Source organism: Haloarcula limicola (assembly GCF_010119205.1).
GTDB classification, from domain to species: Archaea; Halobacteriota; Halobacteria; order Halobacteriales; family Haloarculaceae; genus Haloarcula; species Haloarcula limicola.
The window spans coordinates 1-53,709 of the sequence record NZ_WRXM01000004.1 but is presented as its reverse complement, the minus strand read 5'-3'; the positions used below and the strand labels follow the sequence as shown (position 1 = coordinate 53,709).

Here is a 53,709-nt window from a genome sequence, read left to right as displayed (position 1 = left end):
GCCCAGTACGGCTCGCTGGCCTCGCGGGAACTGGACCGACTGGCCCGACAGGCCGGCTACAAGCGGCGGATGGACGACCACGTCACGCAGTACGTCGAATCGCTGGTCGAGTGACTACTCCGCGGACGCGCCGCGGCCGGTCACGGCGACCGGCCGCTCGGAGTCGAGGATGACGGCCTGACTCACGCTCCCGAAGACGAGCGCGCCCAGCGGCGAGCGCTTGCGCCCGCCGAGGACGATCATGTCGACGTCGAGTTCCTCGGCGACGGCGATTATCTGTCTCTCCGGGTCGCCGTGGCCGGAGCGCGCGTTCGCGGTGACGCCGGCCTCCCGCAACTCCTTCATCGCTACCTTCCCGGCGCTCGTCTGCTCGACGGCGGTCTTCTCCGCGGTCTCCTCGTCCCGGAAGACGTGCAGGACCGTCGCCGTCACCGACTCCTCGGCGTGAGGGAGCGCGACCGTCGCAGCCACCTGGGCTCGCGTCCGTTCCTCGCTGTCGTCGAGAGGGAGCAAGACGTGGTACATAGCGTCGAAGAGACGGCCGGTGTGCGATTAGTTACCACCACCTTACCCGCGCGTCGATGGCGCTCGCCGAGAGCGACCGCCGAGGTGAACGCGACACACCGCTCGGTCGCCGCCGGCAGCGGCGGGCCAGACCCCTAAGCATAATTACTACTTACTTCGATTGGACGTGGTATGGGGTACGCTTCGCGGGTCATCGACGGCGTCGGTGGGCGGCGATTGCTCTTGGGTCTGGGCGGGCTCTACGTCCTCGTCGCCGCGGTTTTCCCCGCCGCGCTCCTCCTCGGTGACAGAACCGCGAACTCGGTCGGTATCATCTCCGTTCTCACGGGCGCGGCCGGTCTGGCGCTTCTCTATGGCGGCTACCGGCTCCCGCGAACCGACATCCGAGCCGACCTCTACGGCGACATCGCGGAGTGGTGTGTTCGGGGTATCGGGGTCATGCTCGCCATCCTGGGGTTCATACAGTTAGTGGCCGGCCTCAACGACGTCGCCGCGAACGTGTTCGTCCTCACGTCGCTCGCCGGCCTCGCCGGGTTCGGGATGGGAAACCACGACGCGCGAGCGAAGACCCGGGCGTTAGACGCCGAGGAACGACAGCGCGAGGCCGAGCGCTACAGCCGGGAACTCGAACGCTATCACACCATCGTCGAGACGGTCAACGACGGCATCTACGTCGCCGACTGCGACGACCGGTTCACGCTCGTCAACGGGGCGTACGCCAACATGACAGGCTACGACCGCGAGGAACTCGTCGGCTCACACGTCTCGCTCGTCTTGGACGAGACGTCGGTGACAGCGGAGATCCGAAGCGATCTGGACGCCGACATCGCCGGACGGCAGACCTATTCCGCGACGATGCAGACGGCGGGCGGCGAGCGGAGAGACATCGAGGCGAACGTCGCGCGGCTGCCGGGGACGGACGGCGGCCCGTACGACAGAGTCGGCGTGGTCCGAGACGTGACCGAACGCAACGAGCGCGAGCGGCGGCTCGAAGAACAGAACGAGCGACTGGACAGCTTCGCCGGGATGCTCGCACACGAGTTGCGAAACCCGGTCAACATCGGACAGATATACTCGAACCGACTCCCGCGGGAGACGAACCCCGAAGCCGTCGAGTACGTCACAGAGGCGTTCGACCGCATCGACAACATGATCGACGTCATGCTGGTCGTGACGCGGGGGCGAGAGGCGGTTTCGTCTCCCTCGTCGGTCTCGCTCGCCGACGTCGCCGAGGCCGCGTGGGACGAGGTGACGGCTCCCGACGCGACGCTCGCGGTGGCGGTCGAGGCGACGATACGGGCCGACGAGACGTACGTCCGACACCTGTTTCGGAACCTGTTCGAGAACAGCGTGGAGCACGGGGGGAGCGGCGTCGCTATCACCGTGGGCGGCTTACCAACCGGTTTCTACGTCGAGGACGACGGGTCCGGCATCCCCGCCGATTTCCGGGAGCGAGTGTTCGAGACGGGGTACACGACGGCGAGCGAGCGCGGCGGGATGGGGTTGGGGCTGACGTTCGTCCGCGAGATGGCCGACGTCTACGACTGGACGTGTACGGTGATCGAGAGCGAGAGCGGCGGCGCGCGCTTCGAGTTCGAGAACGTGGCCGTCGTCGAGAGCGTCGCCGAGTAGCGTCGCTGTCTCGGGGGACAGCGTCTGAAGGGCGGGATCGCCTCGATATTCGCGACGGCGGAACGGAGAAGAGACCGCGTTCGACCGCGTTTAGGGGTGGACGCTGTCCTCGGCTTCGAGCAGTTCGTGGTAGCGGTTGCGGATGGTGACCTCGGAGATGTTGGCAACTTCGCTCACCTCGTTCTGCGTGACCTTCTCGTTGGTCAACAGCGAGGCGGCGTACACCGCGGCGGCGGCGAGGCCGACCGGCGACTTCCCGGAGTGGACGCCCTCCTCCTTGGCGTTCTTCAGGAGCTGGCGGGCCCGGCGCTCGACTTCCTCGGAGAGCTCGAGGTCCGAGGAGAACCGGGGGACGTAGCTCTCGGGGTCCGCGGGCTGGATCTCGAGGCTCAGTTCCCGGACGACGTAGCGGTAGGTCCGGGCGATCTCGTCTTTCCCGACCCGGGAGACGTTCGCGATCTCGTCGAGCGACCGGGGCGTCCCGGCCTGCCGAGCGGCGGCGTACAGCGACGCCGTCGAGACGCCCTCGATGGAGCGGCCGGGCAGGAGGTCCTCGTCCAGCGCTCGGCGGTAGATGACCGAGGCGGTCTCGCGGACGTTCTCGGGGAGGCCGAGCGCGCTCGCCATGCGGTCGATCTCGCCCAGCGCCTGCTTGAGGTTGCGCTCCTTGGAGTCGCGGGTGCGGAAGCGCTCGTTCCAAGTGCGTAGCCGCTGCATCTTCTCGCGCTGGCGCGAGGACAGGGAGTTGCCGTAGGCGTCCTTGTCCTGCCAGCCGATGTTGGTCGAGAGCCCCTTGTCGTGCATCATGTTCGTCGTCGGCGCGCCCACGCGGGACTTCTCGTCTTTCTCCTTGGAGTCGAACGCGCGCCACTCGGGACCGGGGTCGATCTCGTCCTCTTCGACGACCAGACCGCAGTCCTCACAGACCGTCTCGCCGCGCTCGCTGTCGGAGACCAGAGAACCGCCACACTCGGGACAGACGGCGGTCTCCTCGTCCGCTGTCTGCTCGTCTTCGGTTTCGCGCTCGCTCGTGTATCGGCGGATGGTGGTGTCAGTCATTGGTGGGGACAGCCGGGTCTGGGAACCCGAAAAAGCTCTTTGTGCTCTTTTGTTGTAGGGTGAGCGACTTAAATCCTTTGCTTGCATTGCAAGCTAATCTTGGCGTTTCGGAAAAGTCTCTTCACCATTCTATATGGAATACTGCGAATGAATGAACCGGCCCAAACAGTTTGGCCGCAAGTTTCGAAACGCTTACCGCTGGGCCGCTACTCCGGCCGGACATGAGCGACAACGCCGTCGAACCCGGCGAGGTCCGACACGTCGCCGATCTCGCCCGCGTCGACCTCGACGACGCGGAGGTCGAGCGGTTCACCGAGCAGTTCGGCGAGATCCTGGCCGCCTTCGAGGCCCTGGACGAGGTGCCCGAGACCGACCGCGAGACCGAGCTGACGAACGTGATGCGCCCCGACGAGATTCGGGAGGGGCTGACACAGGAAGAGGCGCTCCGGAACGCGCCGGAATCGGAGGCGGGGCAGTTCAAGGGGCCGAAGGTGTCGTGAGATGACCGACTACAACGGCTACATCGCCACCGAGACCATCGAGGGCGACGACGACGGCCCGCTCGCCGGCCGGACGGTCGCGGTCAAGGACAACATCTCGACGGAGGGGGTCCGCACGACCTGCGGGTCGGAGATGCTCGAAGACTACGTCCCGCCGTACGACGCGACGGTCGTCAGCCGGCTGAAGGCGGCCGGCGCGACCATCCCCGGGAAGACGAACATGGACGAGTTCGGCATGGGAACCACCACGGAGACCTCGGCGTTCGGGGCCGTCGAGAACCCGGTCGCGGAGGGGCGGGTCCCCGGCGGCTCCTCGGGCGGGTCGGCGGCCGTCGTCGCGGCCGGCGACGCCGACATGGCGCTGGGCAGCGACACCGGCGGGTCGATCCGCTGTCCCGCCGCCTTCTGCGGCGTCGTCGGCATCAAGCCCACGTACGGATTGGTCTCGCGCTACGGCCTCGTCGCCTACGCCAACAGCCTCGAACAGATCGGGCCGATCGCGCCGACCGTCGAGGAGGCCGCCGAACTGCTCGACGTCATCGCCGGCCCGGACGAGCGCGACGGCACCACGCGGGAAGCGCCCGCCGCCGGCGAGGAGTACGCCGAAGCGGCCGACGGCGACGTCGACGGCCTCTCTATCGGCGTCCCGACCGAGCTCGTCGAGGGGGCCGACGAGGCCGTCGTCGAGACGTTCTGGGACGCGATAGCCGACCTCGAATCGCGGGGCGCGACCTACCACGAGGTCGACCTCCCGAGCGTCGAACACGCCGTCGAAGCGTACTACGTCATCGCCATGTCCGAAGCCTCCTCGAACCTCGCGCGGTTCGACGGGGTCCGGTACGGCAAATCGGGTGGCTACGACGGCAACTGGAACGAGTCGTTCGCCAATGCCCGCGAGGAGGGCTTCGGCGAGGAGGTCAAGCGCCGAGTTCTGCTGGGGACGTACGCGCTCTCTGCGGGCTATCACGACAAATACTACAAGAAGGCTCAGGACGCCCGCGCGTGGGTGAAACGGGACTTCGACGAGGCGCTCTCCGACGCCGACGTGCTTGCTTCCCCGACGATGCCGGTCCCGCCGATGGAGCGCGGCGAGAGCCTGGACGACCCCCTGACGATGTACTTAGCCGACGCCAACACGACGCCGGTCAACCTCGCAAACCTCCCCGCGATCTCCGTGCCCGCGGGCGAGACGAGCGAGGGACTGCCGGTCGGCCTCCAACTGGTCGGGCCGGCCTTCGACGAGGAGACGATCATTCGGGCCGGAAGCGCGCTCGCGTAGGGGTCGCGCTCGTTCTGCGAGGGCGACACAGTTTACCTACTGGCGGTCGTCGAGTCACTATGGCAGACGACGGGCCGTTGGGATGGATTCACTGGCCGACGATGGCGAAAGCCGCCGTCGCCGGCGTCGGCATCGGGATGATTCTCGCGGTGATGTTACAGGACTTCGTCTTCGGCGTCCTGTTCGGGCTGGTCAACGGCGTCGCGTTCGGTATCGGTCACTCCTACACCCGGTCGTGACGACTCGACGGCGTTTCGCCGGAAGGTGCAACCTAGTCACCTAGGCTACACTCTTACCGGTATCGCTGACAATACATCGTACAGGTGCCGGTGAGCGCTGGCACACGTCCGGTCAATATCCATGTCGAACACAACAACAGTGCGGTCAGACGGGTGGGGTGAGCTAGCTCACCTCTCTGCGAACGAGCGGTATCGCCTGTTGGCGTCCGATCGGCGGCGCGTCCTCTTAGACGCTCTCAAAGAGACGACAGTACCGACCGCTCTTGCCTCGCTGGCGACGGAAGTCGCGGCCCGCGAGGAGGGGGTCGACGCGGGCGACGACGAGGCGGTGGAGCGAGTCGCCGTCACGCTGCACCACAACCACCTGCCGCGGATGGAAGACGCCGACCTCCTCCGTTACGACGCGACGACGAACTGCGTCGTCGCCGAGAGCGTCTCGATGGAGTGAGCCGGTAGAGCGCGTGCGATAGCGTGCGCTCGCTCGGTGGCGGCGTCCGCTACAGGACGCCTTCGTAGACGCTTCCCAGTCGGTCGACGGCGTGTTCGACGCTCACTGATTCGCGGCGAGCGAGGCAGTTCTCACGGAGCCGCTCGCGCTCGTCGAGCGTCCGCTCGATCGCTTCACGGAACCTGCTCATGTCTCCTTCGGGGTAGGTGTAGCCGGTCTCGCCCTCGTCGATGGTATCGCTGAGCGCACCGGCGTCGACGGCGGCGACCGGGGTGCCACAGCAGTTCGCTTCGAGCGCGACCAGCCCCTGCGTCTCGACGGGGCTCGGGAAGGCGAACACGTCGAGGGCCGCGTACAGTTCGGGCAGTTCCTCGCGGTCGAGGAAACCCAGAAAGCGGACGTCGAGGTCCATCTCGGCGGCTTTCGCCTCGAGCGAGTCCCTGGCCGGGCCGTCGCCACCGAAGACGACGGTCACGTCCAGTCCGTCACAGGCCGCGAGGATGTCGTCGAGACACTTCTCGTGCCCGTGGCGGCCGGTGTACCCCACCAGCGGCCCGTCCGGGAGGCCGTGGCGCTCTCTGAACGCCGCCGTCTCGACCGGCCCGAAGAAGTCGATGTCGACGCCGTTGGAGATGATCTCGACGGCGGCGTCGGTCCCGACCGTCTCACGGACGTGGGACGCGGCGCGGTCGCTGGGGGCGACGATGACGTCGGCGCGGTCGAGGAACCAGCGCTCGTAGTGTTCGGCGCTCGACTGGACCGCGGACTCGACGGCCCCGTTCGAGGAGAGGTACTCGGCGTACTCGCCCGTCGGCGTGTGATAAGACACCACGAGCGGCGCGTCGAGCCTGCGAGCGAGTCGTTGCCCCCCCATCCCGAGGCTGAAGGGCGTGTGTGCGTGGACGAGGTCGGCCCCCTCGACGGCGTCGGGGATCTGCGGCATTCCCAGTCGGAATCCCTCGTAGAACGGGAACGGGAGGCTCCGGACCGGGAACTCGCCCGGTTCGGGGTCGTGGTCGCTCCGGGGGTAGACCACGTCCATGCGGCCGCCGCGGGCGTTCCAGCGGTCCCGCCACGTCTTGACCGTGTAGGTCACGCCGTTGACGGTCGGCAGATACGTGTCGGTGAACGCGGCCACCTGCGGCAGTGCCATCGCCGCGGCGTAATCAGACCAGCGGGTAAACCCTTGCTATTGGCCGCCGTCGCCCGCCCGCGCGACGCTCCGTCGGAGCGCTTTTCAGCCCCCCGATTGAGCAACGTCTCATGACGTCGGATCGGTGGCTCTACGCGTGGGCGGTGGGATCTGTTGCGCTCGGAGCCGCGTCGTTGCTCGTACCGCTGTACTTCGTCACGATCGGCGGGAGTACGCTGTTGCTGGGTGTCCTCGCGGGCGTCGCCGCCGCGGCGGGCGCGCCCGGTGCCATCATCTTCGGCCGGATCGCCGACCGAACCGGCAAGCGGCGGTCGCTCGTCCTCCTCGCGCTGGCGCTGGCGGCGGGGGCGACGGCGCTCGTCTCGCTGTCCGAACGGCAGTGGCTGGTGATCGCCGGCAACGCTCTGCTGTGGTTCGCCGCGGGCGCGGTCGCGCCGGTGTTGACGCTCCTGGTCACCGTCGGCTCGCCGGAGCGCGACTGGCCGAAGCGGTTCGCCACGCTCAACCGGTATCAGGGATGGGGGTGGGCCGGCGGTCTCGTCCTCGGACTGGCGTGGACCGCGCTCCTCTCGGGGCCGCTCGGGACCGAGTTCGCCCAGCGGACGCTCCTGTGGGTCTGTGCGGGCGTCCTCGTCGCGGCGGCGCTGTCGGCGACGGCGTGGCTCCCCGTCGAGACGGCCGCCCTCGACCGACCGCGCAGGAACCGCCTCGCCGACGCGATCGCCCGCTCGCGTCGGCTTCCGGTCCGGAGCGCGACCTTCCCCGTCGGCCCGGGACGGGTCTACTGGCTCACTCGTTCGCTCCGTCCCCGCGCGTTCGCCGATAGGCTCACCCCGGCGCTGTCACTGTACTTCGGGGCCGTCGCCTGCTTCTTCGCCGGTTTCGGCGTGTTCTGGGGACCGCTGCCGTCGTACCTCTCGACGACGCTGGGCTACGACTCGGGCACCGTCTTCGCGCTGTATCTGGTCTCCAGCCTCGGGTCGGCCGTGTGTTACGGCGGAGCGGGGCGCCTCGCCGAGCAATACGACGTGACCGGCCTCCAGACGGGCGGCCTGCTGGCTCGCGCCGTCCTCCATCCGGCCGTCGCCGTCGTCGCCGCGCTCTTTCCCCTGACGGCGCTCGGACTCGCGGTCAACGGCGTCGTCTTCGTCGGCATCGGCGTCGCGTGGGCCGTCATCGCCGTCACGGCCGCCAGCATCGTGACCCGACTGGCACCGCCGCCGATCCGCGGGCAGGCGCTGGGCCTCTACACCGCGCTGTCCGGGCTGGCGAGCGGCGTCGGCTCGGTGGCGGGCGGCTGGCTGGCCGGCTACGGGTTCGCGCTGACCTTCGGCGTCGCCGGCGGCTTCGTCCTCGTCGGTGCCGCGCTGGTCGCCGTCGTCTGGTGGCGATCCCCGCGAGCGACGGCGGAGGGCGTCGCCGCCGCCGATTGATCACTCGGCGGCCGTCGCCGTCGCCAGCCGCTCTTCCCGGACAGACAGCTGAGTCCAGTAGACCGTCCCGTCGTAGTCGACGAGATATCGCCCGTCGAGGTCGTCCTCACCGGTGCCGTCGAGCGCGTGGGCCTGCTTCCGGTCGCGGAACCGCTCGGCGAGCGAGCGAACGGCGTCGGGAACGGTCTCATCGGGTCCGACCGAATACCCGCTCTTGGTCGAGATCGCGGCCTCGACGACCTCCCGCTGTGCCGACGGCAGGTCGGTTAGTTCGAACGCGACCGCCTCACGCATCCGCCGACCGTACTCGGCGACCGTCGCCACCTCTTCGATCGCGTACTCGTAGGCGTACAGCGGCGCGTCGTAGCTGTCGTCTACGATCCACTCGGCCTCCGAACCGTTCTCCCAGACGATCGCCTCGTACTCCGATTCGGGAACCAGTACCGACGCTTCGGTCTCTGCGTCGGTGTAGTGAAACGCCGTCCCGACGCCGACGGGGTCGCCGTCGGCCAATCCCTTCGCGGCGAATCGCTCGCGGTCGACGGCCGGGAGGTCGGAAAACCCGATCGACCGCGAGTCGGTAACAGTCTCTTGGAGGATATCGACCCGCACGGAGTACGTCGTCCCCGGCGTCGTCTCGACGACTTCGTGGTCGAGGACGTACACCGCGTCCCGGTAGTTAATGTGACGGCCTTCCGGAAGCGGCGGCCGAGTCCGCTCGACGGTCGCTCCGCCGTCCAAGATGCGGTCGAGGAGTTCGGCGCGGTCCTCGCTCTCGTCCACCGAGTAGGTGACGCGCTCGGCGAGGGCGACGTCTTCGACCGGCGTCATCGCTATTCGAGCGGCGGGCAGTTCCGCGACGCCGTACGCGGCGTCGTTACCAGAGGGCGCGCCACCGGAGAGACAGCCGGCGGCGGCTGTCGGCAGGAGGGACCCGACGGTGGCTAAGAAACAGCGGCGGTCCATAGTCGCCCTGTGAGCGGCGACACAGTAATAGCGCTCGGACGCTCAAACCGGGCTTTGATCGACTCCGCACACGTCTTCGTAGGCCGCGACCAACTCCTCGCCGACGCGGTCGAGTCCGTGCTCGCGGGCCGTTCGCTGGGCGTTCTCACCCAGTCGCTCTCGGAGTTCGGGGTCCGCTTCGAGGCGTTCCAGCGCCGCCTCGAACTCGGCTTCGTCCTCGCAGATGAGGCAGTCGTGGCCGTTCTCGTAGTACTCGCGGAAGACCGGGATGTCCGAGAGGACGACGGCCTTTCCGCAGGCCATCGCCTCCAAGACGACGATGCCCTGATTCTCGACTTTCGAGGGGAACAGGAAGACGTCGCCGGCCCCGTAGGCTCCCCGGATGTCCTCGACCCAGCCGGTGAACGTCACGTTCTCGGGCGGGTCCGAGGTCCAGCGCTTGACCGTTTTCGACCCCTGTGGCCCGTCGTCGTAGGTCCCGAACCACGCGAAGTCGTAGTCGGTCCGCCGTGCGAGTTCACAGAACGTCGTCAGTCCCTTGCGCTCGAAGACGCTGCCGACGGCGAAGACGGTCATCCCCGAGAGGTCGTAGCGCTCGCGGTACTCCTCGCGGAACGACTCGAATCCGGTGAGGGGTTCCGTATCGACGCCGTTGGTGACCGAGCGAATCGGCGCGTCGACGGGATACGATTCGAGGACGCCCTTGGTGTACTCGGAGGGACAGAGCACGAGGTCGGCCCGTGAGTAGAACCACTCGAGGTACTCGCCGAGCGCCGGAGCGACGAGGTTCGACCCCCGGAAACTCCCGGCGAAGTCCTCGCGGGTGACGTGAGCGTGGAGGACGAGCGGGACGTCGTTCCGGTTCGCGTGGCGGGCGACGGCGACCGACCCCGGCCCGATCATGTTGCAGTGAGCGACGTCGTACTCTCGGAAGATCGGATCGTCGAAGGCGAGGTTGCCCCCCAGCGCCCACGCGGGGTGCCCGTCTGCCCACGGCGTCGTGAGCACGGAGACGTCGGTGTCGGCGAGCGCCCGTCGCTGGTGGTCGACAGACGTGGCGATACCCGACCGCTCTAACCGGTCGGCGAGTTCGAGGTAGTTCAGGACGCGCACGCCCGGCCCGACCGCCGCCGCGAGCAAAACTGTACCGACTCCGCCGCCGGGAATCTCGCGGTTCGGAAGGGGTTTCCGCGCTCGGGTCTCAGTACCGGCGATGCCCGACGAGACGACCATCGCCCGGGAGCGCATCGACCGCCTCCGCGCGATGGCCCGCGAAGCAGTGGGCGAGGGCCGCGAGGACCGCGCCCGCGAGTACGTCCATACGGCGCGGCGGATCGCCGAACGCCACCGACTCCGCCTCCCGCGGGAGTTCGAACGGTCTATCTGCCGCTCCTGTGATACCTTCCTCGTTCCGGGCCGGAACGCCCGCGTCCGGACCCAGTCCGGCCACGTCGTCGTCACCTGTTCCTGTGGCGAACACTCCCGGTACCCGTACCGCTGAGTGGTTTCCGTGACTGTTGGTTTTATGAGTCCCACGGACTTTACCTCGGCACATGACTGATACGTCGCGCAAACAGCGGATACACGACCTCGACGCGACGCTCCGCGTCGGGAAGAACGGCATCGAGTCCGTCGTCGACGAACTGGACTCCCAACTCGAGGAGAGCGAGTTCGTGAAAGTCCGGTTCCTCCGGTCGGCCCGCGGCGGCACGACCAGCGAGGAACTGGCCGAGGAACTCACCGAACACGTCAACGCCGAGGTCGTGCAGGTCCGCGGCCACACGGCGGTGTTCGAGAAATGATGCAGGTCGCGCCGGTCGCCAACCTCTTAGAGCAGTTCATGCCGGAGGGACTCGCGCTGACGTTGGCGCAGGCCATCGTCTTCGTCGCCGTCTTCCTCGCGGTCTATCTGCTCGGACGGGCTATCGTCGTCCCCATCGTCGACCGCTCGCTCCAGTCCCGAGACCTCGATAAACACGCGCGGAACCCGATAAAGAAACTCACCCTCATCGCCATCGTCTTCGTCGCCGTCGCGGTGGCGTTCGGCTTCGCGCAGTACGGCGACTTCCTGCAGTCGCTCGCGACCATCGCCGCCGCGGCGACGCTCGCGCTCGGCCTCGCCATGCAGGATACGATCTCGAACTTCGTCGCGGGCGTCTTCATCTTCACCGACAAGCCGTTCCGCATCGGCGACTGGATCGAGTGGGACGACCACGCCGGCGTCGTCGAGGACATCAGCCTGCGCGTGTCCCGCGTCCGGACCTTCGACAACGAACTCCTGACGGTCCCGAACTCACAGCTCACCGACGGCGTGATCAAGAACCCCGTCGCCAAGGACCAGCTCCGCCTGAAGTTCGTCTTCGGCATCGGCTACGACGACGACATCGACAAGGCGACCGACATCATCATCGAGGAGGCGCACAAACACGTCGGCATCTTGGACGACCCCGCGCCCTCGGTTCGGCTCATCGAACTCGGTGACTCCTCCGTCGGTCTCCAGTCGCGCATCTGGATCGACAACCCCAGCCGCGCCGACTTCATAAAGACCCGCGGCGAGTACGTCCAGTCCGTGAAGGAGCGGTTCGACGAGGAGGGCATCGACATCCCCTACCCGAACCGCACCGTCGGCGGTGGCCTCGAACTGGCCGGGCTGGACGGCGTCGTCGAACCCGCGGACGACTAGGCGATCGATTTTCTCACATTCGACGACGGTAGTTGCCGTACTCTCTGTCGGGTTTTCGGCTTCTCCGACCAGACACGACAGTCGCCCCACGTTCAGTACGAGTACGGTCGAAACCGCCCTCACACGATACCGTCGCTTCGGTGTTCGTGAAACGCGACGATACTGAACCCCAGAATCGCGAAGAACACTCCCGCGAGGACGATGGGTGCGAACTGCGTCGTCAGCGTGATTATCAGCGGAAGCGTTCCGACGGCGGACAGCGAGGTGAACACGGTCCAGTGGACTATCTCCATGACTGACTCGCCGAGTGTAAGTTAAAAGACACTAATGGCCAGTCTCTCCTGCTCGTAGCTCAGTTAGTTACGTGTTATTCTCGAAACCCGGTCTCGCTCGGTAGCGTCTTCGCCCGAGAAACGACAGTAAAGACCGTTATAATGCCGTGAGGCGGCCGGCTGGAATCACGGATGTCGACTGATTCCGTAATGCCCGGTCCGGTAGAACGACGGCATCCGTGGTCCGGAGACACTCTCGGTATTCCGACAAGACGGTGGTTGCTTCAGTGACACTTGCCGCGGTGACGGCGGCGTCGCTACCGGAGGGAATGTTGAATGAATGAGATGGACCCCGGGTTTGCCCGGCGTTCGGACGTGGGTAATCCCGTTTGCCTCCTCCACCCCGCGACCCCACGAGCGACGGGTGTTCGATGGTCCGCTGCTCACTTCCGTGCCTGGCGGGCTGCCATCGACTAACCGCGTGGGCGCATCCCTGCAGATGCGACCACGCGGACCGCCGTCCCCGTGGGACGAGGCTTCGACGTTGGCTCACGGGGTCCACGTCCGTCTGACCGGACGCCCCCGGGTTTCGGCCCCCGCTGATGACCATAGTGCGGGTGTCGAGGGGGGCCAAGCCCCTCGGCCTAGTCCACGCCGAAAATCCGCCGCCGCCACATAAGGGCCTTTCGGAACATCGGGGGACTGCGCCCGTATTGCCGACGATAGTCTCAGAAGAGCCGCAGTGCGCGGGCGAACCACGCCGCGCCGAGCGGAACAGAGAGGGCGACGACGACCACTGCCCAACGGTGGTGCTCGATGAGCGTCGATTCGGTCAGTCCGAGGACGAGACTCACGGGAACTGTCGTCGCCCACAAGAGGGTGAGACCGACGATGAACAGCCCGAGCACGATAGCGGCTCCGGCGGCGACGCTCGGATCCGTCCGCCCCTCGCGACCGGCGGCGAAGACGATGATCGCGACGAGCGCGAAGACGGCGGGGATCACCGGAGAGAGGGCACCGGAATCGTAGTACGCTCCGACGGCGCTCGTCGTCTCGACGAGGAGATACGGCACCGCGAGCGCGAGGAGATAGAGCACACAGCCGACGATGCCGACGGTCGGCGCGGTCCGCAAGTCGTCCATAGCCACAGTCCGGACGGCGGCGTCTTAACGGCGACGTTCGAGCGAAACGACGAAATGGCTACTGTTCGTACCCACGGCCATGGGATTAGGTTCGACGGCGAAGAAGCTACAGAAAGTCGCCGATATCGCCGACGACCTCTACACGAAGGTCAACGAACTCAAAGCACAGTTGCAGGACCTCCGCGGCACGGTCGAAGCGACCAACGCCCGAGTCGACGAGATCGACGGCCGATTGGACGAACAGCGAGCGCTGCTCGAAGCGATCGCGGACGAACAGGGCGTCGATACCGACGCCGTTCTCACCGACGCGCTCATCGAGGACGCCGAAGGCTCGACGGCCGAGTCGGACGCGGCCGCGGAGACGGGAGAGGCGGAGGCGGACGCGAACGCGAAGTCGAGCGACGACTGAGACGGATTCCCGTCGCCTATAGGTCGACCCTCCGGCAGCGAGAATCTCCACGGCTAACTGGCGTTTGCCCGTCAGCGGCGGGCCCCGGAGGAGGAGATTCGTCCCGGACTCGACCGACGTCTCCCTGAAGCGGGGTCCGAGGTCGTACATTATCGTGACCGACTCGGCTCTCCACCGGCGCGGCAGCGACGGTTGTCTCTCTCCGTATCGATATACGTTCTTTTCCGTCCGAAGAAATTAGACAGGGACAGCGAGACGGCGACCCGTTACCCGATGGCAGTCGGCGGAACCGAATCGGTTGGTTTAAACCGGACTGGTGGATTATGTCTGAACACAGGGCGCTTAGCTCAGCCTGGACAGAGTGCTTGGCTTCGGACCAAACCGTCGGGGGTTCAAATCCCTCAGCGCCCGTATCCTGTCGCTCACAACTCGTGAGCGACTGGTTCGGTAATCTGAGAATTTGAACCACGCGAGACGAGCGACAGCGAGTCTCGCAGTCGGGTGAAAATCCCTCAGCGCCCATGATTTCTGCGCGAACGACAGTGAGCGCTGCGAGCGAACGCGAGCGCGTCGGCGCTTCAGACGCCGTAGGGAGCGCCGGCAACGGCAGCGCCGACCATCCCGCCGAGACCGAAGACGACCAGGAGGGCCGTCCCCTGTCGGCCGCTCTCGACGGTCCAGCTCTCGCTGACGCCCAGTTCGGCGGAGAACGTCTCTATCGCCTCGCCGGATAGCAGCACGGCGGACCACCCCAACAGCCCGAGCGAGAACGGGAGCGCGGCCAGCGGGAACACGAGTTCGCTGGCGTCCCGCGGCGACGTTCCGAACGCGACCAGCGCGTAGAACAGCAGGACGGCACCGGCGAAGCCGACGCCGGCGGCGCGGGCGAGCAGTCGCCAGTCGCGCCCCTCGGTTTCGACGCCGGCCGACATCGTCAGTCGACGGCTTCCCGCATCCGGGGATCGAGCGCGTCGCGCATCCCGTCGCCGAGGAGGTTGAACCCGAGGACGGTGATGGCGAGGAACAGCCCGGGGAAGACGGACATCCACCACTTCCCGGTCAGCAGGCCGTTCTCGACGCCCTTGGCGAGCATCAGTCCCCAGGACGGCGTCCCGGCCTGCGCGCCGAACCCGAGGAAGGACAGGGCCGCGATGTCGATGATGGCGAGGCCGAAGTTCAGCGTCGACTGGACGGTGATGGGTGCCAGCGAGTTCGGGACGACGTGCCGGGCGAGCACGCGGGGATCCCTCGCGCCCAGCGCCTCGGTGGCCTCGATGTACTCGTCTTCGAGGACCTTCAGCGCCGCGCCCCTGACGACGCGGGCGAACCGCGGCGTGTACACGAGGATGAGCGCGGCCGTGGCCTTCCAGATGCCGGCCCCGAAGATGGAGACCAGCGCGAGCGCGAGCAACAGCGACGGGAACGCGAGCAGGACGTCCATCGCCCGCATGATGACGTTGTCCGTGACGTCGCTGTAGTAAGCGGCGATCGTCCCGAGCGCGATGCCGGCGACCGTCGAGGCGGCGACGGCGATCGTCCCGAACTTCAGCGCGATCCACGCCCCGTACAGCGTCCGCTTGAAGATGTCACGGGCGGCGGCGTCGGTCCCGAAGAGGAACTGGTCGGCCGCCGCCGGACCGATCCAGCCCGGGGGCGCGCGGTCCGGGATCCCCTGTCCGAGTCGGGAGTCGGCCAGCGGCGCGAGGTCCAAGAAGAGTCGGGCGTACAGCGCGACCGCGACCATCGCGGCGATGAGGACGATGCCGGTGAGCGCGATGCGGTTCGACAGCAGTTCCGAGAGGAACTGCGAGGACCGGAGTCTATCGAGGAAGCCGCGGTCGTCGGACGGCGTCTGAGTGGTGGTTTCGGTGCTCATGTCACTGTTGGATTCGGGGGTCGAGGTAGCTGTAGGTGATGTCGACGCCGAGGTTCACGAGCGTGAACAGCAGCGCGAACGTCAGGACCGTCCCCTGGACGAGCGGGTAATCCGTGGCGTTGATGGCGGCGACGATGGTGGTGCCGATGCCGTTGATGCCGAAGACGGTCTCGGTGAGGACGGCCCCGCCCAGTAACGTCCCGAACTGGATGCCGATGACGGTGACGACGGGGATGAGCGCGTTCCGGAACCCGTGTTTCATGATCGTTATCTTCTGGCCCTGGCCCTTCGCGCGGGCGGTCCGCATGTAGTCCTGGCGGACCACTTCGAGCATCGACGAGCGCATCATCCGCGAGATGAGCGCCAGCGAGTAGATGCCGATGGTGGCCGCGGGCAGGAACAGGTGCCGCACGGCGGAGAGCCACGCGCCGGGCTTGCCGAGCAGGAGCGTGTCGATGGTCACCATCCCGGTCAGCGGCAGTTCCACGCCCAGCAGCATCCAGTGATCGGGGAGGAACACCGTCGAACTGATCCGGCCGCTCGCCGGGAAGATGCCGAGGAACGTCGAGAACAGCAGGATGAGCATCGGTCCGGACCAGTAGATGGGAATGGAGATGCCGGAGAGCGCGCCGATGCGACCGAAGTGGTCGACAAGGGTGTCCTGTTTCACGGCGGAGATGACGCCGAGCGGTAACCCGAGCAGGAGTCCAATGGCCTGCCCGTACAGGGAGAGTTCGATCGTGACCGGAAGCCGGGACGCGAGTACGCTGCGAACGGGCTGGCCCTGTGCGACCTTGTAGGACTGGCCGAAGTCGAACGTCGCGGCCTCCAGCAGGAAGCGGCCGTACTGGACGTACAGCGGATCGTTCAGGCCCAGCTCGCGCTGGAGTTCCATCACGCGCGCCTGCGACGCGCGCTGTCCGAGTATCACTCGGGCCGGGTCCCCGGGCGAGAGGTGGAGGATGACGAAGACGAACGTCGCGACGCCGAGGAGCACCGGGACGAGCAACAGCAGTCGTTTGAGGATGAATCGTTTCGAGGTCATGGGTTAGATCGGAAGCACGTGGTCGGCTGTCGGAGCGGGTCTTCGGCCGGGTTCGAGCGACCGGCGCGCTGGCCGGTGCGCCCGCTCAGTTCATCTGGACGAGTTCCAGGTACGGACCGCCCACCGAGCTGACGGTGTAGCTGTCTGCCTGGACCGCCTGGTTGATACCTCTCGTGAGCTGTGCGTAGTCGAGGAACACCCACGGGGCCTGCTCGTGGGTCATCTTGGCGGCTTCGAGATAGATCTCCTCGCGCTTCTGCTCGTCGTAGGTCTTCTGTCCCTCGTTGACGAGTTTCATGTACTCCCTGTTGGCCCACGACGAGATGTTCGAGGCGTTCCCCTTCTTGTCCCAGCTCACGTAGCTCTGGCCGTCCGGGACTTCCTCGACGGGCACGCCGGGGTGGAGGAGGACGTAGAGGAAGTTGTCCGGGTCGGCGTTGTCGGTGTACCACCCGAGCAGCGCGGCGTCGTGCTTGCCGGCGTACGTGTAGTCGATGTAGGGGCCGAACGACGAGAACTGGTTGACCGAGACGGAGAGGCCGATGTCCTCGAGGTTCGAACGGATCTGGTTCGCGGTGGCGACCGGACTCGGGTTGTAGCCACGGGGGTTCGAGAAGGTCGCCAGTTCGAACTCGAGGTCGGTCTCGCCGGCCTCTTCGAGGAGCGTCTGGGCCTTCTCCGGGTCGTGGGGGTACGGGTCGAGGTCCTCGTTGTGGCCGAGGACGTCCGGCGGGAGCGCCTGGTCGGCCTGTTTCGCGAAGCCCTGATAGATCGAGTTGACGATGGCCTCGGTGTCGACGGCGTAACTGATGGCGCGCCGGACCTTCGGTTTTCGGAACGCGGCCTTCCGGGACTGGTTGAACGCCATGTACCCGACGTTGATGCCGTTCTTCTTCTTGACCGACGCCGCGTCCGAGTCCTTGATCTGCTTTATCGCCTGCGCGCCGAGGTTGTCCGTGATGTGGCTGTCGCCGTTGATGAGGTCCTGCGCCCGCGTCTGGTTGGACTTGATGGTCTTCATGATCAGCTGCGAGACGTGCGGTCCCTCGCCCCAGTAGTCGTCGTAAGCGCTGAACCTGATCTTCTCGTTGGAGTTGTCCAGTTCCTCGAACTGGAACGGGCCGGTCCCCCGCGGGTCGGTTCCCAGTTCCGCCTGCGCCTCGGCCCCCTGTCCCATCTCCTCGATCTGGCTCTTCGAGAGGATGGCGGCGGCGAACATCGCGAGGTTCCGGACGAACGGGGCGTAGCGCTGTTTGAGCGTGAACGTCACCTCGTACTTCGAGGTCGCCTCGACGCTCTCGACCCAGTCGCCGAACGTGACCGACGAGTACCCGGAGCGCTTCTCCCCGAGGAAGAACTCGTACTCGGTGTCGATGAACCGTCGCACCGTCGCCCGAACGTCCTCGGCGGTGAGTTCGTCGCCGCCGTGGAAGGTAATTCCCTCCTTGAGCGTCAGCGTCGTGGTCTTGCCGTCGAGTTCCCACTCCTTGGCGAGGCCGTCGACGAGTTTCCCGCCGCTCCCCGGTTTGAAGTCGATGGTCGTATCGAACACCTGGTTGGTGACCTTCGCCACCTCGCCGCTGGTGGTCTGCTGGGGGTCGTAGTTCGTCGGGTGGTCGCCGCGGGAGTAGATGAGCGTCCCGCCGCCGTCACCGCCGCCACCGAAACTCGCGCAACCGGCAGTCGACGTGGCCGTGACTGTTACGGCACCAGCGGCCTTCAGAAACTGACGACGACTAGTGCTATCGCGTGACATAAGAGCAAATGGATGGCTCTATCACTTAAAATCATGGGGGATGGGGGCGGTCTCCCGTACGGCGATCAGGTCGGCGATCAGACGCTGTCGTCGTGGTGGAGGTGACAGGCGACCGGTCGTTCATCGCCCCGCAGCGGTGGCTCCTCCCGCTCGCAGGGGCTCTCGAAGGCTTCCCGGAGCGTCGCCTCGGCCTCGTCCCAGTCTTCGGTCGCCAGGGCGTCGATGGCCTCGCGGACGACGTCGCGCACGCGCCCCGACGGTTCGGTCGCGAACTCCCGGTCCCAGATCTCCCGAGCGAACGCCTCTCTGTCGGCGTCGCGACCACCGTCGGCGGACACCTCGGCGGTCTCCGCGGGCTCCCGGGTCGCCATCTCGGCGTCCTCCCAGACCGCCTCCAGCGGGATGTCCCGGTTCTCGACGCTCTCGCGGAAGTCCATGACCTCTCGGAACGCCGCCTGCTCGACGTCCACGTCCTCGGGCGGGATGACCTTCGGACACCGAGTCCGGAACCGACAGCCGGAGGGCGGGTCGACGGGGCTGGGAACGTCGCCCTCCAGGAGGATGCGCCCCTCGTCGCTCGCGCGCGGGTCGGGTTCCGGAATCGAGGAGAGCAGGGCCTCCGTGTAGGGGTGTTTCGGGTCCTCGAACAGGCGTTCGCTGGGGGCCGTCTCGACGATCTTCCCCAGGTACATCACGGCGACGCGGTCGCAGATGTGGCGGACGACCGAGAGGTCGTGGGCGATGAAAAGATACGTCAGGTCGAACTGCTCCTGGAGGTCCTCCAGGAGGTTGAGGATCTGCGCCTGGACGCTGACGTCGAGCGCGCTCACGGGTTCGTCGGCGACGATGAAGTCGGGGTCGACCGCCAGCGCCCGAGCGATGCCGACGCGCTGGCGCTGGCCGCCCGAGAGTTCGTGGGGGTACCGGTCGTACTGCGCCGGTTCGAGACCGACCGCCTCGAGCAGCTGCGTGACCCGGTTCCGTCGCCTCGCGCGCGTGCTGTTCCCCGCGGTCACCTCGACGTCGACGGCCGTGATTCGTCCGTCGGTGCGAGTGACCGCGGTGTCGACGTCGAGCGGTTCCGCGACCTCGACGTCCACGTCGTCGCCCTCGACGGTGACAGTCACGTTCACGACCGCCTCCCCGTCGGTGCTCCCGACGATGGCGTCCACGTCGTCGGCGACGTCGACGGTGACGGCGCTGCGGTCGATGCCGTCGACGGTGACCTCGGCGCGGCCGGTGACCGCCGCGTCGCTCTCGGGGAGGTCGTGTATCTCCAGCGGTTCCTTGACCGTCTGCCCGACCGTCTGGCGGGGGTCAAGCGAGGACATCGGGTCCTGGAAGATCATCTGCATCTCGCGGCGCTTCGCGCCGAGGTCGTCGTCCCCGAGGTCGGTGAGCACCTCGCCGGTGAACACCACCCGGCCGTCGGTCGGCTCCAGCAGCCGGAGGACGGAGCGCCCCGTCGTGGACTTCCCGCAGCCGGACTCGCCGACGAGACCGAGCGTCTCGCCCCGATAGATGTCGAAGTCGACGCCGTCGACCGCCCTGACGGTCTGTGGCTCGTCGGAGAACCACTCGTCGAGCCACCCCTCGGCCCTGGAGAAGTGCTTCTTGAGCCCCTCGACCTCCATCATCGGCTCGCCCGTGAACGTCTCCGATTCGGTGGTCATCTGTCCCGTCGCCGCCTCGCCGTACTCGGACGTGTCGAACGATTCGAGGACGCACTTCGCGCGGTGGTCGACGCCCTCCGGACCGTGGTCGAGATACGGGATCTCGCCGGAGGTACACTCGTCTCGCGCCCACGGACAGCGCGGCGCGAAGTGACAGCCGTCGGGTAGGTCGATGAGGTCGGGGACGTTCCCCTCGATGGGCTGGAGGCGGTCCCTGTCCTCTCTCGGGATGGATTCGAGGAGCGCGTAGGTGTAGGGGTGACTCGGGTTGTGGAATATCTCGTCGACCGGTCCCTCCTCGACGATCTCGCCCGCGTACATCACGGCGACCCGGTCGCAGGTCTCGGCGACGACCCCGAGGTCGTGGGTGATGAACAGGACGCTCATGCCGAACTCCTCTTGGAGGTCGTTTATCAGGTCCAGGATCTGGGCCTGGATGGTCACGTCCAGCGCCGTCGTCGGCTCGTCGGCGACGAGCAGCTGCGGCCGACAGGCCAGCGCGATGGCGATGAGCACGCGCTGGCGCATCCCGCCGGAGAACTCGTGGGGGTACTCGTCCAGTCGCGTCTCCGGTTCGGGGATGCCGACGGCGTCGAGGATGTCGACGGTGTCCTGTACCACCTCCTCGTCGGTGTCGCCGCGGGCGAGGAGTTCCCGAACGCCGTTCAGCCACGTGTCCGACTTCTTGCCGCCGTACCGGTGGAGCCGCAGGCTCTCCGCGATCTGCTCGCCGACCGGGAGCGCCGGATTTAACGACGTCATCGGGTCCTGGAAGATCATGCTCATCTCGCCGCCGCGAACGTCCCGCATCGCCCCCTCCGGTGCCGTCGTGAGGTCGATCCGGGCCCCCTCAAACCGGACGTGTTCGTGGCCGTCGTCCCGGTCGCGGAGGACCGCCCACGGGTCGGCGTCGGGTTCGACGTCGCTCTCCGGGTCCGGGTCGAGGTGCGCGGCCTCGACGAAGACGAACCCGTCGAGGGCCGTATTGACGGCGTCGTCGAGGGCCTCGCCGACCGAGACGGGGTCGTCGCCGTCGTCCAGCCGATCGCCGAACTCCCGGCAGTTGGGACCGAGCGAGCCGGGGTCTTCGCGCCCGTCGAGGTCGGTGGCGATCCCGCGGAGTTCGTCGGCCGCCGTCGCCGCCGACTCGCCGCTTCTGAGGTCTCCCGCCACCCGGCGGCAGGCCGTCACGAGGTCGAACGGATACGACGAGACGGCGTCGCCGTGATTCGACGCGAGTTCCGCGGCGAGCGCGTCGTCGGCGAACGTGACGCCGCCGCCGACGACCGCCCCGGGGTCGTCGACGAGGCCCATTGCCGACAGCGCCGTGACGCTCTTACCGGACCCGCTCTCACCGACGAGACCGACCGTCTCCCCGGGTTCGATTGTCAGGTCGAGCCCGTCGACCGCCTTCACGGCCCCTCGGTCCGTGTCGAACTGCGTCCTGAGGTCGGAGAGCGAGAGCAGGTCAGTCATTATCACACACTGGCGCCACGTCACGGATATAGCTTCCGCCGCAGTCTCGGGAGGAAGGCTTTTGCGGGAGGCTACCGGCCCACGATGTATGCCCACCGACCCAGAGACGCCCGGCGAGTCGGACAACCCCGCCGCCGACGCGATGCCGCGCTGGGAGCAGGTCGTCGAGGACATGGCCGCGACCGCGACGGCGTACCGAGACCGGGGCTGGGACGCTCATGAGATCCACCCGGGCGACGTCGCCATCACGGCGGACGACGTCGAACGGACCGGCGCCGAGTTGCTGGCACCGGACAACGAGTTCGACCCGCTGGTCGACGCGTTCGACAGTACGGCGGGGTTCGAGCGAGCCGAGGTGTTCCGCGCGGACACCGGCGGGACAGTCTACGCCGTCGTCGCCTTCGAGAACGAGGCGGCGGCGACGGCGGTGCTGACGCCCGTCTACTACAGCCCAGAGAAACACGACGAGTTCGTGGAGATGGTCGAACGGGAGGGCGAAGTTCGGATCCACGTCCGGCCGCTCGACGAGCGCCGCGTCCTCACGTTCACCATCGGAGACCCAGACGGGTTTCTACCGGACGGGGAGTGACAGCGCGCCGCGTCGTCGACGGGACGGCCCGCCGACGGTCGTCCGCCGGCCTCAGTACTCGGGGAAGCCGCGTTCACGCGGCTTTATCGTCGGATCCGCGCTCTCGACCTCGGAGATATACTGGAGGAGCCGCTCTTTCAGTCGGTCCGAGACGTCGCGGTAGTTCGGCCGGCCGGCGAGGTTGACCTGTTCCGCTGGGTCCTTGTGTAGGTCGAAGAGGTAGCGTTCGACGTAGGTGTCGCTGGCCGGTTGCCCGTTACCGCCGCGCCAGCCGGTCTGTTTGGGCGCGGCGACGGCGTACTTCCAGCGGTCGGTCCTGAGCGCCCGGCCGACCTGGGACTCGCTGACCTGGACGAACGCGTCGCCGTCCTCGTCGGGCTCCTCGCCCCGGGCGACCGGCAGGAGGCTGTCCCCGTGCATCTCCGCGGGGACCGGGAGACCGGCGGCGTCGAGTAGCGTCGGCGGGAAGTCGATGAGGCTCGTCACGCGACTCACGTCCCCCGCGTCTTCGAAGCCGGGACCGGCGAGGATACCGGGGACGCGGACGGCCGACTCGTGGGGCGTCCGCTTGTACTCGCCGGGTCGGGTCCGGAAGTGGCAGCCGTGGTCCGAGGTGTAGGAGAAGACGGTGTTCCTGCGCAGCCCGCGGGTTTCGAGCGCGTCGAGTAAGTCACTAATCGACTCGTCTAGGCGCTCGACGATGCCGTAGTAGTCGGGGAGTTCGCGGAACCAGTCCCCGGGCCGGTTTTCGAGGTCGGCCGGGACGTACGGGTCGGTCTCGTATCGCTCGGCGTACCCGTCGGGCGCGACGTACGTCCACATGTCGTTCTGGTGGTGCGGCTCCAGATAGGCGACGACGAGGAAGAACGGCTCCGAGAGGGAGTCCAGCGCCGTCGCGGCGAAGTCGGTAAACGCGTCCGTCCGGTACTTCTCGAAGCGAACGCGCTCGCCCGTCTCGTCGTAGAGGTGGCCCTCGTAGGGTTTCGAGGTGAACTCCGGGACGTCGGCACCGCGCCAGAAGTCGTCGTAGCCGCCGCGGTTCTCCGTCGGCACCGGTTCGTCGAAGGTGCCGCCGAGATGCCACGACCCGACGAATCCCACGTCGTAGCCCGCCTCCGAGAAGCGATGAGCCAGCGTCGTCTTCTCCTCGCCGAGCTTCAGTCCCTCGCGCCAGACGCCGGCCTCCGTGGCGAACTGGCCGGTGTGAAAGGCGGCGCGGAACGGCCGACAGACCGGTTGCGGGGATATCGCCCGTTCGACGAGCGTCCCGTCCCGCGCGAGTCGGTCGAGCGTCGGCGTCAGGTCCATCGGCGAGTCGTACGCGCCGAGGGTGTCCCACCGCTGTTGGTCGGTGAGCACCGCGAGGACGTTGGGTGGCGTCTCGGAAGTCATGTGCGGTAGTCGGCAGGTTGTCGATCTGTGAGTGAGATTTCGGCACGGTGGCGTCTCGTGTATGGGTTGCCTCTCGTGGTACGGCGTCGTATCGCGGCCGTTATTCAATCACCCGGTTCCGTATCGAGGTCGCGGTGCTTCCGATGATGCTGGAGAAGTCGTACGTGGGCGACTTCTCGCGCATCCGGTCGGCCGGGCCGGAGACCGTCACGGCGGCGACGGCGACGTTGTTCGTATCCGTGATGGGCGCGGCGATGCAGTGGCGGTCGGCGTCGAACTCGCCGCGGTCCCGGGCGACCCGGTCGTCGTGGACCGTCTGGAGTTCCTCCAGCAGGGCGTCGCGGTCGGTGATGGTGTTCTCGGTGAACTCGGGCAGGGGCTCGTCGACGAGACGGTCCCGCTCGTTCTCGGGGAGATACGCGAGGATCGCCTTGCCGCCGGCGGTCGCGGTCAGGGGCACCCGCTCGCCCTCGTAGAGGTCGGTCGGCGGTTCGGCCTCGTTCGCCGCCCGCCGGAGGTAGACCCCGCGGCCGTGCTCGGGCACCATGACGCTGGCCACCTCCTCGGTGGCCTCCGCCAGCGTCTCGATGGGTTCGTAGGAGGCCTGATACAGGTCCATGCGCGCCCGGACGCTGGTCCCGAGTCCCAGAAAACCGAGGCTCAGTCGGTACTTCCTGTCCTCACGGGTGACGTAGCCCAACTGACGAAGCGTGCTCAGGTGCTTGTGGACGGTGCTCTTGGCCATGTCGAGGTCGTCGGCCAGTTCGCTCACGCCGGTCGGGTCGCGCCCCTCCAGGGCCTCGACGACCCGGAAGCTGGTGACCGTCGTCCGGGCGATCTGCCCCTCCATCTCCTCGGCCGGCGGAACCGTCGGGCGGGCCATGTCCGTAGTGACTCCCTCCCGCTGTATAAACGTATTCACGCATCGTGAATTGTATTCGTCGCGGTCGGAGCGGGCCTATCGACGACGCCGAATCGCGACGAGGGCGCTGCCGAGAAGCAGCGCGGTGAGGAAAGCGGCGAGCGGGCCGGCGGTCGACAGCGAACCGCCGTGGTCTGGCGTTCCGTGGGATGTTTCGTCCGGCTCGGTGGTTTCGCTCGCTGCGTTCATCGCTGGATCGATTGACGAATCGGTCGGTGTCGTCGCCGTCGAGTCCGATTCCGCTGTCGCTGATGCCGACTGAGCCGATTCCGTCGGAGTCGTTCTGGGCACCTCGGTCGGCGTCGGCGTGACGGGTTTCGATTCCGTCGGTGTCGCCGGCGGTCCGTGTGGCTCTCGCCCGTGCGGATAGACGCCGGAATCCGCGGGGCCGGAATCAGCGGGAACTGCGTTCGCGATATCGTCGCCGCCGTCGATGGACCCCGCCGCCCATCCCTGTTTCGCCGCGGCGGTGTCGGCGAAAACTGCCATCGAGAGCGACAGCGTCACGAGCGCGAAACAGAGCGCGAGGGCGAGGTAGCGGCGTCCGGTCCGACCGTCGTCCATACCCGTAGATCGAGGCCCCCGGCTTTATTTATGGAGTCGATGCCGGTATCGGTAGGCGCTCATTTCCGTTCGCAGGAGTCGCCTTCCGGGCCGGAACGCAAGTCGGAACCGAGACGGAACGACGCGCTGCGTTCGCGTATAAGAGATCCGCGTTCGTGTGCTGCACCCGCTATGCCGTTTTTGCGTATCGCACCCGTTATGCCGCTTCTGCGTATCGCACTCGTTATGCCGTTCGCGCGCGTGGAATCGGTGTGACTGATTGGCCCCCGGTGGACCCCGACGACGCGGCGGCGGTCGCCGACCGACGCGACGAACTGGTCGCCGCCGTGCGCGACCACGCCGGCCGCATCGCCTACGAACTGGCCCGGCTGAAAGGCGGCGACTACGGGCAGGCGACCGTCGAGACCGACCGCGGCGAGTGGACCGTCAAGTACGAGGGCGGCGATCTCTCGTATCTCAGGTTCGACCCGGGCCGCGGCAGCGAGGTCTACGTCGTCTCGACGAAGCAACCGCCCGAACCCGAACCGCTCGCGGACGCGCTGACCGACTACGACGCCTTCGTCAGCGGGTTCAACGACTACGTCGCCTCACACGAGGGGGTCTTGGACGACGTCTCGACGGAGTTCCCGGAAGTGACGACCACCGACGGCGTCGTCGGCGAACGGGACCGCGTCCTCGGTCGGATTCGAGACGTCTGTGACCGCATCGCTCGCGAACTCCAGCGCTACGAGGGCGGCGACTACGGGACGTTCACGGAGCGCGTCGCGGGGACGCGCTGGGAGCTGAAGTGGGACCGCGACGGGGCGTCGTACCTCCGGGTCGGCGGGTCGAGCGGGCTGTATCTCCTCTCGCAGTACGAACCCCCCTCGGCCGACGACATCCGAGAGTACGCCCCGCAGTTCCGCGAGTTCGTCCGCGCGTACAACGACCACGTCGAGGAGCTGGAGTCCGACCTCGGAACCGTCGAGCTGTGATCCGATCACGTCGAGTTGGAGTCGATAGCGTCGAGTTGGAGTCGATAGCGTCGAGTTGGAGTCGATAGCGTCGAGTTGGAGTCGATAGCGATCCGGGCTCGGGGAGCCGAAAACCGCCGTCGTGTCGGCAGACCTTTAGGCCGTCGTCGCCCTCACTAACCGTGGATTCTCACGATGTCCGAGACGAGTGGGCCGAGCGCTCCGGCGAGTACTCGCCGACGTACTACGCCCACTACGGCCCGGACGAGACGAGCGAACTGCTGCGGTCCCGCCTCGAAGAGCGCGTCGGGCGCGAGGCGAGCGTGCTGGAGGTCGGGTGCAGCGTCGGGCGGCACCTCGCCGAGCTGGCCGACGGCGGGTTCTCGGACCTGACGGGCGTCGACGTCAACGCGGACGCCCTCGACGCCCTCGCCGAGACGTACCCCGAACTGGCCGAGACCGGAACCTTTCACGCGGCCGCCATCGAGGAGTACGTCGAGACGGTCGACGACGGAGCGTTCGACGCCGTCTTCTCCGTCGAGACGCTCCAGCACATCCATCCCGACGTCGAGTGGGTGTTCGACGACCTCGCACGGATCACCGGCGACCTGTTGATAACGGTCGAGAACGAGAGCGGCGAGCACGGCGAGGTCAACTACGTCGACGAGGACGTTCCGCTGTACTATCGGGACTGGAACCGCGTGTTCACCGAGCGCGGCTTCGAAGAGGTCGAGTCGTCCGTCCAGAAGCGCGATACGGTCAGAGTGTTTCGCCGGGAGTAGCGGTCGATTGTCGGGTCGGGTTCGTCGTCTCCCACCCCACCGTGTCGAATGTTCTCGCAGGCGGCGGGTGGCGCACTCGTAGAGACGGCGAGACGGACAGAATGGGGCGGTCGGCGACCCCCTCACCCCACCGTGTCGAGTGTTCCTGTCCCGACACGACCGCGGCGGTGCTCGTTCCTTGAGGAGTGCTAGCGCGGCGGGCGGAGATCGGCGCTCGTCGCGAATCTGCATTCAGACCGCTCTCACGGATAGATATCGACGTTTACCGGTTTGTTCCGACCCACCCACCCCACCGTGTCGAGTGTTCTCGGCGTTTCGGACCGCGGACGAAAACACTCGACACAAAGGGGTGGGAGACCGACGCGTAGCCGTGGTCTTTTTCTAGTCGGAAAACACTTGACGCATCCGACACGGTGGTTTTATCAACCGCATGTCCATAGAGTGGTTCGATGACGCGGTTCACCAGGGACACGGAGATCTTCCGGGACGAGGACATGCTCCGTGAGGACTACCAACCGGACTCCATCGCCGCCCGCGACGAGGAGTTGGAGGCCTACGAGAACGCGCTCCAGCCCGTCATCAACGGCGCGCAGCCCCGGAACATCTTCCTCTACGGGAAGGCCGGCGTCGGCAAGACGGCGGTCACCCGCTTCCTCCTCTCGCACCTGAAGCAGGACGTCGAGGCGTACGACGACGTCGACCTCTCCGTCTACTGGCTGAACTGCACGAACTTCTCCTCCTCGTATCAGGTCGCCGCCAATCTCGTCAATCTCCTCCGCCCGGCGAGCCAGCAGATCAGCACGACCGGCTATCCACAGCAGACCGTCTTCGACATGCTGTACTCCGAACTGGAGTCGATCGGCGGAACGGTGTTGCTGGTCTTAGACGAGATCGACCACATCGGGCAGGACGACGACATCCTCTACGAGCTCCCACGCGCGCGCTCGAACGGGTACCTCGACAGCGTCAAACCGGGCGTCGTCGGCATCAGCAACGACTTCGGCTTCCGCGAGACGCTCTCGCCGAAGGTCAAGGACACCCTCTGTGAAGAGGAGATACATTTCCCGCCCTATCAAGCTCCCGAACTGGAGTCGATTCTGAAACAGCGCGTCGACGGCGCGTTACGGGAGGACGCGCTCTCGACGGGCGTTCTGCAGCTGTGTGCCGCCATCGCAGCCCAGGACACCGGCAGCGCGCGCCAGGCGCTGGACTTGCTCTACAAAGCGGGCGATATTGCCCGGACCGAGGGCGACCCGCCGATCGTCGAGGATCACGTCCGGGCGGCGTCGCAGGCGCTCGAACGCGGGCAGATTCGCCACGGGATGCGCGAGCTGACCCATCACGGGCATCTGACGCTCATCGCCACGCTCTCGCTGGCGCTCGAAGACGAGATGCCGGCCCGGGTTCGCGAGATCTACCCCGAGTACCGGACGGTCGCCGACCACTCGGGGACGGACCCGCTCGTCCGCCGACGGATGCACGATCACCTCGCCGACCTGGCGATGGTCGGCATCTTACAGCGCACCGTCAGAAACGAGGGGCGGGCGGGCGGTCAGTACCACGAGTACGAGTTCGACGTGCCGCTGGACCTCGTTCGCGACGTGGTCCGCGAACTCGAAGACATCGTCCCGCCGGACCGCGTCGCACGCCGCATCTGATTCTGCTCGGTTCCTCGGTGGCGCGTCAGTTTCTCCCTCTGTTTCCCCGCCGACGGATTAGGTCCCCTGTCGCTCTCCCGTCGACGGTTAGATCGGCCCCCACCCTCCCCTTCGCGAGAACACTCGACACGGTGGGGTGGGTGTGTCCCCACCCTCTGGCTCGGCCGCTTCCGCCACCCCCTCACGCCGCCGCGTGAAAACACTCGACACGGTGGGGTGGGCGTGTCCGTTCGCCACTCCCGCGACCGCCGAGACGGCGTGTTCGCAGCGCTACGACCCAAAATTATCAGGGGTCGAACGCGTATCGACGGATACGGATGTACGACGACATCTTGATTCCCACCGACGGGAGCGAACACGCGGTCCGAGCGGCCGAGCACGGGGCGTATATCGCGGACGCGTTCGACGCGACGCTCCACCTCCTCACCGTCGTGGACGTCGACGCGGCGGCGGGGCCGTTCTCGGCCGGCGGCGTCGACGAGGAGTACGTGGAACGGCTCAAATCGAAGGCGCGGACGGCCATCGATGCACTCGACGGCGCGGTCTCGGCCGTCGAGACGGTGCAGTCGTCGGTCGTGACAGGCCAGCCGTCGACGGCCATTTTGGACTACGTCGCCGACCGCGATGTCGACCTCGTCGCGATGGGGACCCACGGGCGACGCGGGCTGTCGCGGTATCTCGTGGGGAGCGTCGCCGAGCGGGTCGTCCGGCAGTCCCCGGTCCCGGTCCTCACGGTGCGAGCGAGCGAGCGAAGCGCGGTGGAGGAGGGGTACGACCAGATCCTCGTCCCGACGGACGGCAGCGACTACGCGGCGGCCGCCGTCGCCCACGCTCTCGCGATCGCCGAACGGGCCGGCGCGCGCGTCCACGCCGTCAGCGTCGTGAACCTCGGCGACATCGCTACGGGCGCGGACGTGGGCGTCCCCCCGGAGTTCGTCGAGCAGTTCGAGACGCTGGCCGAGGAGGCCGTGGTGTCGGTGGCGACCGCTGCGCGGGAGAGGGGACTCGACGTGGAGACGTCCGTCAGCAGCGGCGTTCCGGCCCGCGAGCTGTTGGACTACGTCGAGGAGAACCCGATCGACCTCGTCGTCATGGGGACTCACGGGCGAACGGGGTGGGATCGGCTGCTTCTGGGAAGCACGGCGGAGCGACTCGTCCGTCGGTCGCCGACGCCCGTGCTCACAGTCCGCAGAAGCGACGAGGAGGGCGAGGCGTAACGGGCGATAGAAGGGCGAGGCGTAACGGGCGATAGAAATTATAGTTTCGACAACTATTGTGGTGGTATGGCAACGGACGATTCCGTGGAGATGGAGCGCGACGAGATCGACGCGTTTCTCGGGTCCGGCGGCACCGGTGTCCTCTCGCTCCCGACGACGGCCGACGAACCGCCCCACACAGTACCGGTCTCGTACGGCTACGACGCGGAGACGCGGACGTTCTACTTCCGTCTCTCCGTCGGCGCGGACAGTTCGAAGTCGGACCTCGCCGACCGGCCGGTCTCCTTCGTGGTCCACCGAGAGGAAGACGACCGCTGGCGGAGCGTCGTCGCCGCCGGTCGATTGGAGGGCGTCGAGGAGTCGGGCATCGAGACGGAGACGCTCGACGGCCTCGACCGGGTCGAGATCCCGCTCGTCGACATCTTCGAGGACCCGACGCGCGTGGTCTCCTTCGAGTTCTACCGCCTCGTGCCCGAGGACCTGACCGGCCGAGTGGAGTCGCCGAGGGACGTCTGAGTCGCCCGACGGACTGTTATCACTCGAACCGGCCGACTCACCCCGGGAGGAAGACGTTGATCGCGGCGACGACGAGTCCGGCCAGCGCCATCCGCGCGGCGGCGACGTACCACCGCTGACCGGAGATGGAGCCCATGTACGCGCCGAAGACGCCGAGGATGCCGATACCGAGGCTCACGGCGGCGACGGCGGCCTCGACGAGCGAGAGGGCGGTCCCCGCGAGGAGGAACGGCGAGAGCGGTATCAGGACGCCGACGACGGGACCGAGCCCGCTCGAGACGGCGTGTAACAGGCGTGCACCCCGCTGTTCGTGCTCGATTCGCGTGTCGTCTAAGTCGGTGAGCATCGCCCGTTCGAGGCGGCGGATCTCCGCTCGCGTCTCCGCGCGCTCGATCTCCCAGACGCTCCAGACAGCGGAGGTGCCGAGTCCGACCGCCGCGCCCAGTCCGATCTTCACGACCGTCAGGCCGTCGGGGACGCCCGAGAGGACGGCCCCGATGACGACGCCGATGCAGGTCAGCGTCCCGTCGAAGCCGTTGGAGATGAAGTACCGACGGGAGATCGCCAGCACGTCCTCCTTCCCGAGGAGGCGGCCGAACAACTCGCGAGCGCCGACCACGGGGTTACCCGTCCTGTAGGGTCCGTCGGTCGGTGACGAGGCGGTCGCCGCAGGCCACTTGATCGACGGAGTGAACCGTCCCGCCGAGGCCCTCGATGGTATCCTCGACGGCCGAGACGTCGATGTCCTCGCCCTCCAGCGTGACCTTGACGTTCTGGACCTCCTGGTCGAGTTCGATGAGCGACGTGGTCGCGCCCGCGACGCTCTCTGTCTCGCTGACCCGCTCGGTGAACGACAGCAGCGTCGGGTCGTGAGGCTTCAACACGTCCATGACGAGGCGGCGAACGGCGGCCATGTCACCCACTCCACTCGGTGGCCACGTAAACCTCCGGTTCCCGTCAACGGATAACAAATTTGGTGACCGGGCGAGTCTGTCCCGACGTGGTCCCGCCCTCACACGCACAGTCCGTCGAGGAGAGCCCGCCCGCACACGCGCAGTCCGCCGAAGCGACGCTCGACGCCTTGGAGACGAGTCTCGACGGCCTCGACGCCGCGGAGGCGGACCGCCGCCGCGAGCGATACGGCGCGAACGAGGTGGCGAGCGAGGGGCAGCGCTCGCTGGTGGACATCTTCCTCACGCAGTTCCGGAGCGTCCTCATCTACGTCCTCGTCGTCGCCGCGGCGCTGTCCGTCTGGGCCGGTCACGTCGTCGACGCCGTCCTCATCGCGGTCATCGTCGTCGCGAACGGACTGTTCGGGTTCGTCCAGGACTACCGCGCCGAGGAGAGTCTCGCGGCGCTGCGCGAACTGACCGCGCCGACGGCGACGGTCCGACGCGGCGGGACGCCGACGGCGGTCGAGGCGACGCAACTCGTCCCCGGTGACGTCATCGAGCTGGCGGGCGGCGACGTGGTTCCGGCGGACTGTCGCCTCGTCGAGACGACGGGACTCGAGATCGACGAGGCGGCGCTGACCGGCGAGAGCGTCCCCGTTTCGAAGGCCCCGACCGCGGTCGACGCCGACACGCCGCTGGCCGAGCGCACGCCGATGGCGTACAAGGGGACGAACGTCACGCGCGGGCGGGCCGTCGCCGTCGTCACCGGGACGGGCGACGACACGGAGGTCGGCGCGATCGCGCTGGAACTGGCCGGCACCGAGGAGACGGAGACGCCGCTGCAGACCGAACTCGACGCGCTCGGCCGGACGCTGGGTCTCGGCGTGGTGATACTGGCCGCGCTCGTCGTTCCGCTGTTGCTCTTACAGGGGACCGAACCGTTTCAGGCGGGGCTGACGGCGGTCTCGCTGGCCGTCGCCGCGGTGCCCGAGGGGCTGCCCGCGGTCGTGACGCTGACGCTGGCGCTCGGCGTCCGCCAGATGGCCGAGGAGAAGGCGCTCGTCCGCCGGCTCCCCGCGGTCGAGGCGCTCGGCGGCGTCGACGTCGTCTGTACGGACAAGACCGGGACCCTGACCCGGGGCCAGATGACCGTCAGCCGACTGTGGGTGAACGACGGCGTCGTCGCGGCCGAGGACGTCGGAACCGACCGGTCGGCAGTCGACGAGACTGAACCGACCGACACTCACACCGACATCCGCACCGGCGACCGCATCGACCTGTTGCTTCGAGCCGGCGCGCTCTGTAACGACGCGGCGGGCGACGAGGGCGACCCCACCGAACGGGCGCTCGTCGACGCCGCCGAGGACAGCGGCATCGACGTGACGGCCCTCCGCGACTCCCACCCGCGAACCGACGAGATCCCCTTCTCCTCGGAGCGCAAGTGGATGGGAACCGTCCACGGCGATCGGGCCTACGTCAAGGGCGCGCCGGCGGTCCTCCTCTCGAAGGCCGATCGGATCCTGACCGAAGACGGCCCGGTCCCGCTCACCGACGAGCGGGCCGCTCGCGTCAGCGAGCGGGTAGACGCGTTCGCCGACGACGCCCTCAGAGTGCTGGCCGCCGCGTACGCGGACGACGTTTCGGGCGACGCGACCGGGGGAGACGAGTTCGAGGACGGCCTCGTCTTCGTCGGGCTCTTCGGCCTCATCGACCCCGCGCGCGAGGAGGTGGCCGACGCCATCGCGGCGACGAGGGGGGCCGGCATCGACGTGAAGATGATAACGGGAGACAACGTCCGCACCGCGGCGGCCATCGCGGGGGACCTCGGGATGGACACCGAGGTCATGGAGGGCCGCGAGATCGACGAGCTGGACGAGGCGGCGCTCCGGGACCGCGTCGAGTCGGTCGACGTCTTCGCCCGCACCGCGCCCGAACACAAGGTCCGCATCCTGCGCGCGCTACAGGACAACGGCCACCGCGTCGCCATGACCGGCGACGGCGTCAACGACGCGCCGGCGCTGAAACACGCGGACATCGGCGTGGCGATGGGGATTCGCGGCACCGACGTGGCGAAGCAAGCCAGCGACATCGTCCTGCTCGACGACAACTACGCGACCATCGAACGGGCCATCGAGCGGGGCCGGGCCATCTTCGACAACGTCTGGAAGTTCGTTGGCTACCTGCTGAGCGCCAACGTCGCGGAGGTCGCCATCGTCTTCATCGCGTCGCTGTTCGGCTATCTCGTCCTCCCGGCGGTACAGCTGCTGTGGATCAACCTCCTCACCGACGGCCTGCCGGCCGTCGCGCTGGGAGCCGATCCCGCGAGCGAGGACGTGATGGACCGACCGCCCCGGGACCCCGACCGCAGTATCGTCGACCGAGGGATGCTGGGGCTGATGGGCGGGACCGGGGCGGTATCGACGATGGCGATGCTCGGGCTGCTCGCGATCACGCTCGGCGGGGCGACGGCCGTCACGCCCTACGCGATGACGATGGTCTTCACGGGGTTCGTCGCCGTCGAGTTCGAGAAGCTATACGTCATCCGCTGGCTCAGGGAGACCCCGATAATTTCGAATCCGTGGCTCGGAGCCGCCGTGGCCGTCTCGGCGCTCTTACAGCTGGCGGTGCTGTACACCCCGCTGAACCGCTACTTCGGGACGGTCCCGCTGGAACTGGGCGACTGGCTACTGATCGGGGCCGTCGTCGCCGTCTGTCTCCTCGGTCACTTGGCCGTCGCGGTCGCGGTCCGGCGCTGGCAGCGGGCCGAGCGCTGACGCCGCGGCGTTACCCCGACCGGGCCTTTATCGTCCTTTCGAGACAACGTCCACCCAGCAGCGGTTCCACAGGTGCCCATGTACGACGACATCCTCTTCCCGACCGACGGCAGCGATATGGCGGCATCGGTTCTGGAGTACGTCGCGGACGTCGCGGCGGCCCACGACGCGACGCTCTACGTCCTCCACGTCGCCGATACGAACCGCGACAGCGTCAGCGCCATCCGTGGCGAGGTGGTCGACGCGCTCGAAGACGCCGGCGAGCGAATCGTCGCCGAGACGGCCGAGCGCGTCCGCGACCACGGCGTCGACGTCAGGAGCGACGTGGTACAGGGCGACCCGGCGCGGACCGTCGTCGAGTACGCCGACCGGATCGACGCGGACCTCGTGGCGATGCCGACCCACGGCCGATCCGGACTCGAACGCGTCCTGCTCGGCAGCGTCACCGAGCGCGTCGTCAACACCTCGCCGGTGCCCGTCCTCGTCGTCAACCCCGACGGGGACCGGACCTATCGGTATCCGCCGCGAGACGTGCTCGTCCCCACCGACGGGAGCGCGGGGGCGGCGCGAGCGCTCGAAGAGGGCGTCGAGATCGCGGCCGCGGCGGACGCGACGTTACACGTCCTCCACGTCGTCGAGACGGGCAGCCTCGGTCCCGACGCTCGATCGGTCGTCCGGGAGAACCAACTCGACGAACACGCACAGGAAATCGTCGATTCGGCGGTGGAGACGGCCGAGGAGACGCTCTCGGACGTCGTCGGAACGGTCGGGTACGGGACGCCCCATCGGGAGATCCGAACCTACATAGACACGGAGGAAATCGACCTGCTCGCCCTCGGAACGCAGGGCCAGACGGACTTCAGTTGGTACGCGCTGGGCGGCGTGAGCTCGAAGCTCGTCCGCGCCTCGCCCGTCCCGCTGGTGATGACTCGCACGGGGGACGAGTGAGCCGCCGGTGCGCCGGCGGTCACGGGCGACCGCCGCTCGCCAGCAGAGGCATGTAGCACCGTCACGAAGATGAGGGTATGAGCCGCGCACAGACGCTCTGGGACCTCCTCGAAGCCGGCGACGACCTCACGATCGTCTGTCACAACAACCCCGACCCCGACTGCCTGGCCAGCGCCGTCGCGCTGGGACAGATCGCCGCCAGCGCCGGTATCGACGAGCGGCGCATCCTCTACAGCGGCGACATCTCCCACCAGCAGAACCGGGCGTTCGTCAACTTGCTCGAAGTCGATCTGGTGCCGTTCGACGCCGACATCGTCCGGAACCGCGATTCCGGTTCGCTCCTGGCGTTCGTGGACCACTCGGTGCCCGGCGTGAACAATCGGGTCCCGCCGGAGACGCCCGTCGACATCGTCATCGACCACCACCCGGCCGAGGACATCGAAGCGACGTTCGTCGACCACCGCGAGGACATCGGCGCGACGGCGACCATCCTCGCCGAGTACGTCCGCGAGCTGCCGATGGACCCGAACTCGCGCGTCGCCACCGCGCTCCTCTTCGCCATCCGCCGCGAGACGCTCGGCTTTCTCCGCGGCGTGACGCGGGCGGAGTACGAGGCGGCGACCTACCTCCACGACTACGCCGACACGGACCTCCTCCGACAGCTGTCGAGCCCGGCCGTCAGCGGCGCGACGGTCGACGCCATCGCCGACGCCATCGACAACCGAACCGTCCACGGATCGGTCCTCATCTCACACGTCGGGCGAACGAGCGAACGCGACGCGCTCCCCCAGGCGGCGGATTACCTCGCAACCCTCGAAGGCATCGAGACGGCCATCGTCTTCGGCATCGTCGACGACGCCATCCAGCTCAGCGCCCGCTCGACGGATTCTCGGAGCAACATCGGCGAGATACTACACGATGCCTTCGAGGGCGTCGGAAGCGCCGGCGGGCACCGGGAGATGGCCGGCGGCGAGATCCCGCTTGGCGTCTTCGCCGGCTACACCGACGACGACGCGCAGTTCGTCCCCATCGTCGAACAGGTCGTCACGGCCCGCCTGCTCGGGGCGCTCAACATCAGAGAGCGAGAGCGCGAGGAGAAAAGCGGAGGCGGGAAAGACGGCGAAGGCGAGTCGGAGTGACGAGAGAGAGCGCGGGCGGACGCCGAGACGGCCCGTTCAGACGAAGCGGAACGTCTCGAGGTTCTTCGGGTTGAACGTCCGCATGTTGAAGTTCTGGTAGAGCGCCGAGGAGAGCTGGTTGGTCGAGCTCTCGTCGCCGTGGACGCAGAGGACCTTCTCGGGCCGGGGATGCATCGTCTCGACGAACGTCTCCAGTCCCTGCCGGTCGGCGTGACCGGAGAAGCCGTCGACCGTCTCGACGGCCATGTTCAGGCTCATGCGCTCGGCCCGGGGGCCGCTGGTGTCGCCGAGCGAGATCTCGTCCTGGCCGCGCTGGATCTGCCGTCCGAGGGTCCCCTCGGCCTGATAACCGACGAAGACCATCGTGTTGTCCGGGTCCGACCCGAGCAGGCGGAGCCACGACATGACGGGACCGCCCGTGACCATCCCCGAAGTCGTGAGGATGATGGCGGGCTCGCCGTCGGCGATGTCCTGTCGCATCTCCTCGCCGCCGTCGACCTGCTGGAACTGCTCGGCGAGGAACGGGTTCTCGTCGTCGTAGAGGATGCGGTTCCGCAGGCTCTCGCGCAGGTACTCGGGATAGGCCGTGTGGATGGCCGTCGCCTCCCGAATCATCCCGTCGAGATACACCGGCATCGTCGGGATCTCGTCGTTTCGCATCGCCTCTTCGAGGACGAGCATCAGCTCTTGGGAGCGGCCGACGGCGAAGGCGGGGATGAGGATATGGCCCTCCTCCTCCTGGGCTTCGTTGATGACGCGCTTGAGCACGCGCTCGGAGTCAGCCTGGTCGGTCTGGTAGTCGTTCTTCCCGCCGTAGGTCGATTCGAGGACGAGCGTCTCCACGCGCGGGAAGTCGTTGACCGCGCCGTCGAGCAGGCGAGTGTCCTTGTAGTGGATGTCTCCGGAGAACGCGACGTTGTAGCGGCCCTCGCCGATGTGGAAGTGACACACCGCGGAGCCGAGGATGTGGCCCGCGTTGTGCATCGTGAGCTTGATATCGGGCGCGATGTCGGTGACGTTGCCGAACTCCAGCGGGATGGTGTGTTTGAGCGCGTCCCGGACCTGCTGGCTCTCGTAGGGCGGGGCGCGGCCCTCTTTGGCGGCCACGTCCAAGTAGTCCAGTTGGAGCAGCCCCATCAGGTCCCGCGTCGGCGCGGTGGTGTAGATCGGCCCGTCGTAGCCGTACTTGAACAGGATGGGGATGAGCGCCGAGTGGTCGAGGTGGGCGTGAGTCAGTACGACGGCGTCGATGGAGTTCGGACCGGCGGCGAGCGCCTCCGGAACTTGAAGGTACGGCACCTCGCCCGCCGCGCCGGGCTTGTCGCCGCAGTCGACGAGGATGCGCGACTCGGGCGTCGAGAGGATGAAGGAGGCCCGCCCGACCTCGCGGCAACAGCCCAGCGTCGTGAGTCGGACCCAATCGTCGTCGGCGGTCATCGGCCGGTTGATCTGCCGGCCGACGCGCTCTAGGATGTCCCGCCGGTCGTCGCGCTCCTGTTTCAGGAAGTTCCTGACGTTCGAGACTGTCGAGGACTCCATCGGGGGCGTGCGGACGACCTCGGGCGTCCAGCCGACGCCGGCGGCGATCTGGTCCAGCGTCTCGCCGTGGCGACCGATGACGCGACCGGGTTTCTCGGCCTCGATGAACACCTCACCGGTCGACGAATCGAAATCGAGGTTCTGGACGCCCGCGTCCTCCGGAATCGTCTCTTGGATGCGGGCTTCGGCCTCGGCCTGCGGGACCAGCGCGTCCGGCGTCGGGCGGACGTTGATGCGTTTCCGAAGCGTCTGTGCGAGGTTGCGGACGATGCCGTCGCGGTTGGCGATCTCTCGTGCGTCCGGCGTGTAGATGACCAGCTCCGGCCCCTCGAAGGTGACCGACGAGATAGTGATGTCCTCGGGTGTCTCTGCTTCGACCTGTGCTTTGATCTTCTCGAGCGCCTCGTCTGCCGTACTCATGGATGCGGAAATTACGATTGAAGACAGCAGCCGTCGGAGAACAACGGCTATCGAATGTCGTTACCTAATCGATACGCGAGCACGGATAAGAACCTTTGCTTCCAGACGCCGGCCGCGAAATCACCCGATTTCGACCTGTGATTCGGTACCAAACGCACACGAGCGTCCCTATCGTCCGTTTTTAGTGGCTCGCGTCCGGACTGTCACACATGGGTTTTGGTAGCTACGACGAGTCCGAGCAAAAGGACCAGGACGTGGACACCGACGAGGACGACGGCGTCGCCGTCCACGAGAACGACCACGACGGGAGCGTGTCGTTCGACACCGAGGCGTCGACGAGCGACCTCGTCGACCGCCTCGGCGAGATGAAAGACGAGGAGTAGCGAGAGTCCGACTCAGGGGCGGACTCTCGACGAAACGGAGCGGAACGATCCGAAGAGGAGTGAGGTCCTCCTGGCAGAACGACCGACGTTCGTGACCGCCCGCTTCGTCCCCGCTGTTTTCGAACCGGACAGCGACAGCTCCGCGCTGTGCGAGTAGACGGCGACGCCTACGCGTTCAGCGTCGCCCGCAGGTCGCCGTTCTCGTCGAGCTGTTCTAAGATGTCGCTACCGCCGACGAACTCCCCGTCGACGAACGTCTGGGGGATCGTCTCGCGGCCGCTGTACTCCGAGAGGGCCTCGCGGTAGGCCTCCGTCGCGGTGAGGACGTTCACCGTCTCCACGTCGTCGCGGTACTGCTGGATGAGGCCGACGGCCTTCCGGGAGTAGCCACACTGGGGCATCAGCGCGGTCCCCTTCATGAACAGGGCGACGTCGTTGTCCTCGATCGTCTCCTCGACCTTCGTCTGGACTTCCTCGCGGGACAGCTCCTCGGGTTCGAAGCTCATGACTGACCGTAACAGGTCGGGAGTGAAATGGCTACCGCCGCGACCCGCCGTCCGCTCGCCGGTCGAACTCCGCTCACTCGGGCGTCGACGTGGTCAGTTCGATGGCGTGGATGTCGCGCGTGAGGTGCTCGCCCAGCGCGTCGTGGACGAGCTGGTGCTGGTCGACGAGGGACTTCCCCTCGAAGGCCGGCGACACCACCTCGACGGCGTAGTGCTTGTCGTCGTCGGGGTCGCGGGGCGTCGTCACGGTGGCGTCGGCGTCGGGAATCTCGGACTCGATGAGGGCCTCGACTTCGTCGGCGTTCATGTCGGGGCGAAGAACGCCCGCGAGGAAAACGGTTGGCTTCCCGCGCTCGCCGTTGTCGGGCGGCGATTCGACGCGTCGCCGGTCGAGGACCGTTCACGCGCCGACCAGTTCACTCTCCGACCCGGATCTCCCGCCCGATACCCGCCGCCAGTCCCGCGACGCCCGCGACGGCGAGGGCGACGCCGGCGACCCAACCCGGCGTCTGCGGGACCGCGAGCGTCGCTATCCAGAGCCCGGCGACCAGCGCGAGGCCGCCGGCGACCACCAGCCGGACGAACCGCTCCATGTCGATGGCTGTCGCCAGCGGCCGGAAAGCTCTGTCGGTGGCGAAGTGGTTTGAGGCTGGCGTCCCTCTCTCCGAGTATGAGCGACGCGACGCTCGTCTACGACGACGACTGCGGCTTCTGTACGTGGTGGGCCGAGTTCATCGCCGAACGGTCCGACCTGCGTCTGGTCGGCTTCTCGGAACTGGACGAGGACCTCCGCGCGCGCCTGCCCGAGGACTACGAGTCGTGTTCCCATCTGGTCACCGACGACCGGGTCTACTCCTGTGGGGCCTCCATCGAGGCGGCGCTCGTCAGGACGGAGGCGGGGAGGCCGGCCCGTCCCGTCGCGGACTTTCTCGGACAGTTCGGCGAGTACGAGACCCTCCGCGAACGAGGCTACCACTGGGTGGCGGACAACCGCGGAACGCTGGGAAAAATACTCTCGAAGACGCCGCCGGCCCGGCGGGAGCGGTCCGGAAAGCGTTGAGACCGCGACCGCGGTTCCGTCGCCGCGCGCCGCTCGGTCCGCGGTCGCTCAGCGACCCCAACGCAGGCGCAGGTCGTCCGCACTCACTGGATTCACGTACGCGCCCACGCGCTCGCGCGACCACCACTCCCCGGTCTCCCGTCGCTCCTCGGGCGTCGTGAATCGGTACCGGTAGCGCACCGCGCGGACGTGCTCGGGTGTGGTCCCCGAGAAGGGGTCCTCGGCGAGCAGCGACAGCGTCGCTTCGTCGGCCGAGAGAAGCCGCTCTAGGAAGGCGGGGAACCACGGGCTGCGACGCGGCGACCGGCGCATCGCGGCGAACCACAGCTGCCAGTCGAGGCGGTGGTGGTAGGGCGCGACCTGCCGGGGTCGCTGCGTCGGGTCGGTGGGCTTGCCCTCGAACTCGTAGGTCCGCCACTCCGTGTCCTCGGTTATCGTCTCGTCGGTCGTCCCCTGCACGACGAGCTCGTAGCGGTCCCGCGTTATCGATCCGAACGCGCCGTAGGTGTTGACCAGCGACAGCGGGTCGAAGGAGGTGTTCATCACCTGCGTCTCGGAGAGCATGTTCCCGACCGGGCGGACGCTGCGCGCGAGGACGACGACGGCCAGTACGATGGCGAGGACCTGCAGGTACAGCGGCGGATCGGCAGCGGTCGGCGCGGAGACCGGGGCGAGCGAGGCGAGGACGCCGTCGCTGAACGCGGCGATAGCCTGCACGATCGTCAGCGCGTTCAGCCACGAGAAGTTCCCGGTGAGCATGAGCCACCCCTGGAAGCCGATCGTCGCCGCGCCCGCGACCGAGGCCCACGGTTGGGGAGCGAAGTAGAGGAACGGCACCGCGAGTTCGACGACGTGGTTGCCGAGTACCTCGACGCGGTGGAATCGGTCGGGGAGGTGATGGACGTACCAGCTGAGCGGGTTGGGGATCGGCTGGGTCTCGTAGTGGTAGTCCATCGCGGTGAGGTTCCGCCAGACGTCGTCGCCGCGCATCTTGATGAGGCCCGCGCCGAACATGTTGCGGAACAGCACCCACTTGATGAGCCAGACGACCGCGACCGGAGGGCCGCTCGGTCCGGCCCCGAGGAACACCGCCAGGAAGCCGGTCTCGAGCAGCATCGACTCCCAGCCGTAGCCGTAGAACGTCTGGCCGGCGTTGACGAACGAGAGGTACAGCCCCCAGAGGACGAGCCACAGCGCCATCGACGCGGGGACGGCGTAGGGGGCCGGGAGCCAGTAGGGACCGGCCGCGAGCGCAACCGCGGAGAGGGCGACCCCGCTCCAGGCCGCGATACCGATGACGCGGTCGCTCGGATAGTAGTAGAACAGGCTCGGCCGCTCGCGGAACGAGCTCCGCTCGACGTACTGGGAGATCGGGAGGAGCCCGCTCTCGCCGGCCAGCGGCCGGAACTGCGTCGCGGCGACGAGGAAGGCCAGCAGGTAGATGACCGCGAGCGACCGCTGGAAGAGGAAGCGGACGAGCCAGTAGCTCTCGGGAAGCCACTCGACCATGCCCGGTGGTGACTCCGCGACGCTGTTATGGATACCGGTCGGACGGAACGACTGCTGGGATGCGCTCCCCTACGCCTTCAGCTGCTGGTGCGTCGGCTTCATACAGCGGTCCTGCACGACGCGGCGGCCGGCCCGCTCCGCGCGCGCGACGGCGTCGTCGTCGTGGATATTCAGTTGGAGCCAGATCACCTTCACGTCGTCCCGTTCCAGCGCAGCGTCGACGATCTCGCCGACTTCCTCGCTCGGCCGGAACACGTCCACGATGTCGATCTCGCCGGGGACGTCCGCGAGCGAATCGTAGGCTTCCCGGCCGAATATCTCGTCGGCGAAGGGGTTGACCGGGACCACGTCGTACCCCTGGTCGAGGAGGTACTTCGGTATCTCGTGGGCGTCCTTCCCGGGCGTGGCGGAACACCCCACGACAGCGACGCGGTTCAGGTCTAATATCTCGCGGAGTTCGTCGTCGTCGGTGACGGGCATACGCCAGCGTAGGCCGCGGGCGGACAAAACAGATGCGGCGGGACGCTCGGCCTAGTGGAAACTAACTGAAGACCGCTCGGAGAGCGATTACGATTACTTGGAGCCTATATAGGAGCCACATCTGCACAACCTTCTAAGCAGTAGGCGGTTCAACTCGGACTGCGGGACGTTTCGGAGTTCGCGGTGCGACAAACGTGTGACGAGGCCATAGTATGTCAAACGACGAGATAGAGATCGACATCGGCGATTTCGACGAATCGAGCAGCCGCGCCTGGGGGGCGAGCGACGAACCGACGGCGGCGATCACGGACGCGGTCGCGGCGGAGACGGATCGCGCGGCGAACGAACTCCCGCCGCTGAACGAATACGTCGAAGCGGACGCGCTGAACGCGCTACTCACCAGGTCGGGTCGCGGCACCGACGTGCAGGTGTCGTTCACCTACGAGCACGTGCGGGTGACTGTCGATAGCTCCGGCTACCTGTTCGTCCAGGCGCGAGAGTGACGGGCGCGCCGACGCTTCGTCAGGGCTCTCTTCTCGGATGGTCAGCGAGGAACGTCTCTGCGCGTTTACGCCCCAACCGCCGTAGCTCCTCGACGAACCGGGGGCTGCGGTCGACCTTGGTCGCCGAACGAAGCTGCTTCCCCAGCTGGATCCGGCGGACGGCCGTGTGTGTGAACTGGCCTTCGGGGAGGGTCCCGTCCTCGACCCACTCGTTGACGCGTTCGATGAAGCGAAGCTCCTGGTTGAGCGAGAGATTTCCCGACAGCTGATTCCGCCTGTCGGCGATGGCCTCCGCGCTGCGCGGCTCCCCCTCGAAGGTCTGTGGATTTATCTGGACGATCCACAGTTCCTCGGGCTTCCGGGCCGGCGGGACGTGCATCAGGTCGTTTATCGGCGGGTTCTGCGAGAACAGGCCGTCCCAGTGGAGGTGGCCGTGTATCTCGACGGCCTCGAAGAGGTCGGGGACCGCGGCCGACGCCAGCACCGCATCGACCGTGACCTCCTCGTTAGTGAACGTCTCGAAATACCCCTCGTTGACGTTGACCGTCCCGACGACGAGCTCCGGCGCGTCGGCGGTACAGAGGTCGGGAACCGCTCCGAAGTCGATGTGACGCTCCAGTATCCCTCTAATGCGGTCCTTGCCCGTCTCGGGGCCGGGAATCTGATACGGCGTCACGTGCGGGAGCGGGAACCCCGCCCCCTCCAGCCGGCGGATACCCGTTATCCAGTCGTTCGCGGCCCGGTCGGTGGGGTCCGTCGCGGCCAGTTCGTCCCACAGCGACGCGAGCAGCGTCCGCGCCCGTTCCGGGCCGTCGGTGAGAAGGCCGTACCACGCCGCGAGCGCGTTGAACGCGCCGCCGGACGTCCCGCTGATACCGACGAGGTCGAACCGGTCGTCCCAGTCGGCCAGCAGCGCTCGGAGGACGCCGGCGGTGAAGGCCGTGTGGCTCCCGCCGCCCTGACAGGCGATAGCGACTCGCGTCGGCGCGTCATCGGAGCGGTCCGGTGAGCCGCTCTCCGCCTCGTCACTCATACGTGTGCGTGTAGCCCCCGTCGAACAGCAAGTCCGCGCCGTTGAGATGCTTCGCGTGCTTCGAGAACCCGAAGACGAAGAGGTTCGCGACCTCCGCCGGCGTCATCATCTCCTTCGTCCGGGCCTGTCCGAGCATCACGTCCTCGACGACCTCCCGTTCGGAGAGGCCGCGCTCGGCGGCGGTGTCCGCTATCTGGTCGACCATCAGCGGCGTGAGCACGTAGCCGACGCTGATCGAGAACCCACGCAACGTCCCCTCTCCTTCGGCGGCGATGGCACGGCTCAACCCCCTCACGCCGTGTTTAGCGGTGATGTACGCCGGCTTGTCCTTCGTGGCGTAGTGGCCGTGGACCGAAGACATGTTCGCGATGGCACCGACGCCGTCGTCCGTCTCGCGGATGTGGGGCATCGCCGCCTGTGCCGTCTTGAACGGCGCGCGCAACATCACGTCCAATAAGAGGTCGTACTTCTCCATCGGGAACTCCGGGATGCTCGCGATGTGTTGCATCCCCGCGATGTTGGCGACGAAGCGGACGTCTCCCTCCTCGGCGGCGGCGTCGACGACGGCCTCGACGTCCCCGTCGTCGGTGAGGTCCGTTTCGACGCCGTGGAACGTTCCGGGAACGTCGCAATTCGCGGCGACGTCGGCGGTCTCGTCGAGCCCGTCGGCGTCGACGTCGGCCCCGACGACGGTGAGTCCGTTCGCCGCCAGCGCGACGGCCGTCGCGCGGCCGATTCCGGAGGCCGCGCCGGTGACGAGCGCCACGTTTTCCGAGGCGAAATACGGGTCTTCGAGGACGAGAAAGTCCGTCGCGGTCAGTTCGGGGGCGCTGAGGTCGAACTCGGAGTCAGTCACGGGACATCACTCGTCCGGACAGTCGTCCCGAGGGACATTAACTCTCGTCCCCGGGCGGATCACAGAACGTCGTGGTGCTCGTAGAACCGTCTGACGCGCGGCTCGTCGAGGACCTTCGATTCGATCTGGGTGTTTATCATCCCGGGCGAGGAGTTCAGTTCCAGTATCTCGAACCCGTCGTCGGTCAGCAGGACGTCCCAGCCGACGTACGGGAACTGCGGGTACGCTTCGGCCATCTCGGTGATTCCGTCCGCGACCGCCTCCCAGTTCGGAACCGTGCGTCCGGCGAGACGAGCCCCGGTCGTCGGATGTTCGTCGTACCAGTCGACGCCGATCGGCGGCGATTTATCGCCTATCTTGGCGGCGTAGCGCATCTCGCCGGTATCGATATCTATCCCCGCCTGAATTCCGCCTTGACTGAGGTTATCCAGCGGCGCGGACTCCTCCGTGCCGACGCGGAGGTGTGCCCACGCGATGAACGGTTCGTCGGCCTCGTAATCCCACATCGTCACGACGCGGATCGTGTTCGCCGAGCCGGGAAAGAGCTCGTCGAGAAACGCCGACTGTTCTGAGAACTCCGTGACCATGTACATCTCCAGATCGTCGAGAAGCGAATCGAAGCGCTCCTCGGTGTACGTCGACCCGTTGATCGAGTACCCGTTCGAGGTATCGTCGGCTCGGACCACGTACACCCCCAGGCCGCCGGACCCCAGCAGCGGTTTCAGCACGACGGCCTCCTCTTCTTCGAGCAGCGTATCGACGTACGTCCGCGCGTCGTATCGCTCGAAGTGCTCGATGGTCTCGGCGTCGTCGAGGGCCGGCGTCTCTGACTCGCCTTCGTACGCGGGGTGGCGTCGAACCTCGCCCCCTTCTAAAACCCCGAACAGCGTCGGCAAGTGCTCCTCGAACGGGAGCATGAGGAGATGTGCGGTGAGTTTGTTGTCCATCTCGTCTTTCCACGGTTCGTTGATGTCGTAGGACCGGAACTCCTGATAGTCGGAGAGATACTGGTCGTAGTTCTCCTCGGTGACGTCGAACAGGCCGTCGAATCGACTGGTGAACCCGCGACGCCACAGCCACAATCGTCGGCTCATCGGTATCGATACCCCACGCCCGGTCTTCAGCTCGATCTTCGCCATGGCGAGCGTCGCGTTGATGCGGGTAGAGAGAGACTGATACGCGGACTTCACTCCGTGGAACGACCGCTTTATCGCGCGGGTTGCGAGCGAGGTGGACTCGGAGGACATTCTCTCGGAAACTGATAACGGACCGCATTAAGTGTTATCATTATGGTATTTAGTCATGTCGAGAACCTATCGTAGCGACGTTCCTCGGTTTCATCGGTATCACCATTATTTCACTTTCCGAAATGACGGTGCGATACAGTGAACTCCCCGGGAGAACGCGAGTCGAGGGACGTCCCTGTCTCGGGTGAACTCCACCCGCAGATACATGGTAAGTACCTGGTTACCCGGGGTCTAAGACGGTATAGCCGGTAGATAGTAATGGTACGTCCCGCTGTAGACGTAGTCACGACAGATGTCCACCAACACGAGCGAGACCGAAGACAGGTACGCGACGACCGGCCCGAACACCGAACGCTTCGACCGGTACCAACACGTCACCACCGGCGAGGACTCCCTCATCTACGACATCGAGATCGAGGACGCCTGGATACAGTCCCCGGTCTCCGTGAGCCTCGACGAGTGGCAGTAACCGCGGCTCCGCGGGAGAGACACTGCCCGCCACCGACGCGTCGGCCACGGATTCACCGGTCGCTACCGACGTATCGAGCGCTTCTCCTCGCCCGCGCCCCTACGGGCGAGACAAACAATAACTATCCGATCAGCGGCGGCCGCGTCGGACGGATCCGAGCGGCGGTCGCTGGCTCCGTCCGACCGTTCCGCGGCGGCTTGACGCTTCGTAACTCCGGTGGAACGACGGTCCGCGCGACTGGTTCCGGACCTCGATCTCGCTCGTGGCGGTCTGTCTCTCGGCTTTTCGTTCGCGCCGCGTCGTTCGGTCCCCGGTTACGTTCCCATCGTTTCGACCGTCTCACCGCGTTTCGTTCGATGATAACTTCCCGAGAGCGGGTTATGAGGGGTATAATCGAACGGTCGAAACGGTCTCCGTCGCACGCCGGTTCGTCGGCGGGGCCCGCGGGCGGTCGGCGCGTGCGAGCGCCGCCGTCACTGTTCGGGTGCGCGGAGGTGTTCGGCACCCCACTCGGCCATCGCGGCGATGACCGGTTCCAGCGACGCACCGCGGTCGGTCAGCGAGTAGTGGACGCGGAAGGGCTGTTCGCTGATCACCTCTCGCGCGACGAGCCCCTTCTCCTGGAGGTCCTCTAAACTGTCCGAGAGCACCTTCGAGGAGATACCGTCCACGTCGTCTTTCAGCTCGTTGAACCCCGACGGGCCACCGTCGAGCAGCCGGTGGACGATGACCGGGTGCCACTTCTTTCCCACCAGCGTCGCCGTCGTGGTGATCGGACACCACTCTTCGCCGGCGCACCAGACTTCCAGTCGCTCGGACGAATCGCTCATACGTCCCGTACTCGCCGCGGCGACTAATCGTTACCCGTGGTAACTGGCTAACGAGTAGTAACTACTTCCCGCCGGGACCGGTGACAGCAGCGCCCCGATTCGCTCAAAAGTTACGTAGCTAGCGGCCGACAGCACTCCCATGTCAGCGCCATTCGTGGTCGTCGGCGGCGACGCCGCCGGCCTCAGCGCCGCCAGCAAGTTCGCTCGCGAGAACCCGGACGGCGACGTCGTCGTCTTCGAACGCGGGCGGTGGGTCTCCTACGCGCACTGCGGGACGCCGTACTACGTGAAGGGCGAGGTCGACCGACTCACCGACCTCCTCTCGCTGTCGCCGGACGAGGTCGAGGACCGCGGGATCGACCTCCGCCGGGAACACGAGGTAGTCGCCGTCGACACCGACGCGCGGGTCGTCACGGTGGAAGGCGACGGCGGCGAGTCGTTCGAACAGCCCTACGGCGACTTGCTCGTCGGAACCGGCGCGCGCGCCGTCACCGACCCGATTCCGGGCAGTCGGCTGGACATGGTCTTCACGATGCACGGACTGGACTCGGCGGCGGCGGTACGCGCGGCGCTGTCGTCCCCCGGCGAACGAGCCGTCGACACCGACGTCGAGTACGTCGACGCCGAACTCGTCGAGGCGTACGCCGACCGGGAACCGCCGGAACGGGTCGCCGTGGTCGGCGGCGGCTACGTCGGCATCGAGATGGCCGAGGCGTTCCACGCGCACGGGCTGGAGACCCACCTCTTCCAGCGTTCGTCGCACCCACTGCCGCCGTTCGGCGAGGCCGTCGGCGAGCGGGTGGCAGAGCACCTCCGCGAGCGGGGCGTCGAGCTCCACCTCGATACCGCCGTCTCCGAACTCGCCGGCGAGGACGGCGTCGAGGCCGTCGTCCACGAGAACGGGCGCGTCCCCGTCGGCCTCGCGCTCGTCGGCGTCGGCATCGAACCGAACACGGAACTGCTCTCGGAGACGGCGGTCGAACTCGGCGAGTCGGGAGCCGTCGCCGTGGACGGATACGGCCGGACGAGCGTCGAGCACGTCTACGCCGCCGGCGACTGCGCCGAGGACCGCCACGCCGTCACCGGCGAACCGACGTGGGTGCCCTTGGGGCTGACTGCCAACCGCGCCGGGCGTGCCATCGGGCAGACGGTCGCCGGCGATCCGGAACCGGTCGGGGACGTGGCGGGGACTGCCGTCGTCAAGGCGCTCGAACTGGAGTGCGGCCGCGTCGGGTTCGTCGGGGACGAGGCGGCCCGCGACGCCGGGTTCGAACCGGTCTCGACGACGATCACGTCGGGGTCGCGCTCCGGATACTATCCCGGCGGCGACGAGACGACGGTAACGCTGACGGCCGACCGGGGGACGGGGAGAGTCCTCGGCGGCGCACTCGTCGGCCGTGACCGGGCGGCGATTCGCATCGATACGCTGTCGACGGCGCTCGAATCGGACCTCACGGTCGCGGAACTCGAACGGCTGGACCTCGCGTACGCGCCGCCGTTCAGTCCCGTCTGGGACCCCGTCCTCGTCGCGGCGAAGGTCCTCCGCGGCGAACTGGACTGAACGCGAGAACGCGGGCTACCACGCGGCGTCCAGTACCGATTCGATATCCTCGCGCGTCGGTTCCAACCCCGGCGGGGCGTTGGCCATGAACGAGTCCGACAGGACGGCCTCGGCGACCGCCGGGAACTCCTCGGGGGACGGGCCGTCAACGTCGCGGAGGCGCGTCGGGAGGGAAAGCGCCGCGGCGACGTTGGCGACCGCTTCGACGACGGCCGCGGCCGGGTCCTCTGTGTCGGCCGTGCCGAACGCGTCCGCGAGGAGGTCCCGCCTGCCGTCGACGCGGTCGAAGAGGTAGTCGAGCGCGTGCGGGGCGACGACGGCGTGGGCGGCCCCCTGTTGCATTTCGTACGTGCGCGTGAGGCCGTGGCCGAAGGAATGGATCAGCGAGAGCGTCGTCCCCTCGGCCCGGGAGATGCCGTACTGGACGAGCACCAGCCCGCGAGTCAGCGTCTGGTACACCCAGTCCGTCTCCTCGCCGTCACCGAACGCGAGCAGCCCCTCCCGTAGCAGGGAGAGTCCGCGCATCGCCGTCGCGTCGGTGACCGGCGTGGCGTTGCGGGCGTACAGCGTCTCGATACCCTTGTCGAAGCCGTTCATCGCCGACCCGGCAAGGACGCTTCGAGGGGTCGTCGCGACCAGTTCCGGGTCGTAACACACCGCAGCGGGCATCAACTTCGGGTCGGAGATACCGCCGCTCACCGCCGACTCGACGGGACAGGTCCCGGGGTCGGCGGTGACGCCCGCGACCATCGTGAGGTCCGCCCCGGCGAGCGTCGTCGGGACGGCGACGATGGGCGGGAGCTCGGTATCGGGAACCGAGAGAGTCCCGGTTTCGACGAGTTCCGCCCCGACCGCCTCGGGATCGCGCTCGGTCGCTACCAGCACCGCGAGCACCTTCGCCACGTCGAGGCTACTGCCGCCGCCGACGCTGACGATCGCGTCCGCGTCGCTCTCCCGAAACGCCGCCAGCGCGTCGATGGCGGTCCCGAGTCGCTTCGCCGGCGTCGTCCCGGCGAACACGTCGGCGAGCCGGTCGCCGAGTCCTTCCTCGATGGGGTCCATCACCGCCGCCGTCTCGCCGACGGTCGACCCGGTGACGACGAGCGCCCGGCTTCCGTCGTGTGCGGCCACCTCCGAACCGAGGTCGGCGACGCAGTTCGGCCCGTAGCGGAGCGCGGCCGGGTCGTACTCGAAGCGGAAGGGCGCGGCGCGGTCGTCCGCGGCTGCGTCGGTCATTCCGTCGACTCGCTCCCGTCCGGAATCGTCGGCCCGTCGAAATCGGGGAGCTGCCGTTCGATGGTCTTCCGCTCGTCTTCCAGCCACTCCGGGAGCGCGAGCGAGGTACCGAGTTCGTCGACGGACTCGTCGGCGGTGAATCCCGGCTCCATCGTCGAGATCTCGAAGAGGACGCCGTTCGGCTCGCGGGCGTACAGCGCGTGGAAGTACGCCCGGTCGATGACCTCGCTCGGGCGCAACCCCCGTTCGAGGTATTCGTCGCGGAACGCCTCCAGCGCCTCGACGTCGTCGGCTCTGAACGCGACGTGATGAACCGTGCCGACGCCCATTTGCCCGTACTCGTCGTCGGTCTCGACGAGATCGACCACCGACCCGAACCCGCCGGCCGCGCTCCGGTAGCGGTGACGATCGCCCTCGGTCGCCTCGTGCTCGTAGCCGAACATCTCGGTGAGCAGCTCCGCAGTCGGCTCGACCGAGGGAACGGCGAGCGTGACGCTGTAAAACCCCCGTAGCTGGTGTTCCGCGGGCACCGGACTATCGGTCCACGGCACCGCGTCCGTTTCGGCGTCCGCCGCGATCAGTTCGATGCCGATGCCGTCCGGGTCCTCGAACTGCAGGACCGTCTCGTCGAACCGCTCGGTCCGCTCGACCGCGACACCGTCTGCGTCGAGGCGCTCGGTCCAGTACCCGACCGAGTCCTCGGGGATGAGATACGCGGTGTCCCGCGTCTGGCCCGCGCCGAAGCGGCCCTCTCGCCCCTCGCTCGTCCACGGGAAGAACGTGATGTTCGTGCCGGGCGTCCCCTCGCCGTCGCCGAAGTAGAAGTGATACGTGCCGGTGTCGTCGTGGTTGACCGTCTTCTTGACGAACCGGAGCCCCAGCGTCCCGACGTAGAAGTCGGCGTTTCGCTGCGGATCGCCGGCGATGGCCGTGACGTGGTGAAGCCCAGGTATATCGGGTGCCATGCGTTCGGTTACGACGTCGCGGCTTGTGTCCCTTTCCTCACTCCCACGTCACCCGGGGACGTCGGTGTAACTACGTCACCGATGGCAAGTGAACTGTTAACACGAAAGAGCCGGTATCCGCGCTATGCCCTGTCCGTACCTAGAGTACCGCGAACGAGACGGCGAGCAGTCGTTCGATACCGCTCGCGCGTTCTGTGCCGTCGCCGGCGAGTTCGTCCAGCCGATGCGCGCCGACGTCTGCAACGACCGGTACGCGCTCGACCACGAGCACCACTGCGAGATATACCGCGCGCACGCCGAATCGGGCGGTGAGGGCGAGTGAGCTACGAGACGTACCTCGCCGGCGACCCGGTCATCGTCACGGCGGCGCTGACCGGCGGCGTCCACGGCAAGGAGGCCAACCCGAACGTTCCGGAGACGCCGGAGGAGATCGGGCGGGCGGCGGGAGCGGTCGAGGCCGCCGGCGCGTCGGTCGTCCACCTCCACGCGCGCCGGCCGAACGGGGAACGGAGCTTCGAGACCGAACGCTTTCAGGAGATCGACGACGCCGTTCGCCGGCACACTGACGACGTCGTCATCCAGCACTCGACCGGTGGGACCGGCGCGCCCGAGGCCGACCGGCACCTCCCGCTCCGCACCGACCCGCCGCCGGAGATGGCCTCGCTCGACATGGGGCCGCTGAACCGCTACGACCACCTCACGAGCGAGAACACCCGCGGGCTAGTGGACTCGCTTCACGCCGAGATGGTCGACCGCGGTATCAAACCGGAACTGGAGGTGTTCAACGACGGTCACCGAAACGAGGTCTACGGGTTACTCGACCGCCGGAGCCTCGCCGATCCGGTCTACGCGACGCTCATCTTCGGCCCGGGAACGCTCACGCGCCCGCGCCCGGAGAACTTCCTCACCGCTATCGGTGACCTGCCCGACGGTGCGCTGTTCAACACGCTCGGGTTCGGGCGGCACCAACTGCCGTTCGCGGCGATGGGACTCCTGTTCGGCGGGCACGTCCGCGTCGGTCTCGAAGACAACGTCTACTACCGTCGCGGCGAACCGGCAGAGAGCAACGTGCAGCTCGTCGAACGGGTCGTCCGCCTCGCCGAGGAACTCGGCCGCCCGGTCGCGACCACCGACGAGGCTCGCTCGATACTCGGACTAGACGGCTGAGTCCGAGAGTCGGCTCACTATCGACGCGCGGTCGGGGACAGGACTTACGCCCCGACGGCTCCAACTGACCGTATGGGCGAACTGCGCTGCCGGCGCTGTGACGAACCGTTAGCGACCGGTCTCTTAGCGACCGGGCAGCGACACTGCTGTCTCAACGCCACGCCGATCGCCGGTGCCTGTCCCACGCACGGGCCAGTAGCACCACACGATGCCGTCGAAAAATAACGACCGCGCTTCGGTCTCTCGGGGAAACCGAGTGGCTTACGCGACGATACCCGCAGCAGCGATGAAGGACCATCGCGTTCCGCTCTCCGTCTCCCGCTCTTTCGATGCCGCTTTCGTCTCGTCTCGTGGGTGTTTCCAGTTCATGGTAGCTCTCCCTTCGCGGCCGACGCTGAAAAGTATTTGCATGTTGATACTTTGTCGTGGTCGTTCATGCATAACTGGCGTACCGAGAACAGGGGAGAGACGAACGCAACCGGACGATAAATCCTGCATATCGATCGGGTGCCGCGATCACGGAAACGAACCTATTCGACGTCGAACCCTGGGGATTCGTCGAAGATGCCACCGAGATGAGCACGATATGCCTGGAATCTTCGGTCCTCTCCGCTCGGTGTCATCGACGATCGGTAACGACACATGCAAAGTAGCGGAACAGCGCTCCAGAGCGCCCCTCGGGCTTATCTTGGTAACAAGTGGCAAGATAATACTATAACCCCTCGTCTGTTAGCCCGTACTATCCATGAAGAAGCAGGAGCTCATCCACCTTCACAGCCTGCTCGCACAGGTACAGCACAGCTACGAAGCCGACACAGGCTCGGAAGTGGAACACGACGAGTACGCCGAACTCGGCGTGAAGCCGACCTCGATCCACAAGTCGAAGACAGATCACAAAGACGCCGTTTTCGCGCTCGCAGACGGACTCACGTCGGACATGGCCGCCGAGAGCGACGAACCGCTCACGCTCACTGCCGACTGAGCATTCTCACGCAGATCACGCAGACATCCCTTCTACCCGATAGCTCCCGCTATTTCGACCTCGCGTGGTACACGGTATCGGAACTCTCAGTTCACTTATACGGTTCGGAACCGTAGTTCGCCTGTGAGTGAAGATTCAGGGCGACGGAACCTCCGCATGCCCACAGACGACGAACTGTTCGCGGTCGTAACTGAACACCTCGGCGGCAACCACGTTCGCATCCGCTGTGAGGACGGCGAGACCCGCCTCGGGCGCATCCCCGGCCGGATGAAGTTCCGAACGTGGATCGAACAAGACGACATCGTCCTCGCCGAGCCGTGGGACTGGCAAGACGAGAAAGCCAACATCGAGTGGCGATACAAGGGCCAGGACGCGGACCAGCTCCGCGCCGAAGGCCACATCGACTCCCTGACCGCCTGATCGACCTATTCTGCAGTCACGCGTCGTAGTCTCGTAGCGACTGGTTATATCAGCGGTAGCGCACGGTCTTCCGTCTTCAGCAGTCCGCTTTGGGACGTGCCGGCCTAGCCATCTATAGAGCTCTCTAGAGCGCTATTAGCAATCTGTAGGCTCGCTCGCTCTTGATCCAATTCTTATCAAAATTCAGAATAGTGTGAATTTACTACCTCTTTCAGTCAGGTACCGGTGCCGCATTGCGATTCTTCATGTGATGGCTTCACGTTACGTGTGCGGCGTGTGGGGTCTGCACAGGGCGGCTCTGAGACGAGTCATTTATATGTCCCCCTCCCATCGGATGAAATGCGAAGGTCGCCCCGGGTCGCCCGGGGTGACACGGCCCGCCGCGATCGCGCGGCGAGCCACTAACCCATGAGGATTCCACCCCTGCGGTCCGCCGTCAAGATGGAATCTGATGTGAGCCCACGGACCCATACAGTAGTCACCATCGACGTAGGAGTCGATGGGTTACGCTTCCGACGGAGTGCAACCACTTCCGCCGCTGATGTATATCAGCACATTCCGGTTGATCCTGCCGGAGGCCATTGCTATCGGAGTCCGATTTAGCCATGCTAGTCGCACGGGTTCAGACCC

Annotated in this window: 58 protein-coding genes, 1 tRNA gene, 1 rRNA gene, 1 other RNA gene and 1 pseudogene (1 of these 62 only partly in view); 31 read left to right on the top strand and 31 right to left on the bottom strand. The window is 67.0% G+C overall.

Features of this window, described 5'->3' with window-relative positions; translation table 11 throughout:
• Positions 1-114, top strand: partial view of an asparagine synthase C-terminal domain-containing protein gene (locus tag GO488_RS17145; protein WP_162319074.1) — the 3' portion only. 969 nt of this gene lie to the left of the window's left edge; only the last 114 of its 1,083 coding nucleotides appear in the window; the start codon falls outside the window, past its left edge; it ends in the stop codon at positions 112-114.
• Here the strand turns inward: GO488_RS17145 and GO488_RS17140 are convergent, their stop codons facing one another.
• Entirely contained in the window at positions 115-525 is a 411-nt protein-coding gene (locus GO488_RS17140; protein WP_162319073.1) for a universal stress protein, read from the bottom strand. It abuts the gene before it with no gap.
• Between the two features lie 171 nt (positions 526-696).
• Here GO488_RS17140 and GO488_RS17135 point away from each other — a divergent pair, with 171 nt between their 5' ends.
• Complete coding sequence (locus tag GO488_RS17135) at positions 697-2,157, top strand: sensor histidine kinase (protein WP_162319072.1); 1,461 nt, start codon at positions 697-699, stop codon at positions 2,155-2,157.
• Positions 2,158-2,247: 90 nt separating this feature from the next.
• On the opposite strand, the gene GO488_RS17130 is transcribed toward GO488_RS17135, so the two are convergent.
• Positions 2,248-3,216: a transcription initiation factor IIB gene (locus GO488_RS17130; protein ID WP_162319071.1), complete on the bottom strand. Its 969-nt coding sequence runs from the start codon at positions 3,214-3,216 to the stop codon at positions 2,248-2,250.
• A gap of 221 nt (positions 3,217-3,437) precedes the next feature.
• Here GO488_RS17130 and gatC point away from each other — a divergent pair, with 221 nt between their 5' ends.
• From gatC to GO488_RS17110, 4 genes are all read left to right on the top strand, one after another.
• A complete protein-coding gene (gene gatC, locus GO488_RS17125; protein ID WP_162319070.1) occupies positions 3,438-3,716 on the top strand; it encodes an Asp-tRNA(Asn)/Glu-tRNA(Gln) amidotransferase subunit GatC in 279 nt (92 codons plus the stop codon).
• A gap of 1 nt (position 3,717) precedes the next feature.
• Positions 3,718-4,995 carry an Asp-tRNA(Asn)/Glu-tRNA(Gln) amidotransferase subunit GatA gene (gene gatA / locus GO488_RS17120; RefSeq protein WP_162319069.1) on the top strand — a complete coding sequence of 426 codons (1,278 nt, stop codon included), beginning with the start codon at positions 3,718-3,720 and terminating at the stop codon, positions 4,993-4,995.
• A 59-nt stretch (positions 4,996-5,054) separates the two neighbouring features.
• Positions 5,055-5,234: a hypothetical protein gene (locus GO488_RS17115; RefSeq protein ID WP_162319068.1), complete on the top strand. Its 180-nt coding sequence runs from the start codon at positions 5,055-5,057 to the stop codon at positions 5,232-5,234.
• Between the two features lie 121 nt (positions 5,235-5,355).
• Complete coding sequence (locus GO488_RS17110; RefSeq protein WP_162319067.1) at positions 5,356-5,682, top strand: DUF7344 domain-containing protein; 327 nt, start codon at positions 5,356-5,358, stop codon at positions 5,680-5,682.
• A gap of 49 nt (positions 5,683-5,731) precedes the next feature.
• Here the strand turns inward: GO488_RS17110 and GO488_RS17105 are convergent, their stop codons facing one another.
• Positions 5,732-6,835, bottom strand: a complete 1,104-nt coding sequence (locus tag GO488_RS17105) for a glycosyltransferase family 4 protein (protein ID WP_162319066.1) — start codon at positions 6,833-6,835, stop codon at positions 5,732-5,734.
• A gap of 38 nt (positions 6,836-6,873) precedes the next feature.
• Here GO488_RS17105 and GO488_RS17100 point away from each other — a divergent pair, with 38 nt between their 5' ends.
• Positions 6,874-8,268, top strand: coding sequence for an MFS transporter (locus GO488_RS17100; RefSeq protein WP_338401345.1), 1,395 nt, complete (start codon positions 6,874-6,876; stop codon positions 8,266-8,268).
• On the opposite strand, the gene GO488_RS17095 is transcribed toward GO488_RS17100, so the two are convergent.
• Both GO488_RS17095 and GO488_RS17090 read right to left on the bottom strand, forming a co-directional pair.
• Positions 8,269-9,234 (bottom strand): hypothetical protein, encoded by a 966-nt coding sequence (locus GO488_RS17095; protein ID WP_162319064.1) that lies wholly within the window; start codon positions 9,232-9,234, stop codon positions 8,269-8,271.
• Positions 9,235-9,276: 42 nt separating this feature from the next.
• Positions 9,277-10,347 carry a glycosyltransferase family 4 protein gene (locus GO488_RS17090; RefSeq protein ID WP_162319277.1) on the bottom strand — a complete coding sequence of 357 codons (1,071 nt, stop codon included), beginning with the start codon at positions 10,345-10,347 and terminating at the stop codon, positions 9,277-9,279.
• A gap of 100 nt (positions 10,348-10,447) precedes the next feature.
• On the opposite strand from GO488_RS17090, the gene GO488_RS17085 reads away from it, so the two are divergent.
• The 3 genes from GO488_RS17085 to GO488_RS17075 are packed head-to-tail and all read left to right on the top strand — an operon-like array spanning position 10,448 to position 11,917.
• Positions 10,448-10,735, top strand: coding sequence for a ribonuclease P protein component 4 (locus GO488_RS17085; protein ID WP_162319063.1), 288 nt, complete (start codon positions 10,448-10,450; stop codon positions 10,733-10,735).
• A gap of 52 nt (positions 10,736-10,787) precedes the next feature.
• Positions 10,788-11,036, top strand: coding sequence for a YhbY family RNA-binding protein (locus GO488_RS17080; protein WP_162319062.1), 249 nt, complete (start codon positions 10,788-10,790; stop codon positions 11,034-11,036).
• Positions 11,036-11,917, top strand: coding sequence for a mechanosensitive ion channel family protein (locus GO488_RS17075; RefSeq protein ID WP_162319276.1), 882 nt, complete (start codon positions 11,036-11,038; stop codon positions 11,915-11,917). The genes GO488_RS17080 and GO488_RS17075 overlap by 1 nt, the downstream gene beginning before the upstream one ends.
• Positions 11,918-12,036: 119 nt before the next feature.
• On the opposite strand, the gene GO488_RS17070 is transcribed toward GO488_RS17075, so the two are convergent.
• The 3 genes from GO488_RS17070 to GO488_RS17060 all read right to left on the bottom strand — a co-directional run bounded on the left by GO488_RS17070 (position 12,037) and on the right by GO488_RS17060 (position 13,331).
• Positions 12,037-12,210: a hypothetical protein gene (locus GO488_RS17070; RefSeq protein ID WP_162319061.1), complete on the bottom strand. Its 174-nt coding sequence runs from the start codon at positions 12,208-12,210 to the stop codon at positions 12,037-12,039.
• Positions 12,211-12,532: 322 nt separating this feature from the next.
• An RNA gene (ffs, locus tag GO488_RS17065) (signal recognition particle sRNA) lies at positions 12,533-12,844 on the bottom strand.
• Between the two features lie 73 nt (positions 12,845-12,917).
• Entirely contained in the window at positions 12,918-13,331 is a 414-nt protein-coding gene (locus GO488_RS17060; RefSeq protein ID WP_162319060.1) for a DUF7548 family protein, read from the bottom strand.
• Between the two features lie 79 nt (positions 13,332-13,410).
• On the opposite strand from GO488_RS17060, the gene GO488_RS17055 reads away from it, so the two are divergent.
• Positions 13,411-13,740, top strand: a complete 330-nt coding sequence (locus GO488_RS17055) for a DUF5798 family protein (RefSeq protein ID WP_162319059.1) — start codon at positions 13,411-13,413, stop codon at positions 13,738-13,740.
• A 30-nt stretch (positions 13,741-13,770) separates the two neighbouring features.
• Here the strand turns inward: GO488_RS17055 and GO488_RS20245 are convergent.
• Positions 13,771-13,890 (bottom strand): annotated as a pseudogene (locus tag GO488_RS20245) (RAD55 family ATPase); the annotation flags it as partial.
• A 186-nt stretch (positions 13,891-14,076) separates the two neighbouring features.
• On the opposite strand from GO488_RS20245, the gene GO488_RS17045 reads away from it, so the two are divergent.
• Positions 14,077-14,151: transfer RNA gene (locus tag GO488_RS17045), tRNA-Arg, on the top strand.
• Between the two features lie 167 nt (positions 14,152-14,318).
• Here GO488_RS17045 and GO488_RS17040 read toward each other — a convergent pair.
• The 5 genes from GO488_RS17040 to GO488_RS17020 form a co-directional block, all read right to left on the bottom strand.
• A complete protein-coding gene (locus GO488_RS17040; protein WP_162319058.1) occupies positions 14,319-14,672 on the bottom strand; it encodes a DUF7268 family protein in 354 nt (117 codons plus the stop codon).
• Between the two features lie 2 nt (positions 14,673-14,674).
• A complete protein-coding gene (locus tag GO488_RS17035; protein ID WP_162319057.1) occupies positions 14,675-15,616 on the bottom strand; it encodes an ABC transporter permease in 942 nt (313 codons plus the stop codon).
• Between the two features lies 1 nt (position 15,617).
• On the bottom strand, positions 15,618-16,661 hold the full coding sequence (locus GO488_RS17030; RefSeq protein ID WP_162319056.1) for an ABC transporter permease: 1,044 nt from the start codon (positions 16,659-16,661) through the stop codon (positions 15,618-15,620).
• An 85-nt stretch (positions 16,662-16,746) separates the two neighbouring features.
• Positions 16,747-18,417, bottom strand: coding sequence for an ABC transporter substrate-binding protein (locus GO488_RS17025; RefSeq protein WP_162319055.1), 1,671 nt, complete (start codon positions 18,415-18,417; stop codon positions 16,747-16,749).
• 77 nt (positions 18,418-18,494) lie between these two features.
• Positions 18,495-21,566 (bottom strand): dipeptide ABC transporter ATP-binding protein, encoded by a 3,072-nt coding sequence (locus GO488_RS17020; RefSeq protein WP_162319054.1) that lies wholly within the window; start codon positions 21,564-21,566, stop codon positions 18,495-18,497.
• Between the two features lie 88 nt (positions 21,567-21,654).
• On the opposite strand from GO488_RS17020, the gene GO488_RS17015 reads away from it, so the two are divergent.
• The gene (locus GO488_RS17015) at positions 21,655-22,155 is read left to right on the top strand and encodes a DUF7529 family protein (protein ID WP_162319053.1); all 501 of its coding nucleotides are present in this window, start codon (positions 21,655-21,657) and stop codon (positions 22,153-22,155) included.
• 51 nt (positions 22,156-22,206) lie between these two features.
• On the opposite strand, the gene GO488_RS17010 is transcribed toward GO488_RS17015, so the two are convergent.
• The 3 genes from GO488_RS17010 to GO488_RS17000 form a co-directional block, all read right to left on the bottom strand.
• Complete coding sequence (locus tag GO488_RS17010) at positions 22,207-23,547, bottom strand: sulfatase-like hydrolase/transferase (RefSeq protein ID WP_162319052.1); 1,341 nt, start codon at positions 23,545-23,547, stop codon at positions 22,207-22,209.
• 100 nt (positions 23,548-23,647) lie between these two features.
• On the bottom strand, positions 23,648-24,430 hold the full coding sequence (locus tag GO488_RS17005; RefSeq protein WP_162319051.1) for an IclR family transcriptional regulator: 783 nt from the start codon (positions 24,428-24,430) through the stop codon (positions 23,648-23,650).
• Positions 24,431-24,505: 75 nt separating this feature from the next.
• A complete protein-coding gene (locus GO488_RS17000; protein ID WP_162319050.1) occupies positions 24,506-25,033 on the bottom strand; it encodes a hypothetical protein in 528 nt (175 codons plus the stop codon).
• A 269-nt stretch (positions 25,034-25,302) separates the two neighbouring features.
• Here GO488_RS17000 and GO488_RS16995 point away from each other — a divergent pair, with 269 nt between their 5' ends.
• The 5 genes from GO488_RS16995 (at position 25,303) to GO488_RS16975 (ending at position 30,159) form a co-directional block, all read left to right on the top strand.
• Positions 25,303-26,007 (top strand): profilin-fold protein, encoded by a 705-nt coding sequence (locus GO488_RS16995; RefSeq protein ID WP_162319275.1) that lies wholly within the window; start codon positions 25,303-25,305, stop codon positions 26,005-26,007.
• Between the two features lie 161 nt (positions 26,008-26,168).
• Positions 26,169-26,768, top strand: coding sequence for a class I SAM-dependent methyltransferase (locus GO488_RS16990; protein WP_162319049.1), 600 nt, complete (start codon positions 26,169-26,171; stop codon positions 26,766-26,768).
• A gap of 449 nt (positions 26,769-27,217) precedes the next feature.
• A complete protein-coding gene (locus GO488_RS16985) occupies positions 27,218-28,426 on the top strand; it encodes an orc1/cdc6 family replication initiation protein (protein WP_162319048.1) in 1,209 nt (402 codons plus the stop codon).
• Between the two features lie 317 nt (positions 28,427-28,743).
• Entirely contained in the window at positions 28,744-29,643 is a 900-nt protein-coding gene (locus GO488_RS16980) for a universal stress protein (RefSeq protein WP_162319047.1), read from the top strand.
• 66 nt (positions 29,644-29,709) lie between these two features.
• A complete protein-coding gene (locus GO488_RS16975; protein ID WP_162319046.1) occupies positions 29,710-30,159 on the top strand; it encodes a pyridoxamine 5'-phosphate oxidase family protein in 450 nt (149 codons plus the stop codon).
• A 37-nt stretch (positions 30,160-30,196) separates the two neighbouring features.
• Here GO488_RS16975 and GO488_RS16970 read toward each other — a convergent pair whose 3' ends face one another.
• Positions 30,197-30,778 (bottom strand): VIT1/CCC1 transporter family protein, encoded by a 582-nt coding sequence (locus tag GO488_RS16970; protein ID WP_162319045.1) that lies wholly within the window; start codon positions 30,776-30,778, stop codon positions 30,197-30,199.
• A 4-nt stretch (positions 30,779-30,782) separates the two neighbouring features.
• Positions 30,783-31,073, bottom strand: a complete 291-nt coding sequence (locus GO488_RS16965; RefSeq protein WP_162319044.1) for a DUF211 domain-containing protein — start codon at positions 31,071-31,073, stop codon at positions 30,783-30,785.
• A gap of 86 nt (positions 31,074-31,159) precedes the next feature.
• On the opposite strand from GO488_RS16965, the gene GO488_RS16960 reads away from it, so the two are divergent.
• From GO488_RS16960 to GO488_RS16950, 3 genes are all read left to right on the top strand, one after another.
• On the top strand, positions 31,160-33,826 hold the full coding sequence (locus GO488_RS16960) for a cation-translocating P-type ATPase (protein ID WP_162319043.1): 2,667 nt from the start codon (positions 31,160-31,162) through the stop codon (positions 33,824-33,826).
• A gap of 78 nt (positions 33,827-33,904) precedes the next feature.
• Positions 33,905-34,774, top strand: a complete 870-nt coding sequence (locus tag GO488_RS16955; RefSeq protein ID WP_162319042.1) for a universal stress protein — start codon at positions 33,905-33,907, stop codon at positions 34,772-34,774.
• 77 nt (positions 34,775-34,851) lie between these two features.
• Complete coding sequence (locus tag GO488_RS16950) at positions 34,852-35,913, top strand: DHH family phosphoesterase (RefSeq protein WP_162319041.1); 1,062 nt, start codon at positions 34,852-34,854, stop codon at positions 35,911-35,913.
• A gap of 36 nt (positions 35,914-35,949) precedes the next feature.
• Here GO488_RS16950 and GO488_RS16945 read toward each other — a convergent pair whose 3' ends face one another.
• Positions 35,950-37,872 carry a beta-CASP ribonuclease aCPSF1 gene (locus GO488_RS16945; RefSeq protein WP_162319040.1) on the bottom strand — a complete coding sequence of 641 codons (1,923 nt, stop codon included), beginning with the start codon at positions 37,870-37,872 and terminating at the stop codon, positions 35,950-35,952.
• Positions 37,873-38,081: 209 nt separating this feature from the next.
• On the opposite strand from GO488_RS16945, the gene GO488_RS16940 reads away from it, so the two are divergent.
• Positions 38,082-38,255 carry a DUF5786 family protein gene (locus tag GO488_RS16940; protein ID WP_135304644.1) on the top strand — a complete coding sequence of 58 codons (174 nt, stop codon included), beginning with the start codon at positions 38,082-38,084 and terminating at the stop codon, positions 38,253-38,255.
• A gap of 167 nt (positions 38,256-38,422) precedes the next feature.
• Here GO488_RS16940 and GO488_RS16935 read toward each other — a convergent pair whose 3' ends face one another.
• The 3 genes from GO488_RS16935 to GO488_RS19730 form a co-directional block, all read right to left on the bottom strand.
• Positions 38,423-38,761: a glutaredoxin family protein gene (locus tag GO488_RS16935; RefSeq protein ID WP_162319039.1), complete on the bottom strand. Its 339-nt coding sequence runs from the start codon at positions 38,759-38,761 to the stop codon at positions 38,423-38,425.
• A gap of 73 nt (positions 38,762-38,834) precedes the next feature.
• The gene (locus GO488_RS16930) at positions 38,835-39,068 is read right to left on the bottom strand and encodes a BolA/IbaG family iron-sulfur metabolism protein (protein ID WP_162319038.1); all 234 of its coding nucleotides are present in this window, start codon (positions 39,066-39,068) and stop codon (positions 38,835-38,837) included.
• A 109-nt stretch (positions 39,069-39,177) separates the two neighbouring features.
• Positions 39,178-39,354, bottom strand: a complete 177-nt coding sequence (locus tag GO488_RS19730; protein ID WP_164509656.1) for a hypothetical protein — start codon at positions 39,352-39,354, stop codon at positions 39,178-39,180.
• 77 nt (positions 39,355-39,431) lie between these two features.
• On the opposite strand from GO488_RS19730, the gene GO488_RS16925 reads away from it, so the two are divergent.
• Positions 39,432-39,821, top strand: coding sequence for a thiol-disulfide oxidoreductase DCC family protein (locus tag GO488_RS16925; protein WP_162319037.1), 390 nt, complete (start codon positions 39,432-39,434; stop codon positions 39,819-39,821).
• A gap of 48 nt (positions 39,822-39,869) precedes the next feature.
• Here the strand turns inward: GO488_RS16925 and GO488_RS16920 are convergent, their stop codons facing one another.
• Together GO488_RS16920 and GO488_RS16915 are read right to left on the bottom strand one after the other, a co-directional pair.
• Positions 39,870-41,330, bottom strand: coding sequence for a lipase maturation factor family protein (locus tag GO488_RS16920; protein WP_162319036.1), 1,461 nt, complete (start codon positions 41,328-41,330; stop codon positions 39,870-39,872).
• A 69-nt stretch (positions 41,331-41,399) separates the two neighbouring features.
• The gene (locus tag GO488_RS16915; RefSeq protein ID WP_162319035.1) at positions 41,400-41,810 is read right to left on the bottom strand and encodes a CoA-binding protein; all 411 of its coding nucleotides are present in this window, start codon (positions 41,808-41,810) and stop codon (positions 41,400-41,402) included.
• A gap of 212 nt (positions 41,811-42,022) precedes the next feature.
• Between GO488_RS16915 and GO488_RS16910 the strand changes: the two genes are divergently transcribed.
• Entirely contained in the window at positions 42,023-42,313 is a 291-nt protein-coding gene (locus tag GO488_RS16910; RefSeq protein ID WP_162319034.1) for a HalOD1 output domain-containing protein, read from the top strand.
• 19 nt (positions 42,314-42,332) lie between these two features.
• Here the strand turns inward: GO488_RS16910 and GO488_RS16905 are convergent, their stop codons facing one another.
• The 3 genes from GO488_RS16905 to GO488_RS16895 are packed head-to-tail and all read right to left on the bottom strand — an operon-like array spanning position 42,333 to position 45,449.
• A complete protein-coding gene (locus GO488_RS16905; RefSeq protein WP_162319033.1) occupies positions 42,333-43,346 on the bottom strand; it encodes a patatin-like phospholipase family protein in 1,014 nt (337 codons plus the stop codon).
• Positions 43,339-44,202 carry an SDR family oxidoreductase gene (locus tag GO488_RS16900; RefSeq protein ID WP_162319032.1) on the bottom strand — a complete coding sequence of 288 codons (864 nt, stop codon included), beginning with the start codon at positions 44,200-44,202 and terminating at the stop codon, positions 43,339-43,341. The genes GO488_RS16905 and GO488_RS16900 overlap by 8 nt, the downstream gene beginning before the upstream one ends.
• Positions 44,203-44,261: 59 nt before the next feature.
• Positions 44,262-45,449: a sugar-transfer associated ATP-grasp domain-containing protein gene (locus tag GO488_RS16895; RefSeq protein WP_162319031.1), complete on the bottom strand. Its 1,188-nt coding sequence runs from the start codon at positions 45,447-45,449 to the stop codon at positions 44,262-44,264.
• 292 nt (positions 45,450-45,741) lie between these two features.
• On the opposite strand from GO488_RS16895, the gene GO488_RS19725 reads away from it, so the two are divergent.
• Entirely contained in the window at positions 45,742-45,918 is a 177-nt protein-coding gene (locus GO488_RS19725) for a DUF7331 family protein (RefSeq protein WP_164509655.1), read from the top strand.
• 473 nt (positions 45,919-46,391) lie between these two features.
• Here GO488_RS19725 and GO488_RS16890 read toward each other — a convergent pair whose 3' ends face one another.
• Positions 46,392-46,748, bottom strand: coding sequence for a winged helix-turn-helix transcriptional regulator (locus GO488_RS16890; RefSeq protein WP_162319030.1), 357 nt, complete (start codon positions 46,746-46,748; stop codon positions 46,392-46,394).
• 139 nt (positions 46,749-46,887) lie between these two features.
• Here GO488_RS16890 and GO488_RS16885 point away from each other — a divergent pair, with 139 nt between their 5' ends.
• On the top strand, positions 46,888-48,309 hold the full coding sequence (locus GO488_RS16885) for an FAD-dependent oxidoreductase (RefSeq protein ID WP_162319029.1): 1,422 nt from the start codon (positions 46,888-46,890) through the stop codon (positions 48,307-48,309).
• 15 nt (positions 48,310-48,324) lie between these two features.
• Here the strand turns inward: GO488_RS16885 and GO488_RS16880 are convergent, their stop codons facing one another.
• Positions 48,325-49,545, bottom strand: coding sequence for an iron-containing alcohol dehydrogenase family protein (locus tag GO488_RS16880; protein WP_162319028.1), 1,221 nt, complete (start codon positions 49,543-49,545; stop codon positions 48,325-48,327).
• Entirely contained in the window at positions 49,542-50,510 is a 969-nt protein-coding gene (locus GO488_RS16875) for a ring-cleaving dioxygenase (protein ID WP_162319027.1), read from the bottom strand. Before GO488_RS16875 ends, GO488_RS16880 begins: the two co-directional genes overlap by 4 nt.
• 124 nt (positions 50,511-50,634) lie before the next feature.
• Between GO488_RS16875 and GO488_RS16870 the strand changes: the two genes are divergently transcribed.
• The 5 genes from GO488_RS16870 to GO488_RS16850 all read left to right on the top strand — a co-directional run.
• Positions 50,635-50,832, top strand: a complete 198-nt coding sequence (locus tag GO488_RS16870; RefSeq protein ID WP_162319026.1) for a hypothetical protein — start codon at positions 50,635-50,637, stop codon at positions 50,830-50,832.
• The gene (locus GO488_RS16865; protein WP_162319025.1) at positions 50,829-51,677 is read left to right on the top strand and encodes a beta-keto acid cleavage family enzyme; all 849 of its coding nucleotides are present in this window, start codon (positions 50,829-50,831) and stop codon (positions 51,675-51,677) included. Before GO488_RS16870 ends, GO488_RS16865 begins: the two co-directional genes overlap by 4 nt.
• A 745-nt stretch (positions 51,678-52,422) precedes the next feature.
• Positions 52,423-52,659 (top strand): UPF0058 family protein, encoded by a 237-nt coding sequence (locus GO488_RS16860; protein WP_162319024.1) that lies wholly within the window; start codon positions 52,423-52,425, stop codon positions 52,657-52,659.
• Positions 52,660-52,782: 123 nt separating this feature from the next.
• On the top strand, positions 52,783-53,079 hold the full coding sequence (locus GO488_RS16855; protein ID WP_162319023.1) for a translation initiation factor eIF-1A: 297 nt from the start codon (positions 52,783-52,785) through the stop codon (positions 53,077-53,079).
• A gap of 555 nt (positions 53,080-53,634) precedes the next feature.
• Positions 53,635-53,709, top strand: a 16S ribosomal RNA gene (locus tag GO488_RS16850); the annotation flags it as partial.

What these genes read in the sequence shown, in the direction of transcription:
- GO488_RS16875 (WP_162319027.1), bottom strand. Translation starts at nt 50,510, where the DNA reads ATGGCACCCGATATACCTGGGCTTCACCACGTCACGGCCATCGCCGGC.
- GO488_RS17105 (WP_162319066.1), bottom strand. Translation starts at nt 6,835, where the DNA reads ATGGCACTGCCGCAGGTGGCCGCGTTCACCGACACGTATCTGCCGACC.
- GO488_RS16860 (WP_162319024.1), top strand. Translation starts at nt 52,423, where the DNA reads ATGAAGAAGCAGGAGCTCATCCACCTTCACAGCCTGCTCGCACAGGTA.
- GO488_RS16950 (WP_162319041.1), top strand. Translation starts at nt 34,852, where the DNA reads ATGAGCCGCGCACAGACGCTCTGGGACCTCCTCGAAGCCGGCGACGAC.
- GO488_RS17040 (WP_162319058.1), bottom strand. Translation starts at nt 14,672, where the DNA reads ATGTCGGCCGGCGTCGAAACCGAGGGGCGCGACTGGCGACTGCTCGCC.
- GO488_RS16885 (WP_162319029.1), top strand. Translation starts at nt 46,888, where the DNA reads ATGTCAGCGCCATTCGTGGTCGTCGGCGGCGACGCCGCCGGCCTCAGC.
- GO488_RS17070 (WP_162319061.1), bottom strand. Translation starts at nt 12,210, where the DNA reads ATGGAGATAGTCCACTGGACCGTGTTCACCTCGCTGTCCGCCGTCGGA.
- GO488_RS17010 (WP_162319052.1), bottom strand. Translation starts at nt 23,547, where the DNA reads ATGACTTCCGAGACGCCACCCAACGTCCTCGCGGTGCTCACCGACCAA.
- GO488_RS17000 (WP_162319050.1), bottom strand. Translation starts at nt 25,033, where the DNA reads ATGGACGACGGTCGGACCGGACGCCGCTACCTCGCCCTCGCGCTCTGT.
- GO488_RS19730 (WP_164509656.1), bottom strand. Translation starts at nt 39,354, where the DNA reads ATGGAGCGGTTCGTCCGGCTGGTGGTCGCCGGCGGCCTCGCGCTGGTC.
- GO488_RS16895 (WP_162319031.1), bottom strand. Translation starts at nt 45,449, where the DNA reads ATGTCCTCCGAGTCCACCTCGCTCGCAACCCGCGCGATAAAGCGGTCG.
- GO488_RS17025 (WP_162319055.1), bottom strand. Translation starts at nt 18,417, where the DNA reads ATGTCACGCGATAGCACTAGTCGTCGTCAGTTTCTGAAGGCCGCTGGT.
- GO488_RS17080 (WP_162319062.1), top strand. Translation starts at nt 10,788, where the DNA reads ATGACTGATACGTCGCGCAAACAGCGGATACACGACCTCGACGCGACG.
- GO488_RS17035 (WP_162319057.1), bottom strand. Translation starts at nt 15,616, where the DNA reads ATGAGCACCGAAACCACCACTCAGACGCCGTCCGACGACCGCGGCTTC.
- GO488_RS16975 (WP_162319046.1), top strand. Translation starts at nt 29,710, where the DNA reads ATGGCAACGGACGATTCCGTGGAGATGGAGCGCGACGAGATCGACGCG.
- GO488_RS16935 (WP_162319039.1), bottom strand. Translation starts at nt 38,761, where the DNA reads ATGAGCTTCGAACCCGAGGAGCTGTCCCGCGAGGAAGTCCAGACGAAG.
- GO488_RS16890 (WP_162319030.1), bottom strand. Translation starts at nt 46,748, where the DNA reads ATGAGCGATTCGTCCGAGCGACTGGAAGTCTGGTGCGCCGGCGAAGAG.
- GO488_RS17055 (WP_162319059.1), top strand. Translation starts at nt 13,411, where the DNA reads ATGGGATTAGGTTCGACGGCGAAGAAGCTACAGAAAGTCGCCGATATC.
- gatC (WP_162319070.1), top strand. Translation starts at nt 3,438, where the DNA reads ATGAGCGACAACGCCGTCGAACCCGGCGAGGTCCGACACGTCGCCGAT.
- GO488_RS16910 (WP_162319034.1), top strand. Translation starts at nt 42,023, where the DNA reads ATGTCAAACGACGAGATAGAGATCGACATCGGCGATTTCGACGAATCG.
- GO488_RS17015 (WP_162319053.1), top strand. Translation starts at nt 21,655, where the DNA reads ATGCCCACCGACCCAGAGACGCCCGGCGAGTCGGACAACCCCGCCGCC.
- GO488_RS17095 (WP_162319064.1), bottom strand. Translation starts at nt 9,234, where the DNA reads ATGGACCGCCGCTGTTTCTTAGCCACCGTCGGGTCCCTCCTGCCGACA.
- GO488_RS17020 (WP_162319054.1), bottom strand. Translation starts at nt 21,566, where the DNA reads ATGACTGACCTGCTCTCGCTCTCCGACCTCAGGACGCAGTTCGACACG.
- GO488_RS17030 (WP_162319056.1), bottom strand. Translation starts at nt 16,661, where the DNA reads ATGACCTCGAAACGATTCATCCTCAAACGACTGCTGTTGCTCGTCCCG.
- GO488_RS16920 (WP_162319036.1), bottom strand. Translation starts at nt 41,330, where the DNA reads ATGGTCGAGTGGCTTCCCGAGAGCTACTGGCTCGTCCGCTTCCTCTTC.
- GO488_RS17060 (WP_162319060.1), bottom strand. Translation starts at nt 13,331, where the DNA reads ATGGACGACTTGCGGACCGCGCCGACCGTCGGCATCGTCGGCTGTGTG.
- GO488_RS16925 (WP_162319037.1), top strand. Translation starts at nt 39,432, where the DNA reads ATGAGCGACGCGACGCTCGTCTACGACGACGACTGCGGCTTCTGTACG.
- GO488_RS16905 (WP_162319033.1), bottom strand. Translation starts at nt 43,346, where the DNA reads ATGAGTGACGAGGCGGAGAGCGGCTCACCGGACCGCTCCGATGACGCG.
- GO488_RS17085 (WP_162319063.1), top strand. Translation starts at nt 10,448, where the DNA reads ATGCCCGACGAGACGACCATCGCCCGGGAGCGCATCGACCGCCTCCGC.
- GO488_RS16980 (WP_162319047.1), top strand. Translation starts at nt 28,744, where the DNA reads ATGTACGACGACATCTTGATTCCCACCGACGGGAGCGAACACGCGGTC.
- GO488_RS17005 (WP_162319051.1), bottom strand. Translation starts at nt 24,430, where the DNA reads ATGGCCCGCCCGACGGTTCCGCCGGCCGAGGAGATGGAGGGGCAGATC.
- GO488_RS17115 (WP_162319068.1), top strand. Translation starts at nt 5,055, where the DNA reads ATGGCAGACGACGGGCCGTTGGGATGGATTCACTGGCCGACGATGGCG.
- GO488_RS16965 (WP_162319044.1), bottom strand. Translation starts at nt 31,073, where the DNA reads ATGGCCGCCGTTCGCCGCCTCGTCATGGACGTGTTGAAGCCTCACGAC.
- GO488_RS17110 (WP_162319067.1), top strand. Translation starts at nt 5,356, where the DNA reads ATGTCGAACACAACAACAGTGCGGTCAGACGGGTGGGGTGAGCTAGCT.
- GO488_RS16880 (WP_162319028.1), bottom strand. Translation starts at nt 49,545, where the DNA reads ATGACCGACGCAGCCGCGGACGACCGCGCCGCGCCCTTCCGCTTCGAG.
- GO488_RS17135 (WP_162319072.1), top strand. Translation starts at nt 697, where the DNA reads ATGGGGTACGCTTCGCGGGTCATCGACGGCGTCGGTGGGCGGCGATTG.
- GO488_RS16945 (WP_162319040.1), bottom strand. Translation starts at nt 37,872, where the DNA reads ATGAGTACGGCAGACGAGGCGCTCGAGAAGATCAAAGCACAGGTCGAA.
- GO488_RS16940 (WP_135304644.1), top strand. Translation starts at nt 38,082, where the DNA reads ATGGGTTTTGGTAGCTACGACGAGTCCGAGCAAAAGGACCAGGACGTG.
- GO488_RS17075 (WP_162319276.1), top strand. Translation starts at nt 11,036, where the DNA reads ATGCAGGTCGCGCCGGTCGCCAACCTCTTAGAGCAGTTCATGCCGGAG.
- GO488_RS17130 (WP_162319071.1), bottom strand. Translation starts at nt 3,216, where the DNA reads ATGACTGACACCACCATCCGCCGATACACGAGCGAGCGCGAAACCGAA.
- GO488_RS16985 (WP_162319048.1), top strand. Translation starts at nt 27,218, where the DNA reads ATGACGCGGTTCACCAGGGACACGGAGATCTTCCGGGACGAGGACATG.
- GO488_RS16930 (WP_162319038.1), bottom strand. Translation starts at nt 39,068, where the DNA reads ATGAACGCCGACGAAGTCGAGGCCCTCATCGAGTCCGAGATTCCCGAC.
- GO488_RS16870 (WP_162319026.1), top strand. Translation starts at nt 50,635, where the DNA reads ATGCCCTGTCCGTACCTAGAGTACCGCGAACGAGACGGCGAGCAGTCG.
- GO488_RS17140 (WP_162319073.1), bottom strand. Translation starts at nt 525, where the DNA reads ATGTACCACGTCTTGCTCCCTCTCGACGACAGCGAGGAACGGACGCGA.
- gatA (WP_162319069.1), top strand. Translation starts at nt 3,718, where the DNA reads ATGACCGACTACAACGGCTACATCGCCACCGAGACCATCGAGGGCGAC.
- GO488_RS16955 (WP_162319042.1), top strand. Translation starts at nt 33,905, where the DNA reads ATGTACGACGACATCCTCTTCCCGACCGACGGCAGCGATATGGCGGCA.
- GO488_RS16915 (WP_162319035.1), bottom strand. Translation starts at nt 41,810, where the DNA reads ATGCCCGTCACCGACGACGACGAACTCCGCGAGATATTAGACCTGAAC.
- GO488_RS19725 (WP_164509655.1), top strand. Translation starts at nt 45,742, where the DNA reads ATGTCCACCAACACGAGCGAGACCGAAGACAGGTACGCGACGACCGGC.